At 70.1% G+C, this 55,940-nt stretch carries 50 protein-coding genes (1 of these 50 only partly in view); 27 read left to right on the plus strand and 23 right to left on the minus strand.

Features of this window, described 5'->3' with window-relative positions; genetic code table 11:
- A protein-coding gene (locus tag ABT147_RS15025; protein WP_351405813.1) for a M18 family aminopeptidase crosses the window boundary here: on the minus strand, window positions 1-653 show its 5' portion. It extends 646 nt beyond the left edge of the window; only the first 653 of its 1,299 coding nucleotides appear in the window; its start codon is at window positions 651-653; its stop codon lies beyond the left edge, outside the window.
- A gap of 209 nt (window positions 654-862) precedes the next feature.
- Window positions 863-2,689: an acyl-CoA dehydrogenase gene (locus ABT147_RS15030; protein ID WP_351405815.1), complete on the minus strand. Its 1,827-nt coding sequence runs from the start codon at window positions 2,687-2,689 to the stop codon at window positions 863-865.
- Between the two features lie 151 nt (window positions 2,690-2,840).
- On the opposite strand from ABT147_RS15030, the gene ABT147_RS15035 reads away from it, so the two are divergent.
- The 3 genes from ABT147_RS15035 to ABT147_RS15045 all read left to right on the plus strand — a co-directional run bounded on the left by ABT147_RS15035 (window position 2,841) and on the right by ABT147_RS15045 (window position 6,609).
- A complete protein-coding gene (locus ABT147_RS15035; RefSeq protein ID WP_351405817.1) occupies window positions 2,841-3,335 on the plus strand; it encodes an SseB family protein in 495 nt (164 codons plus the stop codon).
- A 332-nt stretch (window positions 3,336-3,667) separates the two neighbouring features.
- Complete coding sequence (locus ABT147_RS15040) at window positions 3,668-4,639, plus strand: pirin family protein (RefSeq protein WP_351405819.1); 972 nt, start codon at window positions 3,668-3,670, stop codon at window positions 4,637-4,639.
- A 527-nt stretch (window positions 4,640-5,166) separates the two neighbouring features.
- Entirely contained in the window at window positions 5,167-6,609 is a 1,443-nt protein-coding gene (locus ABT147_RS15045; RefSeq protein ID WP_351406017.1) for a protein O-mannosyl-transferase family, read from the plus strand.
- 70 nt (window positions 6,610-6,679) lie between these two features.
- Here ABT147_RS15045 and ABT147_RS15050 read toward each other — a convergent pair whose 3' ends face one another.
- Window positions 6,680-9,307: a SpoIIE family protein phosphatase gene (locus tag ABT147_RS15050; RefSeq protein WP_351405821.1), complete on the minus strand. Its 2,628-nt coding sequence runs from the start codon at window positions 9,305-9,307 to the stop codon at window positions 6,680-6,682.
- Window positions 9,308-9,642: 335 nt separating this feature from the next.
- Between ABT147_RS15050 and aspS the strand changes: the two genes are divergently transcribed.
- From aspS to ABT147_RS15065, 3 genes are all read left to right on the plus strand, one after another.
- Complete coding sequence (gene aspS, locus ABT147_RS15055) at window positions 9,643-11,406, plus strand: aspartate--tRNA ligase (protein WP_351405823.1); 1,764 nt, start codon at window positions 9,643-9,645, stop codon at window positions 11,404-11,406.
- 146 nt (window positions 11,407-11,552) lie between these two features.
- Window positions 11,553-12,479, plus strand: a complete 927-nt coding sequence (locus tag ABT147_RS15060) for an intradiol ring-cleavage dioxygenase (protein ID WP_351405825.1) — start codon at window positions 11,553-11,555, stop codon at window positions 12,477-12,479.
- Window positions 12,480-12,632: 153 nt separating this feature from the next.
- On the plus strand, window positions 12,633-13,634 hold the full coding sequence (locus tag ABT147_RS15065) for an intradiol ring-cleavage dioxygenase (RefSeq protein ID WP_351405827.1): 1,002 nt from the start codon (window positions 12,633-12,635) through the stop codon (window positions 13,632-13,634).
- A 745-nt stretch (window positions 13,635-14,379) separates the two neighbouring features.
- Here the strand turns inward: ABT147_RS15065 and ABT147_RS15070 are convergent.
- Window positions 14,380-14,988, minus strand: a complete 609-nt coding sequence (locus ABT147_RS15070) for an O-methyltransferase (RefSeq protein WP_351405829.1) — start codon at window positions 14,986-14,988, stop codon at window positions 14,380-14,382.
- 237 nt (window positions 14,989-15,225) lie between these two features.
- On the opposite strand from ABT147_RS15070, the gene ABT147_RS15075 reads away from it, so the two are divergent.
- A complete protein-coding gene (locus ABT147_RS15075) occupies window positions 15,226-15,873 on the plus strand; it encodes a GOLPH3/VPS74 family protein (RefSeq protein ID WP_351405831.1) in 648 nt (215 codons plus the stop codon).
- A 20-nt stretch (window positions 15,874-15,893) separates the two neighbouring features.
- Here ABT147_RS15075 and ABT147_RS15080 read toward each other — a convergent pair whose 3' ends face one another.
- The 5 genes from ABT147_RS15080 to ABT147_RS15100 form a co-directional block, all read right to left on the minus strand.
- Window positions 15,894-16,082, minus strand: coding sequence for a hypothetical protein (locus ABT147_RS15080; RefSeq protein WP_351405833.1), 189 nt, complete (start codon window positions 16,080-16,082; stop codon window positions 15,894-15,896).
- Entirely contained in the window at window positions 16,079-16,795 is a 717-nt protein-coding gene (locus tag ABT147_RS15085; protein ID WP_351405835.1) for a hypothetical protein, read from the minus strand. The genes ABT147_RS15080 and ABT147_RS15085 overlap by 4 nt, the downstream gene beginning before the upstream one ends.
- A 131-nt stretch (window positions 16,796-16,926) precedes the next feature.
- Entirely contained in the window at window positions 16,927-17,514 is a 588-nt protein-coding gene (locus ABT147_RS15090) for a pathogenesis-related family 1 protein (protein WP_351405837.1), read from the minus strand.
- Window positions 17,515-18,100: 586 nt separating this feature from the next.
- Window positions 18,101-19,003, minus strand: a complete 903-nt coding sequence (locus ABT147_RS15095; protein ID WP_351405839.1) for an SDR family oxidoreductase — start codon at window positions 19,001-19,003, stop codon at window positions 18,101-18,103.
- A 28-nt stretch (window positions 19,004-19,031) separates the two neighbouring features.
- Window positions 19,032-19,436 (minus strand): Dabb family protein, encoded by a 405-nt coding sequence (locus ABT147_RS15100; protein WP_351405841.1) that lies wholly within the window; start codon window positions 19,434-19,436, stop codon window positions 19,032-19,034.
- Between the two features lie 122 nt (window positions 19,437-19,558).
- Between ABT147_RS15100 and ABT147_RS15105 the strand changes: the two genes are divergently transcribed.
- The gene (locus ABT147_RS15105; protein WP_351405843.1) at window positions 19,559-20,176 is read left to right on the plus strand and encodes a TetR/AcrR family transcriptional regulator; all 618 of its coding nucleotides are present in this window, start codon (window positions 19,559-19,561) and stop codon (window positions 20,174-20,176) included.
- On the opposite strand, the gene ABT147_RS15110 is transcribed toward ABT147_RS15105, so the two are convergent.
- Entirely contained in the window at window positions 20,173-20,361 is a 189-nt protein-coding gene (locus tag ABT147_RS15110; RefSeq protein ID WP_351405845.1) for a hypothetical protein, read from the minus strand. The genes ABT147_RS15105 and ABT147_RS15110 overlap by 4 nt on opposite strands.
- Before the next feature lie 84 nt (window positions 20,362-20,445).
- Here ABT147_RS15110 and ABT147_RS15115 point away from each other — a divergent pair, with 84 nt between their 5' ends.
- The 3 genes from ABT147_RS15115 to ABT147_RS15125 are packed head-to-tail and all read left to right on the plus strand — an operon-like array spanning window position 20,446 to window position 23,821.
- The gene (locus ABT147_RS15115) at window positions 20,446-21,060 is read left to right on the plus strand and encodes a DUF4956 domain-containing protein (RefSeq protein ID WP_351405847.1); all 615 of its coding nucleotides are present in this window, start codon (window positions 20,446-20,448) and stop codon (window positions 21,058-21,060) included.
- Window positions 21,057-21,887 (plus strand): polyphosphate polymerase domain-containing protein, encoded by an 831-nt coding sequence (locus ABT147_RS15120; protein WP_351405849.1) that lies wholly within the window; start codon window positions 21,057-21,059, stop codon window positions 21,885-21,887. The genes ABT147_RS15115 and ABT147_RS15120 overlap by 4 nt, the downstream gene beginning before the upstream one ends.
- On the plus strand, window positions 21,884-23,821 hold the full coding sequence (locus ABT147_RS15125; RefSeq protein WP_351405851.1) for a carbohydrate-binding domain-containing protein: 1,938 nt from the start codon (window positions 21,884-21,886) through the stop codon (window positions 23,819-23,821). Before ABT147_RS15120 ends, ABT147_RS15125 begins: the two co-directional genes overlap by 4 nt.
- A 53-nt stretch (window positions 23,822-23,874) precedes the next feature.
- On the opposite strand, the gene ABT147_RS15130 is transcribed toward ABT147_RS15125, so the two are convergent.
- The gene (locus ABT147_RS15130; RefSeq protein WP_351405853.1) at window positions 23,875-24,807 is read right to left on the minus strand and encodes a hypothetical protein; all 933 of its coding nucleotides are present in this window, start codon (window positions 24,805-24,807) and stop codon (window positions 23,875-23,877) included.
- 80 nt (window positions 24,808-24,887) lie between these two features.
- Window positions 24,888-25,349 (minus strand): ATP-binding protein, encoded by a 462-nt coding sequence (locus ABT147_RS15135; RefSeq protein WP_351405855.1) that lies wholly within the window; start codon window positions 25,347-25,349, stop codon window positions 24,888-24,890.
- Between the two features lie 220 nt (window positions 25,350-25,569).
- On the opposite strand from ABT147_RS15135, the gene ABT147_RS15140 reads away from it, so the two are divergent.
- Together ABT147_RS15140 and ABT147_RS15145 are read left to right on the plus strand one after the other, a co-directional pair.
- A complete protein-coding gene (locus ABT147_RS15140) occupies window positions 25,570-26,418 on the plus strand; it encodes a helix-turn-helix domain-containing protein (RefSeq protein WP_351405857.1) in 849 nt (282 codons plus the stop codon).
- Window positions 26,419-26,421: 3 nt separating this feature from the next.
- On the plus strand, window positions 26,422-26,622 hold the full coding sequence (locus ABT147_RS15145; protein ID WP_351405859.1) for a DUF397 domain-containing protein: 201 nt from the start codon (window positions 26,422-26,424) through the stop codon (window positions 26,620-26,622).
- On the opposite strand, the gene ABT147_RS15150 is transcribed toward ABT147_RS15145, so the two are convergent.
- On the minus strand, window positions 26,589-27,368 hold the full coding sequence (locus ABT147_RS15150) for a CAP domain-containing protein (protein ID WP_351405861.1): 780 nt from the start codon (window positions 27,366-27,368) through the stop codon (window positions 26,589-26,591). The genes ABT147_RS15145 and ABT147_RS15150 overlap by 34 nt on opposite strands.
- Before the next feature lie 596 nt (window positions 27,369-27,964).
- Between ABT147_RS15150 and ABT147_RS15155 the strand changes: the two genes are divergently transcribed.
- The 8 genes from ABT147_RS15155 (at window position 27,965) to ABT147_RS15190 (ending at window position 37,565) form a co-directional block, all read left to right on the plus strand.
- Window positions 27,965-28,318, plus strand: a complete 354-nt coding sequence (locus ABT147_RS15155) for a cupin domain-containing protein (protein WP_351405863.1) — start codon at window positions 27,965-27,967, stop codon at window positions 28,316-28,318.
- Window positions 28,319-28,513: 195 nt separating this feature from the next.
- Window positions 28,514-29,866, plus strand: a complete 1,353-nt coding sequence (locus ABT147_RS15160) for a pectate lyase family protein (protein WP_351405865.1) — start codon at window positions 28,514-28,516, stop codon at window positions 29,864-29,866.
- Window positions 29,867-29,962: 96 nt separating this feature from the next.
- Window positions 29,963-30,634: a Crp/Fnr family transcriptional regulator gene (locus tag ABT147_RS15165; protein ID WP_351405867.1), complete on the plus strand. Its 672-nt coding sequence runs from the start codon at window positions 29,963-29,965 to the stop codon at window positions 30,632-30,634.
- 98 nt (window positions 30,635-30,732) lie between these two features.
- Window positions 30,733-31,839, plus strand: coding sequence for a nucleotidyl cyclase domain-containing protein (locus tag ABT147_RS15170; protein WP_351405869.1), 1,107 nt, complete (start codon window positions 30,733-30,735; stop codon window positions 31,837-31,839).
- On the plus strand, window positions 31,836-34,127 hold the full coding sequence (locus tag ABT147_RS15175; RefSeq protein WP_351405871.1) for a hypothetical protein: 2,292 nt from the start codon (window positions 31,836-31,838) through the stop codon (window positions 34,125-34,127). Before ABT147_RS15170 ends, ABT147_RS15175 begins: the two co-directional genes overlap by 4 nt.
- Window positions 34,128-34,282: 155 nt before the next feature.
- Window positions 34,283-35,533, plus strand: a complete 1,251-nt coding sequence (locus ABT147_RS15180) for a saccharopine dehydrogenase family protein (protein WP_351405873.1) — start codon at window positions 34,283-34,285, stop codon at window positions 35,531-35,533.
- An 82-nt stretch (window positions 35,534-35,615) separates the two neighbouring features.
- On the plus strand, window positions 35,616-37,142 hold the full coding sequence (locus tag ABT147_RS15185) for an APC family permease (protein WP_351405875.1): 1,527 nt from the start codon (window positions 35,616-35,618) through the stop codon (window positions 37,140-37,142).
- Between the two features lie 3 nt (window positions 37,143-37,145).
- Window positions 37,146-37,565 carry a universal stress protein gene (locus ABT147_RS15190; RefSeq protein ID WP_351405877.1) on the plus strand — a complete coding sequence of 140 codons (420 nt, stop codon included), beginning with the start codon at window positions 37,146-37,148 and terminating at the stop codon, window positions 37,563-37,565.
- A gap of 81 nt (window positions 37,566-37,646) precedes the next feature.
- Here ABT147_RS15190 and metG read toward each other — a convergent pair whose 3' ends face one another.
- Both metG and ABT147_RS15200 read right to left on the minus strand, forming a co-directional pair.
- Complete coding sequence (gene metG / locus ABT147_RS15195) at window positions 37,647-39,380, minus strand: methionine--tRNA ligase (RefSeq protein ID WP_351405878.1); 1,734 nt, start codon at window positions 39,378-39,380, stop codon at window positions 37,647-37,649.
- Between the two features lie 193 nt (window positions 39,381-39,573).
- A complete protein-coding gene (locus ABT147_RS15200) occupies window positions 39,574-41,535 on the minus strand; it encodes a VWA domain-containing protein (protein WP_351405880.1) in 1,962 nt (653 codons plus the stop codon).
- A gap of 255 nt (window positions 41,536-41,790) precedes the next feature.
- Between ABT147_RS15200 and ABT147_RS15205 the strand changes: the two genes are divergently transcribed.
- Entirely contained in the window at window positions 41,791-43,887 is a 2,097-nt protein-coding gene (locus ABT147_RS15205) for a PhoX family protein (RefSeq protein ID WP_351405882.1), read from the plus strand.
- A gap of 114 nt (window positions 43,888-44,001) precedes the next feature.
- Here ABT147_RS15205 and ABT147_RS15210 read toward each other — a convergent pair whose 3' ends face one another.
- The 5 genes from ABT147_RS15210 to ABT147_RS15230 all read right to left on the minus strand — a co-directional run bounded on the left by ABT147_RS15210 (window position 44,002) and on the right by ABT147_RS15230 (window position 49,566).
- Window positions 44,002-44,217: a hypothetical protein gene (locus ABT147_RS15210; RefSeq protein ID WP_351405884.1), complete on the minus strand. Its 216-nt coding sequence runs from the start codon at window positions 44,215-44,217 to the stop codon at window positions 44,002-44,004.
- Window positions 44,218-44,403: 186 nt separating this feature from the next.
- Window positions 44,404-46,458, minus strand: coding sequence for an FUSC family protein (locus ABT147_RS15215; RefSeq protein WP_351405886.1), 2,055 nt, complete (start codon window positions 46,456-46,458; stop codon window positions 44,404-44,406).
- Window positions 46,459-46,516: 58 nt separating this feature from the next.
- Window positions 46,517-47,566 (minus strand): endonuclease/exonuclease/phosphatase family protein, encoded by a 1,050-nt coding sequence (locus ABT147_RS15220; protein ID WP_502983088.1) that lies wholly within the window; start codon window positions 47,564-47,566, stop codon window positions 46,517-46,519.
- A gap of 53 nt (window positions 47,567-47,619) precedes the next feature.
- Window positions 47,620-48,375 (minus strand): 5-formyltetrahydrofolate cyclo-ligase, encoded by a 756-nt coding sequence (locus ABT147_RS15225; protein ID WP_351405888.1) that lies wholly within the window; start codon window positions 48,373-48,375, stop codon window positions 47,620-47,622.
- Window positions 48,376-48,396: 21 nt separating this feature from the next.
- Complete coding sequence (locus tag ABT147_RS15230) at window positions 48,397-49,566, minus strand: helix-turn-helix transcriptional regulator (protein ID WP_351405890.1); 1,170 nt, start codon at window positions 49,564-49,566, stop codon at window positions 48,397-48,399.
- Window positions 49,567-49,756: 190 nt separating this feature from the next.
- On the opposite strand from ABT147_RS15230, the gene ABT147_RS15235 reads away from it, so the two are divergent.
- The 4 genes from ABT147_RS15235 (at window position 49,757) to ABT147_RS15250 (ending at window position 53,004) form a co-directional block, all read left to right on the plus strand.
- Entirely contained in the window at window positions 49,757-50,164 is a 408-nt protein-coding gene (locus ABT147_RS15235; protein ID WP_351405892.1) for a hypothetical protein, read from the plus strand.
- A 300-nt stretch (window positions 50,165-50,464) separates the two neighbouring features.
- Window positions 50,465-50,926, plus strand: coding sequence for a DUF4231 domain-containing protein (locus ABT147_RS15240; RefSeq protein ID WP_351405894.1), 462 nt, complete (start codon window positions 50,465-50,467; stop codon window positions 50,924-50,926).
- Between the two features lie 882 nt (window positions 50,927-51,808).
- Window positions 51,809-52,054, plus strand: a complete 246-nt coding sequence (locus tag ABT147_RS15245; RefSeq protein WP_351405896.1) for a hypothetical protein — start codon at window positions 51,809-51,811, stop codon at window positions 52,052-52,054.
- Window positions 52,055-52,584: 530 nt separating this feature from the next.
- A complete protein-coding gene (locus tag ABT147_RS15250) occupies window positions 52,585-53,004 on the plus strand; it encodes a DUF6578 domain-containing protein (protein ID WP_351405898.1) in 420 nt (139 codons plus the stop codon).
- 77 nt (window positions 53,005-53,081) lie between these two features.
- Here the strand turns inward: ABT147_RS15250 and ABT147_RS15255 are convergent, their stop codons facing one another.
- From ABT147_RS15255 to ABT147_RS15265, 3 genes are all read right to left on the minus strand, one after another.
- The gene (locus ABT147_RS15255) at window positions 53,082-53,294 is read right to left on the minus strand and encodes a hypothetical protein (RefSeq protein ID WP_351405900.1); all 213 of its coding nucleotides are present in this window, start codon (window positions 53,292-53,294) and stop codon (window positions 53,082-53,084) included.
- Between the two features lie 257 nt (window positions 53,295-53,551).
- On the minus strand, window positions 53,552-54,016 hold the full coding sequence (locus ABT147_RS15260) for a DUF7144 family membrane protein (RefSeq protein ID WP_351405902.1): 465 nt from the start codon (window positions 54,014-54,016) through the stop codon (window positions 53,552-53,554).
- A 140-nt stretch (window positions 54,017-54,156) separates the two neighbouring features.
- Window positions 54,157-54,945, minus strand: a complete 789-nt coding sequence (locus ABT147_RS15265) for an alpha/beta fold hydrolase (RefSeq protein WP_351405904.1) — start codon at window positions 54,943-54,945, stop codon at window positions 54,157-54,159.
- A 95-nt stretch (window positions 54,946-55,040) separates the two neighbouring features.
- Here ABT147_RS15265 and ABT147_RS15270 point away from each other — a divergent pair.
- On the plus strand, window positions 55,041-55,940 hold a 900-nt coding region (locus tag ABT147_RS15270; protein WP_351405906.1), incomplete at its 3' end, for a GntR family transcriptional regulator.

The following is a 55,940-nucleotide window of genomic DNA, read 5'->3' on the forward strand; positions in this document are numbered from 1 at the left end:
GGCGGTTCGACGGAGTGGGTCATCAGGTCCCAGCCGGTGACCTCGCCCGAGGGGAGGCCCGCCTCCTCCTCCAGGAAGGCGATCAGATCGCCGTCGCGGACGTCGTCGCCGAGGCCCCAGACGGGCTGGAGGTGACGCTGTTTGTCGAGCTTGAGGCCGTCGGAGGTGACCGTACGGTCGAGGTGGATGGCGAGTTGGGGGACGCGCAGGAGGGGTCTGTCGACGTTGACGAGGCGGCTGGTGCCGTCGCGCAGGGAGAGCCGGCCGGCGATGCCGAGGTCGCGGTCGAGCCAGGAGTTGAGCAGCGGGCCGCCGTAGATCTCCACGGCGATCTGGCGCCAGCCGTGCGCACCGCTGTCGGGGCGGGGTTTGACCCGCAGATTGGGCGAGTCGGTGTGGGCGCCGACGATACGGAAGGGGGTGTGAGGGGTGGCGCCCTCCGGCACGTACCAGGCGATGATCGCGCCGCCGCGCAGGACGTACCTGCCGCCCAGCGATCCGTCCCACGCGTCGGTCTCCGAGACCTGGCGGAAGCCTGCCTTCTCCAGCCGTTCCGCGGCGCTCGCCACCGCGTGGTACGGGGTCGGACTGCTCGCCAGGAAGGTCATGAGGTCGTCGGTGTGGCCGCGATCGAAGCGTGGGGGTGTGCGCATGGGGTTCACCTTAACGACGTACGAGGGCCCACTCCCGGGGGTTGGGAGCGGGCCCTCGTGGAGGGTGTGTGTCGGGCCTCGGTGCCGCACGGCCGGGCAGGGGCGGTGCGGCACCGAGGGCCGATTCGGCCTGCACCGGATGCCCTTGACAGGCACCCCGTGTCAGGTCTGGACGGACGCGGCCACGGCAGCCATGGCCGCCACGGCTGTCAGAACGCCGCCTCGTCCAGCTCCATCAGGTCCAGTTCGACGCCCTCGGAGATCTTGCGGGCGAGGGTGACGCCGGGGAGGACGTTGGCCGCGAAGAACTTCGCCGCCGCGATCTTGCCGGTGTAGAAGGGCTTGTCCTTCGCGGAAGCCGTCTCCAGCTTCTCGGCGGCGACCACCGCGCCCTTGAGGAGCAGGTAGCCGACGACCACGTCACCGGAGGCGAGCAGCAGGCGGGTGGTGTTGAGGCCCACCTTGTAGATGTTCTTGACGTCCTGCTCGGTGGCGGCGAGGTCGGTGAGGAGGAGGCCGACCAGGGACTCCAGCTCGACGGCGGCCTTGGCGAGGTGCTCACGGGCACCGGCCAGCTGCTCGCCGCCCTCACCGAGCGCCAGGAACTTCTTGATCTCCTCGGCGAGGGAGTTCAGCGCGGCGCCCTGGTTGCGGACGATCTTCCGGAAGAAGAAGTCCTGGCCCTGGATCGCGGTGGTGCCCTCGTACAGGGTGTCGATCTTGGCGTCGCGGATGTACTGCTCGATCGGGTACTCCTGCAGGAAGCCGGAGCCGCCGAAGGTCTGCAGGGACTGGGCGAGCTGCTCGTAGCCCTTCTCGGAGCCGTAGCCCTTGACGATGGGCAGGAGCAGGTCGTTCAGGGCCTCCAGGGCGGAGGCGTCCTGGCCCGCCGCCTCCTTGACCTGGATCTCGTCCTGGATGGAGGCCGTGTAGAGGACCAGCGCGCGCATGCCCTCCGCGTACGCCTTCTGCGTCATCAGCGAGCGGCGGACGTCGGGGTGGTGCGTGATGGTGACCTTGGGCGCGGTCTTGTCCATGAAGTTCGCCAGGTCGGTGCCCTGGACGCGCTCCTTGGCGTACTCCAGCGCGTTCAGGTAGCCCGTCGACAGCGTGGAGATCGCCTTCGTGCCGACCATCATCCGGGCGAACTCGATGATGCGGAACATCTGGCGGATGCCGTCGTGCTTGTCGCCGATCAGCCAGCCCTTGGCCGGGTGCCGGTCGCCGAAGGTCATCTCGCAGGTGTTGGAGGCCTTGAGGCCCATCTTGTGCTCGACGTTCGTGGCGTAGACGCCGTTGCGGTCGCCCAGCTCGCCGGTCTCGAAGTCGAAGAGGTACTTCGGGACGAGGAAGAGAGACAGGCCCTTGGTGCCGGGGCCGTGGCCCTCGGGGCGGGCGAGGACGTAGTGAAGGATGTTCTCCTCCATGTCGTGCTCACCGGAGGTGATGAACCGCTTCACGCCCTCGATGTGCCAGGAGCCGTCCTCCTGCTGGATCGCCTTGGTGCGCCCGGCGCCGACGTCGGAGCCCGCGTCGGGCTCGGTGAGGACCATCGTGGAGCCCCACTGCTTCTCCACGGCGACCTTGGCGATGTGCTTCTGGACCTCGTTGCCCTCCTCGAAGAGGATGCCGGCGAACGCGGGGCCCGAGGAGTACATCCAGACGGCCGGGTTGGCGCCCAGGATCAGCTCGGCGAAGCCCCAGATCAGGGAGCGGGGCGAGGTGGTGCCGCCGATCTCCTCGGGCAGGCCCAGCCGCCAGTACTCGGAGTCCATGAAGGCCTTGTAGCTCTTCTTGAAGGAGGCCGGTACCGGCGCGGTGTTCGTCTCCGGGTCGAAGACCGGCGGGTTGCGGTCGGCGTCCGTGAAGGACTCCGCCAGCTCGTTCTCCGAGAGCCGGGCCAGCTCCTCCAGGATGGTCTTCGCGGTGTCCGTGTCCATCTCCGTGAACGGACCGGTGCCGTACACCTTGTCGCGCCCGAGCACCTCGAAGAGGTTGAACTCGATGTCGCGGAGATTCGACTTGTAGTGCCCCATGGCGACGGCTCCGTAAGAGAGGGATCGGCGAGGCACTGGATCCTCGCGCTGGTTCACGTACCAACAAGTAGCTTGTATGTCGATGATGCTACCCATCAGTAATAAGAAGCAACCCCGAGCGGTCCATCTGTGACTCGTTACGCTTTGCCGCATGTACGGCTACGACCAGAGCGCCGGCCCTCAGCAGCAGTACGCCCCGCCGCCGCAGCAGCAGATGCCCGGGCAGATGCCCGGCGGCCAGATGGGGGGCGGTTACGGGCAGCAGGCACCGCTGTACCCGGAGCCGTCCCCGCCCTCCCTCGCGGACGCGGTGCGGGCTTTCACCACCGGGCAGATGGCCGCGGAGGACTTCCAGCAGGTCTTCGCGACGTCCAAGGTGTACTGCCCGCGCGGCGACAACCCCGGGTTCCTGGCGCTGCACAACACGCAGCAGCCGGTGATCCCGATGTTCACCTCGCTCAAGGAGCTCCGCCGGTACGCCGGCAAGGAGTCCAAGTACTTCGTGATCACCGGTGCGGAGGTGATCGATCTGCTGCCGACCGGGTACGGCTTCGTCCTCGACATGGAGGGGGAGCATCGGATGGTGTTCGACGCGAAGGCGGTGGAGCAGATGGTGGAGTTCGCCATGCGGCGGATGTACGGGTAGCTCCGCTGGTTGGGCCGGGTTCGGGTCCGGGGCCGGGTGGGTGGGTCGCGGTTCGTTGCGGGGTGCGGGTGGTCTGTGGTTGCTCGCGCAGTTCCCCGCGCCCCTTGGGTGGGCTGAGGCTGGGCCATGTGGGTTTGCTGAACCGTTTCTTCCGGTCCTTCGAGCCCCCTACTGTTCGCCGGTGACCGGGATGGTCGCGTCGCCGCTGGTCCTCTGTGACCGGCGGCGTTCTGCTGTCCGGGCCGTGAGGGAATGAGATGCGGGCTGTGCGCTGTTAGGCCTGGCAGAAAGTTCAACAATCAACTAAACTGAGCGCACAAGGAGGTACCGACATGCCCGCAGTGACCGTCGAGAACCCGCTGACCCTGCCCCGTGTCGCCGCACCGACCGACGCGGTGGCCCGTCCGGTGCTCACCGTGACGACCGCGCCCAGTGGTTTCGAGGGCGAGGGATTCCCGGTCCGCCGTGCGTTCGCAGGGATCAACTACCGCCACCTCGACCCGTTCATCATGATGGACCAGATGGGTGAGGTGGACTACGCGCCGGGAGAGCCGAAGGGCACCCCCTGGCACCCCCACCGCGGCTTCGAGACCGTCACCTACATCATCGACGGGATCTTCGACCACCAGGACAGCCATGGTGGCGGCGGGACCATCACCAACGGCGACACCCAGTGGATGACGGCCGGCTCGGGCCTGCTGCACATCGAGGCGCCGCCGGAGTCGCTCGTCATGTCCGGTGGCCTCTTCCACGGCATCCAGCTGTGGGTGAACCTCCCGGCCCGGGACAAGATGATGGCCCCGAAGTACCAGGACATCCGCGGCGGCCAGGTCCAGCTGCTCACCACCCCCGACGGCGGCGCGCTGCTGCGCGTCATCGCCGGTGAGCTGGACGGTCACGAGGGGCCGGGCGTCACCCACACCCCGATCACCCTGCTCCACGCGACCGTCGCGCCGGGCGCGGAGATCACCCTGCCGTGGCGCGAGGACTTCAACGCCCTCGCGTACGTCCTCGGCGGGCGCGGCACCGTCGGTGTGGACCGGCGTCCGATCCACCTCGGCCAGACGGCCGTCTTCGGCGCGGGTTCCTCGATCACCTTCCGTGCGGACGAGCAGCAGGACTCCAACGCGCCCGACCTGGAGATCGTGCTCCTCGGCGGACAGCCGATCCGTGAGCCCATGGCCCACTACGGCCCGTTCGTCATGAACACCCGCGACGAGCTGCAGCAGGCGTTCGAGGACTTCCAGAAGGGGCGGCTGGGGACGATCCCGGCGGTTCACGGGATGACCGCCGAGGGTTTGTAGACCTGGGTTTGCAGGCCCGCGCGGTCCGTCCGGCCGCGAAAATTTCAGGAAAGCCCCGCCCCTTGTGGGCGGGGCTTTTTTGTCTGGGCTTTTCCCTGTTCGGCGGGAGCCATCAAAGGCGGTAAATGCGGCGTACCTTCTTCAATCGGGCTGCGGGGAGTTCTTCGGGTTCACTGGGTTTCGGGTGATGATGCCCACCCGTGAGACGGCTGGATAAGTTTTGTTCCCGCCGCGTAAATTCGGGCTTGTCCACTCGGTCGGCCGACTTCCGAAACGGGTGGCTCTCAGGGGGAATCGGCACTCGCATCCCGCGCTGGCCTGCGGCCAGGGCGTGGTTCGGCGTGCCCGCGGTAGCGGGAAACGGGGAGACGACTCATGCGCAGGGTGCCTGATACCAGGGTATTTCACCGCCCGTCCGGTAATTCTCCGATCGCTTGAGTACGAATACACCGCTCCTGCCGAGATTTCGTCCGGCCGTGGTGCGGCGGCTTCTTCCGGTCCGGTCGATTCCGGTGGTGTGGATTCCGATTGTGTGGACTCTCGCCCTCGGTCTGTGGGGGCTGTCCCGGCAGAACACCGTGTGGCGGGACGAGGCCGCGACCTGGCAGGTGGCGCGGCGTTCGACCGCCGAGATCTGGCACATGCTGGGGCAGGTCGATGTCGTGCACGGGTTTTATTACCTGCTGATGCACGGTCTTTTCTCCTGCTTCGGAGCCGGTACGACGACCCTGCGGCTGCCCTCGGTGCTGGCCATGGTGGTGGCCGCCGCCTGTGTGACGGTCATCGGGCGTCGGCTGGCCGGGATCTGGGCGGGCCTCGGGGGCGGACTGGTGTTCGGCTTGCTGCCGGCCGTGCAGTTCCAGCTCCAGGAGGGCCGCCCGTACGCGCTGATCGCGGCGGGTGCGGGGGTCTCGACGCTGCTGCTGGTGACCGTGCTTCAGCGAGAGCAGGAGCAGGAGCAGGAGCAGGAACGGGAGCGGGAACGGGGTGGCCGAAGGGCGCACAGGGGCGCGTACTGGGTCGCGTACGGGGGCGCGATCCTGGTGTGCGGGCTGCTGAACTGGCTGTCCCTGCTGATCCTGCCCGCGCATGCGGTGACCCTGCTGTGGACGCGGGCGTCGCGGGTGACGTGGGCGCGCTGGGCGGGGGCCTCGGTGGTCGCGACGGCGGGTGTGCTGCCGTTGATCCTGTTCAGCCGGCGGCAGTCCGGCCAGGTGTCCTGGATACCGCCGCTGACCTGGCACATGCTGATCGGCCCGGCGATTCTGCTGGCGATCGGCGTTCTCGGAGCCCTGCTGAACCGGCCGCGGGTGGGGCGACTGTCGGTGGCGGCGGTCGGACTGCCGCTGCTGGCGGTGCCGCAGCTCGGCCTGCTCGGCCTGTCCCTGATCCAGCCGATGTTCCTGGAACGCTATGTCCTGTTCAGCATGCTGGGGCTGGCGCTGCTGATCGGGGCGGTACTGGGTGCGGCGGTCCAGGCCGTCCGGCCGAGGTTCCCGAGGGCCTCGTCGTGGATCGTGCCGGGGGTGGTCGCCGTCGTGGTGGTGGCGCTGTTGCCGCATTCGCTGGCCAAACGGTCCCCCGCCAGCCGGATCGACGACGTCCTGGCGACCGCCGTCGACGTGCGACGTCTGAAACAGCCCGGCGACGCGGTGCTCTTCGCGCCGTCGGCCCGGCGCGACACCGCGCTCGTCTCCCCCGACGCCTTCGCGGGGTTACGGGACATCGCGCTCGCGCACAGCCCCGCGCGGTCCGGGACGCTGAAGGGGGTCGAGGCCGATCCCGCCCGGATACGGGCCGCGATGCTGGCGGAGCGGCGGATCCTCCTGGTCACCGACGCGCCCGGCGCGGCCCGGCCGCCGACGGGGGCTCGGGACAAGGTGAAGGCCGAGGTGCTGAAGCGGTACTTCACCGTGGTGGCGGACGAGCGGACCCATGGGCGCCGCCTGATCGTGTACGAGCGGCTCTGAGGATGCGGCCGGCCTCGACCCGCGGCAGCGGAGCCGTTCGCCGCGCCCCTCGCGGGGCGCGGTCGGATCCCTAACCCGCCGGCCTTCCGTTCGAGCCGTCCGACGACGCCGTCTCGTACAGCTCGAACCAGATGCTCTTGCCGTCGCCGCGGGGGTCCACGCCCCAGGCGTCCGCGAGCATGTCCATGAGGACGAGGCCGCGGCCGGAGGAGGCGAGTTCACCGGGGTGGCGCTTGTGGGGGAGGGCGTCGCCGGCGTCGGTGACCTCGATACGCATCCGGCGTTCGCCGCTGTCGCCGGTCATCTCGGCGACGAGGAGCGCGTCGGCGTCCGTGTGGACCAGGACGTTGGTGAGCATCTCGGAGACGAGGAGGACGGCGGAGTCGACCTGGTCGCCGCAGTTCCAGTCGTGGAGCAGCTCGCGCACCTGCTGCCGGGCCCCGGCGATGCGTTCCGGCTCCGCCTGGGCGACGGTCAGGGCGGTGCGGCGTACTGGCGGTCGTACGGCGGTGGTGTCGCCGCGGCCGTATCCCTCGCTCTCCCGGCACAGCAGCAGCATCGCTATGTCGTCCTCCCGCCGGTCGGCGAGCGGGCCGGGGGTGTGGTGGGAGGAGGGGCCGTGCACCCCTTGGACGAGCGCGTCGGCCAGCGCCTCCAGCCGGCCAGGCGCGAGGCCACCGGGTTCCGGAGGGTTCGGCGCCAGGCCACCGGGTTCCGGGGGGTACGGCGCCAGGCCACCGGGTTCCGGTCGGCTGGGAGCAAGGTCGCCGGGTGTCGGGTGGCTCGGGGCGAGGTCGCCGGGTGCCGCGTGGCTCGGCGCGAGGTCGCCGGGCTCCGGGCCTTCCGCCGCGAGCGCACCCGTTTCCGAGCGACCGCTGACCAGGCGACCCGTTCCCAGGCGACTCGTTTCAACGCGGCCCAGCTCGGAGCCGCCCGCTTCCTGCCTGCTCGTCTCCTGCCCGTCCGCTTCCTGCCCACCCGGCCTCAGCCCACCGTCAACCGGCCCGCCCGTAACCAGCGCGTCCGTAACCAGCGCATCAGCAATCAGCGCGCCAGCGACCAACCCACCCCCACGCAGCCTCTCCCCGTGGTTCACCTCTCCGGTGCTCAGCCGCTCCTCCCCCGGTCCCCCGGAGGGTCTCGCGTCGAAGGACTCCAGGATCGTGCGGATGCGGCGCCAGCCCGTGTCGAGGTCGTGGCCTCCCGTTTCGATGAGGCCGTCGGTGCACAGGAGCATCGTCTCGCCGGGTTCCAGGACGAGGCGGGTGGTGGGGTAGTCGGCGTCGGGGTCGATGCCGAGGGGGAGGCCGCCCGGGGTCGGGCGGACCAGGACCGTGCCGTCGGCCATGCGGATCACCGGGTCGGGGTGCCCGGCACGGGCGATGTCGAGGACGCCGGACACCGGGTCGACCTCGACGTAGAGGCAGGTCGCGAAGCGCAGGTCGGAGTACGCGTCGGCGGAGGAGTTCGTGATGCCGTGCAGGAAACGGGAGGCACGGGAGAGGACGGCGTCCGGGGGGTGCCCCTCGGAGGCGTAGGCGCGCAGGGCGATGCGGAGCTGGCCCATGAGGCCGGCGGCGCGCACGTCGTGGCCCTGGACGTCGCCGATGACCAGGGCGAACCGGCCGCTCGGCAGGGTGATCATGTCGTACCAGTCGCCGCCGACCTGGAGTCCGCCCCCGGTGGGGACGTAGCGGGCGGCGACGCTCATGCCGGGTATCTCCGGGCCCAGCGTGGGGAGCATCGTGCGCTGGAGGCCGTCGGTCAGTTCGCGTTCGGTCTCGGCGGCGCCGGCGCGGGAGAGGGCCTGGGCGAGCATGCGGGCGACGGTGGTCAGCACCGAGCGCTCGTCGGGGGTGAACGTGACGGGGTGGGTGAAGCCCGCCATCCACGCCCCCATCGTGCGGCCGGCGACGGTCAGCGGCAGGAAGGCCCAGGACTGGCGGTTGAACTGTTCCGCGAGCGGCCAGGCCGTGGGGTAGCGGGCCTTGTAGTCCTCGGGGGAGGAGAGGTAGACGGCACGGCCGGTGCGGACCACCTCGGCGGCCGGGTAGTCCGTCTCCAGCGGCATATGGGTGAAGGGGCCTTCGTCGCCCTGGCTGTGCCCGTGGTGTCCGATGACGGTGAGCCGGTCGGCCTCCACACCGAAGACCGCGAGCCCGTCCGGTGAGAAGCCGGGCATCGCCAGGCCCGCCGCGACCCGCAGCACCTCCGCCGTGGACCGCGCCTCGGCCAGCGCACGGCCCGCGTCCAGCAGGAACGCCTCGCGCGAGCGCCGCCAGTCGCCGGTGACGGCCGGGGCGCGGGCGGCGGTCTCCGGCGAGGGCTCGGTGACCTCCTGGATGGTGCCGATCAGCTCGAAGGACTTCGTCAGGGGGTCGAAGGTCGGCTTGGAGCGGCTGCGGACCGTGCGGAGCACCCGGCCCCGGTCGTCCATGACCCGGATCCGGACCTCGGCGAGGGTGTCCTCGACGACGGCGAGCTGCACGACCGAGACGATCTCGTTCCAGTCGACGGGGTGCAGACGTGCCCGCGCCCCGGCCTGGGTGAGCGTCGTCGGCTCCGCGGGCAGCCCCATGAGCCGGGCGGCTTCGGCATCCAGCGTGACGGTTCCGGCAGCGCTGTCCCAGGTCCACAGTCCCGTCGCGAGGGCGGACAGGACGTCCCCCACAGTGGGCGGGGGCTCACCAGTGCGCATTGACCCACTCTAAGAACAGCTGATCGGACCGTGCCACCGAAGCTGTACCGGGCACCGAGCGGGACCGGAAGCATGACAAGTAACCACGACCGGCGGCGACGGAGGTGACGGCAATCGACGCTAGCGACAGTAACCGCTTACGGTCCTGCCCATGGCTATGACCGTGCGTATCCGGTCAGCGTCGTGACGGTCGCGTCGTGGGGGCCTGCCGCCCGGCGGCAAATGGTGGGGAGGTGATCTCGGGGTGCCCGGTACGCTTGGGGTTGTTTCACGTGAAACACCGGCCGTGAGACACGCACTCAGATTCCCGATCAGCGAAGGCTGGATGAACGACGATGCATCGGTACAGGTCCCACACCTGCGGCGAGCTCCGCGCCTCTGACGTCGGCACCGACGTCCGGCTGAGCGGCTGGCTGCACAATCGGCGCGACCTGGGCGGCATCCTCTTCATCGATCTCCGCGATCACTACGGCATCACGCAGCTGGTGGCCCGTCCGGGAACCCCGGCGTACGAGGCGCTGGACAAGATCTCCAAGGAGTCGACCGTCCGCGTCGACGGCAAGGTCGTCTCGCGCGGCGCCGAGAACATCAACCCGGACCTGCCCTCCGGCGAGATCGAGGTCGAGGTCGGCGAGGTCGAGCTGCTCGGCGCGGCCGCCCCGCTCCCCTTCACCATCAACGCCGAGGACGGGGTCAACGAGGAGCGGCGCCTTGAGTACCGCTTCCTGGACCTGCGCCGCGAGCGTATGCACCGCAACATCATGCTGCGTACGGCCGTGATCAGCGCCATCCGTCACAAGATGACGGCGCTGGGCTTCAACGAGATGGCGACCCCGATCCTGTCGGCGACCTCCCCCGAGGGCGCCCGCGACTTCGTCGTCCCCTCGCGCCTCAACCCGGGCAAGTTCTACGCCCTCCCCCAGGCGCCGCAGCAGTTCAAGCAGCTGCTGATGATCTCGGGCTTCGACCGGTACTTCCAGATCGCGCCCTGCTTCCGTGACGAGGACGCGCGCGCGGACCGTTCGCCGGGCGAGTTCTACCAGCTCGACGTGGAGATGTCCTTCGTCGAGCAGGAGGACGTGTTCCAGCCCATCGAGAAGCTCATGACCGAGCTGTTCGAGGAGTTCGGCAACGGCCGGCACGTCACCTCGCCCTTCCCGCGCATCCCGTTCCGCGAGGCGATGCTCAAGTACGGCTCCGACAAGCCGGACCTGCGGGCCCAGCTGGAGCTGGTGGACATCACCGACGTCTTCGAGGGCTCGGAGTTCAAGGCGTTCGCCGGCAAGCATGTGCGCGCGCTCGCTGTGCCGGATGTCTCGGCCCAGCCCCGCAAGTTCTTCGACCAGCTCGGCGAGTACGCGATCGAGCAGGGCGCGAAGGGCCTGGCCTGGGTGCGCGTCGCCGAGGACGGTTCGCTGTCCGGCCCGATCGCCAAGTTCCTCACCGAGGAGAACGTCGCCGAGCTGACCAAGCGGCTCTCCCTGGCCGCCGGTCACGCCGTCTTCTTCGGCGCGGGCGAGTTCGAGGAAGTCTCGAAGATCATGGGCGCGGTGCGGGTCGAGGCCGCCAAGCGTGCCGGGCACTTCGAGGAGGGCGTCTTCCGGTTCTGCTGGATCGTCGACTTCCCGATGTACGAGAAGGACGAGGACACCGGCAAGATCGACTTCTCGCACAACCCCTTCTCCATGCCGCAGGGCGGTCTTGAGGCCCTGGAGACCCAGGACCCGCTGGACATCCTCGGCTGGCAGTACGACATCGTCTGCAACGGCGTCGAGCTGTCCTCCGGCGCGATCCGGAACCACGAGCCCGAGATCATGCTCAAGGCCTTCGAGATCGCGGGCTACGAGCGGGACACCGTCGAGGAGCAGTTCGCGGGCATGCTGCGCGCGTTCCGCTTCGGCGCCCCGCCGCACGGCGGCATCGCCCCCGGTGTCGACCGCATCGTCATGCTCCTCGCCGACGAGCCCAACATCCGCGAGACCATCGCCTTCCCGCTCAACGGCAACGCCCAGGACCTGATGATGGGCGCGCCGACGGAGCTGGAGGAGGCGCGGCTGCGCGAGCTGCACCTGTCGGTGCGGAAGCCGCAGCCGAAGTAGGCAAGTAAGTAAGGCAAGCCTTTCTTGGCTTGTCGGTGAAAAGGGTCCGGAAGTCGTCCGTCGATTTCCGGACCCTTTTCCGTTCCTGGGGAAAAGGCGCCGTTTTCTCAGCTCGCTGACAGCCTTCTTATCTAACTTCCCGGCGCATGACAGCGAATGAACAGGATCAGCGGGATGTGACGCGCCGCACGGTGGTCGTGGTCGGTGCGGGTGCGGCCGCGGCGGTGGGGCTGGGCGGCGCCATGGCGGCGAACGCCTTCGCGGGTGAGCGGGGCGGAGAGCGCGGTGGCCCCGCTCCCGTCCCGGAGGAGTGCTACCTGCTGACCTCGGAGACCACCGAGGGCCCGTACTACATCGACGCGGACAAGCTCCGCCGGGACGTCACCGAGGACCGCGAGGGCATCCCGCTGCTCCTCCGCCTCAAGGTGATCGACAACGAGACGTGCCGGCCGATCCGTGACGCGGCCGTCGACATCTGGCACTGCGACGCGGTCGGTGTCTACTCCGGCTACGAGGACATGGGCAACGGCGGGGGCGGCCCGGCCCCCACCGGCGAACCTCCGACCGGTGAGCCCCCGAGCGGCGACCCCTCCGGCCCGCCACCGGGCGGCGGCCACCAGGAGCCGACGGACGACACCCGCTATCTGCGCGGCACCTGGCGTACGGACCGGCAGGGCTTCGTCACCTTCAGGACCGTCTTCCCGGGCTGGTACCGGGGCCGCTGCGTCCACATCCACACCAAGGTGCACGTCAACGGCGAGTGGACGGACGCCGGTTACGAGGGCGGCAACACCTGCCACACCGGCCAGTTCTTCTTCGACGAGGAGTCCGTGCTCGCCTCCGCGGTCGTGGAGCCGTACGTCTCCAACACCGACGAGCGCACCACGCTCGACGAGGACACGATCTACGACGGCAGCGGCGTCCAGGGCGGACTGCTGAAGCTCCGCTACGACAAGCGGGACATCGCGAAGGGTGTGCGGGCCTCGCTCACGGTGGGCGTGGACCCGGAGGCGACCAACGACGGGACGGGGACCCCGCCGCGGCCGAGCGCCTCGGCGTCGAGCACGAGTTAGGTCAGCTTATCCAGAGTTTTTGCCGAAAGGGGTCCGAAATAGACGGCGATTTCGGACCCCTTTTCCCTTCTCGTGGGAATCCGCACGGGAATGCGGGGAAAACCACAGTGCTTTCCCACGGCTTTGACAGCCTGACTCCCTAATTTCCTGCCCATGACGGGAAACCAGACCGGAAACGAGAACGAGAAGGCCCAGGGGCCGAGGCACAAGCGGGATCTGACGCGCCGCAAGGTCGTCGTGGCGGGCGCGGGCGCCGTGGCCGCCGTGGGGGTGGGCGGAGCGGTCGTGGCGACCGCGAGCGCGGGCACGAACAAGCAGGGCACCGCCAAGCCTCTCGCCTCCACCAGTGCCGGAGAGGAGTGCTACAAGCTGACCTCGGAGACCACCGAGGGCCCGTACTACATCGACGCGGACAAGCTTCGCCAGGACATCACCGAGGACAAGGAGGGCATCCCTCTCACCCTCCGCCTGAAGGTGATCGACAACGAGACCTGCGAGCCGGTCCGTGACGCGGCCGTCGACATCTGGCACTGCGACGCGCTCGGCCTCTACTCGGGCTACGAGAGCTTCTCCGGAGGCGGTGGCACTCCCCCCACCGACGCCCCCTCGGGCACCCCCACCGACGTGCCGTCCGGCACCCCGACCGGCGAACCCCCGGCCGGCGGTGGCGGTGGCGGCGGGCACGAGGAGCCGACCAGCGACACCCGCTATCTGCGCGGCACCTGGAAGACCGACAAGCAGGGCTTCGTCACCTTCAAGACGATCTTCCCGGGCTGGTACCAGGGCCGCTGCGTCCACATCCATGTGAAGGTGCACGTCAACGGCGAGTGGACGGAGGCCGGTTACGAGGGCGGCAACACCTGCCACACCGGCCAGTTCTTCTTCGACGAGGAGTCCGTGCTGGCCTCCGCCGAGGTCGAGCCGTACTCGACCTCCACGACCGAGCGCACGACCCTCGACGACGACACGATCTACGACGACAGCGGTGTCCAGGGCGGTCTGCTCAAGCTGAAGTACAAGAAGAACGACATCGCCAAGGGCGTCACCGGCTCCATCACGGTCGGTGTCGACCCGGATGCCACGAACACCGGCACGGGCGACTCCGTCCAGCCGGGCGCGTCGGAGACGGCGTCGGAGTCGGCCTCGGCGAGCTGACGTCGACCGGCGTACGCCGTCGCTGAGCGGCCGGCGGTCGCACGGCCCGGCGCGCGCACGGCCCGGAACCCCTCCCCCTGGGTTCCGGGCCTTCGGCGTGCGCTCGTCCCCCGATCGGGTACTCGCTGGGGAAGTCATCAGGGGACGCACAGGTTTCTCGTCGGACGATCACAGCGGGAGGCGGTGTGATGGGACGTACAGGGTGAGGAGCCCGTACGAGCCCGTACGAGCCCGTACGAGCCCGTACGAGCCCGTACGAGCCCGTACGAGCCCGTACGAGCCCGTACGAGCCCGTACAGGGACGGAACGTCGGAATGCTGGAGGAGGCCATGAAGCTGGCCGTGCTGGTCGCAGTGTTGCTGATCGTCGGGGCGGTGGTCGCGGTCGTCGCGCGGCGGCGGTCCGTGGACGAGCCCGGTCCGTCGTCCGACCTGGACGCGGAGGCCGACGCCAACCGCTGGGTCGTACGGCTGGGCGGCAGCCTGGCCGGTATCGACGTAAGGGCGCAGGCCGGGGCGGGCGGCAGCGCGGCCGAGTCCCTGACCGACGCCACCGAACGCCTCCGCACCGCCCGCGCCCAGCTGACCAGGGCCCGCACCCCCGAGGAGTACGCGCGGGTCACCCGGACGGCGGTCGAGGGGCTGCACCATGTGCAGGCGGCGCGGACGGCGCTCGGCATGGAGACGGGGCCGGGCGCGGGGCCGGCCCGGGGCGCCGGTGCGGACGCGGGTCCGGGTGCGGGTGGTCAGGCCGAGGGGCCGGGGGCGGTGCCGCCGGTCCGTACGGCGATCAGCAGGCCGCTCGACCAGGTCAGCCGGGTCGCCCGGAAGTCCGAGCGCCCCTCCAGAACCGCGAGCAGGTCGGTCACCGCCGCCTCGTGACCCTCCGGCCAGCCGGGGACGGGCGTCAGGTCGTCGACGACGTACGCGCCGCCGGGTGCCACCAGGTCCAGGGCGGCGTCGAGATGGGTGAACTTGCCGGGCCAGGTGTCCGCGAAGACCAGGTCGAAGGGGGCGCCGTCGTACGCGTCGAGCCAGTGTCCGCCGTCCTCGGTGACGAAGGTGACGCGTTCGTCGTCGCCGAACTGCTTGCGGGCGACGGCCTGTACGGCGTCGTCCAGCTCGACGGTCACCAGCGTCGCTGTCTCGTCCATGCCGCTGAGGAGCCAGGCGGTGCCTTCGCCGACACCGGTTCCGAGTTCGAGGATCCGGCCGCCGGGGCGGGTGGCGGCGAGGGTGGCGAGCAGGCTGCCGGTACGGGGCTCACACGACATGGTGAACCCGGCGGCACGGGCCGCCTCCTGCAACTCGGTGAGGGAGGCGGGGAGTTGGCTGAGCCTGGGGAAGTCGTCCATACGGGGATTCTGGGCGGAAGCGGGCGGCGGCCTCAACCGGATTGTCGGGAACCGGCGACGTCGAGGGCGGTGATGAGTCGACCGGGAGCGTGAGCCGACCGGGCACATGAGACGGCCAGGCGCGTGAGCCTGCCGGGCATGTGAGCCTGCCGGGCGCGTGAGTCGACCAGGCGTGTGCGCCTGCCAGGCGCGGCCCGTGCTCGGAACTGCCGGGCGTCCGCCCACGTCGTACTGATCATGACCACGTCGACCACGCCCCCTTCCGGTTCCGCCCAGGCCTCCGTCCCCCCGCCCACGACCCTCGGTGAGGAGATCCTCCTTCTCTCCCTCGACGACACCACGGGCGAGGCCCGGCTTCCGCTGCGGACGCCCTACGCGATCGCGGCGGCGGCCCTGCTGGAGCGGTGCCTGTCGGGCGCAACGGCCGATGTGGTGCTCCCGGAGGACGCCGGGAAGTGGCTCCACGAGCACCGGACGCGGGAGTACGAGACCGCACTGCGGGGTGTGCTGGACAAGGGCCTGATCCGGGAGGAGAAGCGCCGTGTCCTGCTGGTCTTCCGCACCACCCGCTACCCGGAGGCCGACGGCACGGCGGAGTCGGCCCTGCGCGGGCGCCTGGCGAAGGTGGTCCTGGAGGGTGCCGAACCGGACCCCCGCACCGCCGCCCTGATCAGCCTCCTCCACCACGGCGACCTGCACACCCTCGTCTTCCCGGACGCCGGCTCCGAGGAGTCCCCGGCCAGGCGGCGGATGGCCGAGATCGCCGAACACCACTGGGCGGACCCGGCGCTGCGCCGGATGGCCGAGACCGCGGCGGCCACCGCGGCGGCCCTCACGGCGGCGACGATGGTGATGACGGTGGTGGTGATCACGACGGTGACGTGACGCCGTTCGAGGCCTGGCCGCTAGCGCTTCAGCGCCCGGTACCGCTTCATCAGGGCGCTCATCCTCTGGGGGTCCTTCGCGCCGTTCAGCTCGGTGAGGAGGTCGTCCGGGCAGAGTTCGTACAGGTCGCCCCACCAGCCCCGGCGGCGGTGGTCGTATATGCGGTAGCCGCCGGGGACGCCCCGGGCGACGTACCGTCTCCTGCTCACTCGGGGTCCTCCTCCGGTGGGGACGTCAACGCCTCCTCTTCCAGGAGGCGTTCGGCGATGTCGTCGGCCCAGGTCTGGGCCCAGCGGCGGAGTCCAAGGATGGCGTCGGCGTCCAGGCCGTGGCGAGCGAATTCCCGGTCGTCGAGCCACTCGGTGCCCTCCAGCCGGGACTGGAGGTCGGTGAGGTTGAAGGTGGTGGACGTGGCGGAGGTGTGGCGGCGGGCCAGTTCCTCCAGCTCGGCGACGGTCCAGTGGGCGCCGGCCGCGTGCACGGCGATCAGGTCGCGGGCCGTGCCCCGGTCGGCCACGGCCCGGACCTTGGCGCCCACCACGTCCTCCAGGGCGAGCGCGGGACCGAGGGAGGTCTCCACCGGCGGGTGCCAGAGGGTCTCCTTCAGGAGGTCGAGGGTGCGTTCCTCCGCCGTCGTGGGGTCGGTGACGAGGAGACGGGCGGAGAGCGGGGCCGTCTCCACGGTGTGCACCAGCCAGCCGCGTTCCGCCAGGCCGACCCGGACCGCAGCGGCGATCCGCTCCATCGGGGCCGCGTGCTCCGTCGCCAGCTCCAGGTCCCGGCCGGGCGGCCTCGCCTCGACCAGTCCGTGCGCCGCCACCGCGTGATCGCCGGTGAGGGCGAGGGCGTACGGGGCGCCGACGCTCAGCACATCGGCGAGGAGGTGGCCGAGTTGGTCGGGGAGGTCGGGGAGGCCGTTCACGCGGAGGCCTCGGGGGCGGCGGGCGGTGCCAGGGGTGCGGGTGGGGGAGGCGGGGGAGGCGGGGGAAGTGAGGGAGGCGGGGGAGGTGGGGCCATGGAGGGATTATCCCGGCCCCCGCGGAATTCCCCCGGTCAGTACGGCCGTCGGCCCAGCCAGTTCCCGGGCGGATCGAAGTTGGCCACCACATACGTCCAGCCGTTCCCGCACCTGGCCTTCGCCGCGCCGACCCGTGTCGAGGTGCGCCAGACGAGCTGGGTGTAGTGGAGGCACTCCCGGCCGTTCACACAGGAGTTGGAGGGACGGTCGTAGTCGGACTTCTCGTCGAGCCAGAGCCGGGCCGCGTCCGCCAGGGAGTAGCGGGGGTTCGACCCCTTGGCCAGGTTCTCGCCGTACCGGCTGTTCGAGTGGACGAGTTCGCAGTCGTCGACCCGCACCCTCGCCCAGGAGCGGGCGTGCCCGGCGACGGACTCGTCCCAGACCAGCGGGGGGACACCGACGTCCGCTCGCGCCTCGTTGACGATCGTCAGAAAGCCGCCGATCTCCGCCTTCCTTACCGACGGTGTCACCGATCCGGCGCCGGTCACCCCGGCCGCCGTCGCCGTGACCGTCTCCACGACCGTGGGCCGGGGGCCGACCGCCTGGGCCGCCCCCGGAGTGAGCGCCAACGCCGCCGCCGCGCTCGCCGCAGCCATCGTCCGCGCCCTGTCCCGTCGCACCACTCGTGCCTCCTCCTGCTCCAACTTCCTTACCAGCGCTGCTACTTGTAGGGCAGGGCGGAGGCCGGACGGGGGCGACGGGATCACCTGCCATCCCATCGGGGGAATCGGAGCGGGTCCGGGTTTCGGGACGACGCGAACCGCCCGCGCACTCGGGGGAGTGCGCGGGCGGTCCGCTCGACAACGGTTCGCGACAACGGCTACCGGCGCCCTGTGCCATCGGCTCGATGTCAGCGACGCCCCGAGCCTGGACGCGTCAACCGATCGACGACCCGACCGGCGCCGGCGCGCTGCGTGGCTGCCTGATGGCGCCAACAGCGCCTACGAACTCGGCAACGCCGATCCGGAAGTCCTCATGTACGCCCACCGCACCTACGAGACATCCACCGCGCTGATCGCTGATCGCTGATCGCTGATTGCGTCGCGCTGCTACGGCACGATCACTCGCGGCTCAACTCCTGCCTGACCACTCCGGCGACTGAGGCATGCGATCCGGATGATGCAGGCGCGTAGTGCCGTGACCACGAACGTTCATGGTGTCGGCGGACCTGCCGTCGACGTGCCGGTGTGACGGTGTGGCGGTGGGAGTTCAGCTGACCTCGTCGCGGACGGCGGTGTCGAGGTCGGTGGCGGTCAGGCCGAAGGTCTCGGCGGTCTCCGTCGCGTCCATGTGGAACGGCGCGTACCACTGGTAGTCCATCTCGGCCATCTCGCGGGCGATCGGCACGATCAGCCCGGCCGTACGCGTCACGGAGCGCGGTATCTGGATCAGTTTGACCGGTGGCCGGCCTGCCGCGACGGCGTAGCGCCGCGCCAGCTCGCGAATGGTGACGGCCGGCGCGGACGGCACGTGCCAGGGGCGGCCCCACGCGCGTTCTTCCGAGGCCAGCGTGACGAGGGCCTGTGCCATGTCGCCGTTGAAGGTGAAGGTGTGCGGCATGTCCAGGTGGCCGGTGATCCAGGCCGCTTTTCCCTTCTGCAGGGCCGACTTGATGAGCAGGGAGTAGATGCCGTTGGCGTCCTTGCCGATGTAGTCGGAGCCGCGGACCTCGACGGTGCGGATCCCCCCGGCGAGGGCCTGTTCCCACATGCGTCCGCGCAGGCGGCCCTTGTGCCCGGTGGCGGCCATGGGGGTGTGCTCGTTCATCCGGCCACCGGGCTGCGGACCGTAGGCGTAAAGGCTGCCGGTCAGCGCGAGGACGGCGTCGTTCGCCTTGGCGGCGGTGATGGCCGCCGTCTGCAGGGGCGGCAACAGGCGCTCCCACACCGTGTATGAGGGTGGATTGGCGCAGTGGTAGATCACTTCCGCGCCGCGGGACAGCTCGGTCAGGCGGGACGGGTCGGACGCGTCCGCGGCGACCCGGTCGACCAGCGGGTGCTCGGGGCCGGAGCCGCTGCGGGTGACGATCCGGACGCTCTCGCCGCGCTCGGCGAGCAGACGAGCGACGTTGGTACCGATGGAACCGGCACCGATGATGACGTGCTTGGCCATGACGCTTTCACCTTCTCCGGGGTATCGGTCAGTGGTCCACGCCGGAGCCGGTATAGGCGGGCACGTCCGCGAGCATGCCGGCGATCTGCGGGTTGAGCTCGTTGCGGCGCCGGTGCAGTTCCTGGATCTTGGCGTTCAGGTCGGGGTCGTCGTCGTCACTGACGTCGAAGATCTCCAGCCGTTCGACCAGGTGCAGCCCGAGGTGGTCGGTCTGGTACGTGGTCGGGTGCGTCAGGTAGGCGAAGAGCCCGTCGAGATGTTCGACGACGAACACCGCGCCGTACGTGTAGTCGCCGCCGTGGTCGCGGCCGACGACGAAGGACTTGATGGCGGGGTTCGACCGGCCCTGATCGCGCCAGCTCTCCAGCACCCCTTCGATCTGCTCAGGCGTCGCAGTGGCCTTCATCGTGACTCTGTTGATGTGGTAAATCATGACTTACTACCCGTTCCTAACGTCGTTATAATTCCTAACGGCGTTAACTATGACGCGCGTCGTCGGCGCGGTCAAGGCGGTGACTAGGGTTCGAGGACACCATCGAAGCGAAGTGACGGACCATGTCGACCAGCACGAGACGGGCCCGCGAACGGGCGAACACCCGGGAGCGGATCATCGAGGCCGCGCTGCACGTTCTCGAGACCGAGGGTGTCGCGGCCCTGACGATCCGGCGCATCGCCACCGACGTGGAATACTCCGCGCCCGTCGTCTACCAGCACTTCGCCAACAAGGACGCGCTCGTACTGGAGCTGGTCGCGCACGGTCACCGCCTGATGCTGAGCGAGTTCCGCCGAGCCGCGCAGGAGCCCGATACGGACCGGCGCATGACGCGCATCGCGTCGCAGTACGTCCGGTTCGCCGGCGAGCACCCCCACCTCTTCCAGGTCATGAACGACCCGATGGTCGACGCGGACGAACGCCGACGGGTCGCGGAACCGGTCATCGACGTCCTCAAGGAGCTGCTCACCTCCTGGTCGGCTGCACACGACGTGGTCCTGGCCGATTTCGACCAGGCCTGCGAGATCCTCTGGGGCACGCTGTACGGCATCGCGTCGCTCGGTCACCTCGGCAGCGTCGGCAACGACCGCGCCCGCCACCTCGCCGAACAAGCGCTTCGCACGATCCTCCTCGGCTGGCGAACCGAGACGCAGGCGAACGGTCGACCGGCGAGCAGCTAGGGCGGTGTCCATCGCCGACGGATGTAGGTGTCGTCGCCGTAGCCGCCGCCGCTCCCCGTGGAGTCGGAGTCGGAGTCGGAGTCGGGGTCGGCGTGGGCGGCGAAGGCGGGAGCGATGGCCGATGTAAAGGTCAGGGCTCCGGCGAGCAGCGGTGCTAGCAGGGTGACCGCCGCCCTCGGGTTCACCTGCCGTTGGCTGTCAGAACTTCTCAAGTTCAGTTAAGGGAAGGCAAAGCAAGCTCAAAGGTTGACCCTCGATCGTCTTTTGACATGGACCAGACCCTTCTCGTGGTCGCCGATCTGGCCGCCATCTCCGTGCTGACCTTCGCGGTCTACTTCCCGCGCCACCACCGCCGGGACCTCATCGCCGCCTTCCTCGGCGTCAACGTCGGTGTTCTCGCGGTGGCGATGACGCTCAGCTCCTCGTCGGTCGGGATCGGCCTCGGGATGGGGCTGTTCGGCGTGCTGTCGATCATCCGGCTGCGGTCCAACGAGATCGCCCAGCACGAGATCGCGTACTACTTCTCCGCGCTCGCCCTCGGCCTGCTCGCCGGACTGCCGGAGGAGGTCAACGTCCTGTCGGCCCTTCTCATGGCGCTGATCGTCGCCACGATGTACGTCGGCGACCACCCGAGGCTCTTCGGCCGCTACCGCCAGCGCAGCCTGCGCCTCGACGCCGCCTACACCGACGAGGACGCCCTGCGCGCGCACCTCGAAGTGCTGCTGGGCGGCCGGGTGGTGAACCTGTCCGTGCAGAGCGTCGACCTGGTCAACGACATGACCCTGGTCGACGTCCGGTACGTCGTCACCCCCGGCGAGGGCACGCGCGCGCCGAGGGAGGCCGCCGGCCACCGGGTCGAGCACGAGCGGGGGGTCCGGGCATGACGGCCCTGGACTCCGTCGCCCCCGTGGTCGGGGCGCTGCGCCCCATCGGCCTCGACGAACTCGTCGACCGGGCCGAGCTGTTGACCCGTGTGGACCGCAAGTACATGCTGCCGCTCACCGATCTTCCCCTCGTGCTCGGCGGGCTCGACGGCGCGGGCACCTCCCGGCCGGGCGGGGCCGAGAGCGGGGGCGTGCGGGTCCTGGAGGTCGACGGCGAGCGGCGGTTCGCGTACCGGTCCGTGTACTTCGACACCCCGGACATGGACGGCTACCTGGGCGCGGCCCGCCGCCGCCGTCGCCGCTTCAAGCTGCGGATACGGACGTATCTGGCCTCCGGGCAGCACTTCCTGGAGGTCAAGACACGCGGCCCGCGCGGTACGACGGTCAAGCAGCGTGTGCCGTACGACGGGGAGCCGGACCGGCTGGGCCCCGAGGCGCGCGCGTACGCCGACGAGGTCCTGCGCGAGGCGGGCATCGATTCCCACTCCTTCCGCCTGGTGCCCGCCCTCACCACCCGCTACCTCCGCACCACCCTCTTCCTGCCCGGCGGCGGCAGCCGGGTCACCGTCGACACCGGCCTGACCTGGGCCCTGCCCGACGGCACCGAACTGCGCACCCCCGAACGGACCATCGTCGAGACCAAGGCCGGGCGCGCGGGTTCCGGCGCGGACCGGCTGCTGTGGTCGCTCAAGCACCGGCCCTGCCCGGTCTCCAAGTACGGCACCGGGCTCGCCGCGCTGCGGCCCGACCTGCCCGCCAACCGCTGGCTGCCCGTTCTGCGGCGCCACTTCCCCACCGCACCGGCACTGAACGGGAGCCTCGCATGACCACCCGCATGACCACCCGCAGGGCCACTCGCACGGCCATCCGTAGGAACTCGGTGAACTCGATGAGCCCGATGAGCTCGGTGAACTCGTGGAGGAGGAGGGCGCGGGGCTTCCGTACGAAGGCGGTGGCCGCCCTCGCCTCCGTCGTCCTCGCGACCGCCGCGCTGGCCGGGTGCTCCTCCGGGAGCGGCTCGGACGCGGCGTCGTCCGACTCCTCGTCGAGCGCGAGCGCGAGCGCGGCGGCGGCCGTGGACGGGACGCGGGACGCGGCGGCCGTCCTCGCCGACAACGAGGAGACGCACGCCGAGGACGGTGACACGGAGTACGAGGAGTCGGAGGCCGTGGCCATCGAGCTGAAGGGGGACTCGGCCTCCGCCGACGGCAAGGGTGTGGACGTCGACGGGTCCACCGTCACGATCACCTCCAGCGGGACGTACCTGCTCAGCGGGTCCCTCGACGACGGGCAGATCGTGATCACCGCCCCCGAGGCGACCGTGCGGCTGGTCCTCGACGGGGTCGACATCTCCAGTTCCGCCGGGTCGGCGATCGCCGCGACCGAGGCGGAGCGGCTCGTGGTCGTCCTCGCGGACGGCAGCGAGAACAGGCTGAGCGACACCGACTCCTACGCCGACGACGCCGAGGCGAACGCCGCCCTGTACAGCGCGGGCGACCTGACGATCGGCGGCAGCGGCTCGCTCACCGTGAAGGGGAACGGCAACGACGCGATCGCCGGCAAGGACGGCCTGGTCGTCGAGGGCGGGAACATCACCGTCGAGGCCGCCGACGACGGTGTCCGGGGCAAGGACTACCTGGTGGTGAACGGTGGCACGGTCACCGTGACGGCGAAGGGCGACGGGCTGAAGTCCGACAACGCGGACGAGGAGGACGCGGGGTACATCGCCGTCACGGGCGGCACCGTCTCCGTGACGGCCGCCGGTGACGCCGTGGACGCCGCGACCGACCTCGTCGTCACCGGCGGCAAGGTGACCGCACGGGCCGAGGCCTCCGACGACACCTCCGCGCACGGCCTGAAGTCGGGCGTGATCACCGTCCTCGAGGGCGGCACGGTCGACGTCAATGCCTCCGCCGACGCCCTGCACGGCGACGCGGCCGTCCACCTCAACGGCGCCGACGTCACCCTCGCGGCCGGCGACGACGGCATCCACGCCGAGGGCGACCTCGTCATCAGCGCGGGCACGCTGGACATCACCGGCTCGAACGAGGGCCTGGAGGGCAAGGACATCCTGGTCAGGGGCGGGACGTCGAACGTCACGTCCGACGACGACGGGGTCAACGCGTCCGGCAGCGAGGCGACTTCGGAGGAGGACGACGCGCAGGGCGGACGGGGCGGCGGCCCGGGTGGCGGGGGCGGTGGCATGGAGGTCGGTGACTACTCCGCCAAGGTCACCGGCGGCACCCTCGTCCTCAACTCCCAGGGCGACGGCTTCGACTCCAACGGCACGGCCGAGATCACCGGCGGCACGATCGTCGTCAACGGCCCCGAGATGGGCGGCAACGGAGCGCTCGACGTCAACGGCAGCTTCACCGTCAGCGGAGGCACCCTCCTCGCCGCCGGCAGCGCGGGCATGGTCGTCACCCCGGACGAGGAGTCCGAACAGGGCTGGCTGTCAGCGACCCTGGACGCGTCGGTCGAGGCGGGCACGACCCTGCACATCGTCGACGCGGACGGGAAGGTCGTGGCGTCGTACGTCACCTCGAAGACCATCCAGAACATCGTGTACTCGGGCGACTCGATCAAGACCGGCGAGGAGTACACGGTCCACTCCGGCGGCACCGCCTCCGCCACCACCGGCGGCCTCGCCACCTCCGGCAAGCTCGCCTCGGCGAAGAAGATCGCCACGGCCACGGCGGGCGAGGCCCCGGAGGGCGGCGGCTTCGGGGGCGGCCCGGGCGGGGGTGGGGACCGGGGCTGAGGGCTGAGCGGAGGAGGGAGAGGCGGAGGCCCGCTGTCGGGGCAGCCCGGGACCTATACGAGGCCCTCGCTGGAGAGGGCCTCGGCGGCCCCCGAATTCTCCGGGTCCTCCGGGTCGTCCGCGAAGAGTTCCTCCGCGTGCGTGACCGTACCTGCTCGGTCGAGCCAGGTGCCGACTCGGACGGGGTCGGAGCATGTGGTGATGCGCTCGCGGACGTCGTCGGTGACGGGGATGCCACGTACTTCCAGGACGGCCAGGACGCCCCTGGCTTCTCCCTTGGCCTCACCGTCGAGGTAGGCCTTCTCCAGGATCGTGCCCCGGCCGGGGAAGTAGCTGACGAACGTCATGATGTGCCTCCATTTGTCTCCGGCGGGGCTCTCCCCCAGGGCGTTTTCCAGGAACTGGCTGAAGTAACTGGCGGCGCTCCAGTCCAGCTGCGCGAAGCCACGGTGCAATGCGTTCAGTATGGCGTCGCGCTCGGGGTTGTCGGCATGGGCCAGCGCGGAGAAGACGGCCATCGCGGGCTTCTCCGCCACGGTCCTGGCATCGGTGATCACTGGGAGATTGTCCGGTCCGGCGACGAGAGGGTACGTACGCTGGACGACCCAGCCGCGGGCTCCGCAGTCGAACGGGCCGGTCGCCCACTTGGTCGTGGCCCGGTCGCGGCAGACCACGAGCAGGAGGACCGGCAGGCGGTACTTCGACTGGAGATAGGCGATGTAGTAGGGCCAGCTGCGCTCCTTCCTCTTGTCCCGCCGCTCCTGCGCCTCGACGGCGAGCAGGAAGTCCTCCCCGTCGGACGGGTCGACGCGCAGCACCGTGTCGATGTGCCGCGACATCGGCTTGGTCTCCGTGGCGTCGGTGGCGACCGCGTACACGCTTGCCTTGTCCGGTAACGCGATGCCCAGCGCCTCGAAGACAGGGGTCAGGATCTCGGGCCGCTCCTGGAAGATGCGGTGCATGCCCTCGTGGGCTGAAGTGACCATGTGAAGGACCCTACGGGCCCTCTCGCCCCGATATAGGGCTACTTGGGGGGTGATCACTCTTTCGAGCGAGGAAGAAACGTTCACACCGCCGTGGTCAGTTCGCACCAGACGAACTTGCCGTCCGTGCGGTCGGGTTCGGCGGTGTGGATCGAGTTGAACCAGCCCCAGCTCTCGGCGCAGGCCTCGACGAGGGCGAGGCCGCGGCCGGTGTCGGAGGCGGGGCCGGGAGCTCGCGGCGCGAGGGCGCGGGCGAAGCGCCGGGGGGCCGTGTCCCACGCGGTGATCCGCAGCACCGGGTCGGCCCAGCGGAGCTTTATGGCCGCCGGGCCCTTGGTGTGCCGTACGGCGTTGGTGATCAGCTCGGTGGCGAGGAGTTCGGCGGCGTCGGTGAGGTGGGGGAGGCCGTGCAGGGTCAGGATCAGGCGGAGGGTACGGCGGCAGACGGTGACGGCGCGGGGGTCGTTGGGGATGGTGAGGGTGTAGGTCCAGGGTTCGTCGGGGCGGGGCGTCGTGTCGTCGGCGGGCTCTCCGGTGTCGAACATGCGTGACTCCTTCGGCTGGCGGGGGAGTTGAGGGCGCCCGGTGGCCTGCCGCACCCGCCGTGGCAGGGCGGGGCGGTGCGCTTCCGGGGGGCCGGTGATTCCGCAGGGTGTGCGGTGCGTCACCGACGGTATGGCATTAATTTATGCCACCGCAAGCCAGTTGCGTAGTCTGACCCTCATAAGTGGGATGCCGGTACGGCTTGTTGAGGAAGAGGTCCGCATGCCGCCGAGGAGCCAGCCGACCGAGCGTCAGGTGCGACTGGGCACGGAGCTGCGCAGGCTGAGGGAGGCCGCCGGTCTGACCGCCCGGGATGTGGCGCGGTTCCTCGGGTCGACATCGGCGCAGATGAGCCACATGGAAGCGGGCATCGCGGGCGTCAGCGAACAGCGTGTACGACAGTTGGCGGCTCACTACACCTGCACCGACCAGGAGTTGGTCGGAGCACTCGTGGCCATGGCGACAGATCGGACGCGAGGCTGGTGGGAGAAGTTCGCGGGTGTGCTGCCTCCGATCTTCGCGGATCTGGCGGAGATGGAGCACCACGCCACGTTCCTCCGGGACATCGCCACCGCCCATGTCCCGGGGCTGCTCCAGACCGAGGACTATGCACGGGCCGTGTACACGTACTGGCGCCCCGAGCTTCGGCGGAGCGAAGTGGAGCTACGCGTGGAGCACCGGATGAGCCGCAAGGTCGTTCTCGGGCGCGAGGAAACGCCGTACACGGCGGTGCTGCATGAGCCCGTGCTGCGCACCCGGGTCGCCGACCGGAGTGTGGCGCGGACCCAACTCGACTCGCTCCTCGCGCTGTCCGACAGCCCTGGTGTCACCCTGCGGGTCATTCCGTTCGACGTCGACGGATTCGCGGGGGCGAGCGCGGAGTTGATCTATGCGGGAGGCCGGGTTCCGACGCTGGACACAGCGCAGCGGGACACGCCGTACGGGCCCGCCTTCATGGATGCTCCCGCACAGCTGAAGGCAATGCGCGCACTGTTTCATAGAGTGGCCGGGGTGTCGCTCGACCCCGCACCGTCCCGGGACTACATCCACCGTCTTGCGAAGGAGCTGTAGGACGTGACCCAGTGGCAGAAGTCCAGCTTTTCCAGCGGATCCGACGGCACGAACTGCGTCGAACTCGCACTCTCCCCTGCCCGCATACTCCTCCGCGAGAGCGACGACCCCGCCCGCATACTCCCCGTCACCCGCGACGGTGCCGCCGCCCTCATACGGCACCTCGGTGGCTACGCCTCTGAGCCGAAGTTCTGGGTCCAGTAGTTGCCAGGACCCGCCAGGCCGATGCCGATCTCCTTGAAGGCGCAGTTGAGGATGTTGGCCTTGTGGCCGGGGCTGTTCATCCAGCCCTCCATGACGCTGTCGGCCGTGCCGTACCCGGCGGCGACGTTCTCGCCGGCCGTGCTGAAGCGGTAGCCGACGCGGGCGAGGCGGTCGCTCATGGACGAGCCGTCGGAGCCGGTGTGGGACATGTTCTGGTGGTCGGCCATGTCCTGGCTGTGGTCCTGCGCGGCCTTGGTGAGCTTGGAGTCCACGGTCACCGGCGAGCAACCCGCCTTCGAGCGTTCGGCGTTGACCAGGCTCAGTACACGGGCCGTGGGGCCGGAGTCCGTGTCGCCGGTGGAGGTGGTGGGCGTGGTGGTGTCGGACCTCGTGGCCTTCGTCGCCTTGGGGGCGGTCGGCGGTGAGGTCGTCTTCTCCGGGGTGTCGGCGGCGTCGGGGGTGGACTTGGCGGCCGGGCTGCCGGACTTCGAGGGAGACGCGCTCGGGCTCGGGGAGCGCGACGGGCGCTTCTTGCGCGACGGCGTGGCGGACGCGCTCGCGGAGGCCTCGGTCGCGGACGCGGTGGGGGTGCGCGAGGGCTCCGGGGAAGCCGTGTCCGACTTGTTCCCGCCCCACCAGGAGGACGCCACGCTGCTCCAGTCGCCCAGCCCGTGACCACTGGCCAGCGCCGCCGTGGGGATGCCCACGGCACCCACCACCAGCACGACGGCGGTGGCGACGGCCATGTTCCGGCGCTTCGTTCGCGGACGCCCGGTCCCCGAGCGTTTCGTCTTGCGGCGATGACTGTTCATACGTGACATGCGTGGCCTCACTGAGTGGTCCGACTACGTCCGGCTTTGGTTCTGAATGACCCCCTGATCGGCCGCCGCCCTGGCGAGCCCGGTCATTATGGGGACCGCCGAGCGCACCGGGCAACGAACGTCCGTGCGACTGTCAGGGCGGCGCCGATGACGTTTCCCGGGGTGGGGGGACGTGCGGCCGCGGCCGTCGGCACATCCGCCCGGACCCCTCGTACGCGGCCGGGACCAGGGAGAAAGCCGTCCTGTCGGGACGGCGGACGAAGGCGTCGCGGATCCGGATGATCAGTCGAATTTGCCACCCGTAGCGGCAAGTGCCCCTATTGGGGACGAGGGGAAGGTATTTGTCGCAGGGGGAAAGCAGGTCGATCGATTTCATCGTGCGCATTTCGGTCGTGACAGATGTCACGCCGATTCGAGGTGTGCGAGCGACGGGCGCAGACTGGAAAGCGCGGGGTTCCGAGAGAGCGGACCCCGGCAGGGTGATTCCCGAGGCCCCGCGCCGGATCGCGCGTGGAGGAATCATGACGGCAGTCACGCGAACGGAAGCCCCCGTCGAGATCGAGGGCGACGGCCTGGAGGTGCGCATCCAGGAGGTGGGCGGCGGTATGACCGTCGCCTTCCTCAAGCTCCCCCAGGGCATCGACATGGCCCCGGCCCTCAAGGGACTCCCCGACGACCTGTGCCAGTGCCCCCACTGGGGACTCGTCCTCAGCGGCCGGCTGAGGATGCGCACCAAGGAGGGCGAGGACCACTACGAGGCGGGACAGGCCTACTACTGGGCCCCCGGCCACGCACCGGAGGCCCTGGAGGACGTCGAAATCGTGGAGTTCTCCCCGACGAAGGAGTTCCAGGAGGTGCTGGACCACATCAAGTGACGTATCGAGCGAGTATCGAGTGATGTCCCGACGGCACATCAAGTGACAACCGAAGAAGTTAAGTTCGGCGGCAACCTATCCCGGACCCGCGACCACACATGAGTCGGAACTCCCTTCACGGGGGCTCCACACGAACCACGTGTTCTCCCGAACCACGCGTTCTCCGAACCACGTACCTTACGTAAGGACTCATCCGTGGCCTCTGCCTCCCCGCGCCCGTCCCACCGCCGGTCCCTCCGAGGACGTCGGACCCTCGTGGTCTCCGCCGCCGCCGTGGCCGCCGCTGTGGGCGCCGGCGTCCTCGTGATGAACGCCAGCGCCAATCCGGTGGACCTGTACCACCAGGTGCTGCCCGCCAAGGACGGCTGGGCGGCGTCCGGTTCCGGTACGACCGGCGGTACCAAGGCCGACGCGGCGCACACCTTCACGGTGTCGACCCGGGCGCAGCTCGTGAAGGCGCTGGGCTCCGCGACCGACACCGCGCCCCGGATCATCAAGATCAAGGGCACGATCGACGCCAACACCAGCGACTCCGGCAAGAAGCTGACCTGCGCGGACTACGCCGCCGGCACCGGCTACACGCTCTCCGCCTACCTCAAGGCGTTCGACCCGTCGACGTACGGCAAGAAGGCGCCGAAGGGCACCCAGGAGACCGCCCGCGGTGCCGCCGCGAACAAGCAGAAGAAGAACATCGTCTTCCGCGTGCCCGCCAACACCACCATCGTGGGCGTCCCCGGCACCAAGGCCGGCATCCTCGGCGGCAGTCTCCAGGTCCAGAACGTCAAGAACGTCATCATCCGCAACCTCACCTTCGCGGACACCAAGGACTGCTTCCCGCAGTGGGACCCGACCGACGGCTCGTCGGGCGAGTGGAACTCCAACTACGACTCGGTCACGCTGCGCGGCGCGACCAACGTCTGGGCGGACCACAACACGTTCACCGACGCGCCGACCTTCGACAAGACCGAGGCGACGCACTTCGGCCGCAAGTACCAGGTCCACGACGGCGCGTTGGACATCACCAACGGCTCCGACCTGGTGACCGTCGAGCGCAACCAGTTCCTCAACCACGACAAGACGATGCTCATCGGCAGCAGCGACACCGACTCCACCGGCAAGCTGCGCGTGACGATCCACCACAACCTGTGGAAGGGCATCGTGCAGCGGGCACCCCTGGCCCGCATCGGCCAGATCCACCTCTACAACAACGTCTACGACACCACCACGGTCAACGGCTACGCCCCCAAGTACAGCCTCGACTCCCGCGCCAAGGCCCAGGTCGTCGCCGAGCGCAACGTCTGGAAGATCCCCGCCGACGCGAAGGTCGCCAAGCTGCTCAGCGGCGACGGCACGGGCTCCGTCGCCGGCACCGGCAACCTCGTCAACGGCAAGGCCACCGACGTCGTCGCCGCGTACAACGCCGCGAACTCCAAGAAGCTGAAGACGACCGCCAACTGGACCCCGTCCCTCACCGCCGGCCTCCAGACCACGGTCACCAGCCTCCTGACCGACCTGACCGGCACGACAGGCGCGGGCACCCTCTCCTAGCCCCCACACGTGACGCCGCCCGACCACTCTTCTCCGGTGGCCGGACGGCGTCACCGTCGCTAGGGTCCGGAGCCACCAACGGCTACGGAGGTGGGCGTGACGGATCGCAGTCCCTTCACCGAGGACGAGCTGAATCTCATCCGGGGCGCGGGCGGTCGGCGCGACTGGAAACGCGGGGAACGGTTGATGCGGGAGGGCTCCAGAGCCGAGGACGTCCTACTCGTCGAGACCGGTCTGGTGAAGGTCACCGCGGACACCGCCAACGGCTACTCCAGCGTGCTCGCGGTGCGGGGCCCGGGTGAACTACTGGGCGAGCTGGCCTGTGTCGACGGTGGTGCCCGCTCGGGGACCGTCACCGCGATCCGCGCCGGCGGGGGCGTGACGGTAGGGGCCGAACGCTTCCGGCGACTCCTGACGGAACACGGGCCGTTGGCCCTCGCGGTCCTGCGCGGCGTCAGCGGGCGGCTGCGGCAGTCGGACCGGCTGCGGGCCGAACACGGCGCCTACCCGGCCGCGACCCGGATCGCCCGTGTCCTCGCCGACCTCGCGCTGTGCCACGGCGAGCCCGTGCCCGATCCGCTGTCGGACGGCGTGGCCGTGCTCATCAACCAACAGGAGCTGGCGGGCGCCGCCGGCACCTCCCGCGAGTCCGTGGCGCGCACGATGCGTCAGCTGCAAGCGGCCGGACTCGTCATCACCGGCCGGGGGGCCACCGTCGTACCGGACCCGGGGGCACTGCGGCGCTGGACCGGGGGTGAAGGCCCGTGAAGGTGGTGCGGCACAGTCGCGCACAGCCGCCGCAGAAGTATCACGAGAGTGTCAACTGACACTGTACATAGGCCAGTTGTGCGATATCTCTGTGCGCCATGGTGAGTTCCACAGCGCCGCGACCCCGCGCGCAGCACGACCCCGCGCAGTACGACCCGGCCCAGTACGACCCGGCCCAGTACTTCCTGATCGTCATCCTGGACATCGAGGGCTTCGGCCGACGCACCGACCCGGACCAGGCATGGCTCCGTGACCGGTTGCGGACCGTGGTGGCCCGAGCGATCGACGCCGCCGGTGTCCCGGAGCCCTCGTCGGAGGACCGGGGCGACGCGCTCGTCCTGCTCGTCCCCGGCACCGTGCCCAAGACCGACCTCCTCGGCGGTTTCGTCCGAGCCCTCGTCCGCGAGTTGCGCGAGCACTCCCGGAACCACACCGGTGACCGCGAGATGCGGCTGCGCGTCGCCGTCCACGCCGGTGAGGTCGCCCGCCACGGCGCGGGCTGGGTCGGCGCGGACCTCAACACCGCCTTCCGCATGGCCGACATGGAGCCGCTGCGGCAGGCCCTGGCCGGGGCGCCCGGCGCGGTCCTCTCCCTCGCCGTGTCCCAGGTCCTGCACCAAGGCGTCGTACGGCACGGTCACCCGGGCCTGGAGGCCGCCGAGTTCGCCCCGGCGGTGCTGTCCGCCAAGGAGATCCGCGACGAGACGGTGTGGATCCGCGTCCCCGGCCATCCGTGGCCCCCCGGCCTGCGCACCCCCGGGCCGCGCACCCCCGGCCCGTCCGCCACCGTACGCCCGGAGCCGCCCGCACCCCCCGCCGCCGCCAACTACGGCATCAGTGCCGCCGACGTGTCCGTCACCGGCGTGGGCGTCAACCATGGCACCGTCACCCAGTCCTGGACCGGCCCGATCGCCACGGGCCCCGCCGCGGCCACCACCGCCGACATTCCCGCCGAACTGACCCGGCTGCGGGCCGAGTTGAGCGAAGCCCGGCAGCGGGAGGCGATCGACGACTTCACCTTCCAGGCCACCGGCGAGGAGCTGGAGACGGCCGAGCAGCACGCCCGGGCCCAGGACGAAGAGGGCCGCGGTCGCCTTCTGCACGCGCTGATGAAGATCGAGCGGCTCATTCCGAACGCCGCCGCCCTCGCCGGCCTCATCGCGACCGTCACGCAGCTCATCCAGTACGTGAAAGGCCAGGCATGACACCCGGCAACCAGGGAATCCAGGCCCTCGACGTCAGCGTCCACGGCGTCGGCGTCAACCACGGACAGGTCAACCAGTACGTCGTCAGCGAGGGAGACTCCCCCGAGGAACGCCTCCAGCAGGGCATCCGTACCCTCCGGGCGGGCATGCGCGACCGTGCCGAACAGATGATCGGCGACGTGGTCGGGCTCAGCGACACCCCCGCACCGCAGGCGCTGTACTACCTGGCCCTGTCCATCGTCAGTCGTCGCTCCCCGGAGAACCTCACCGACGAGGACTGGCACAAGCTGCGCCACACCCTCGACCGGCTCGCGGACCTGCCCGGCGAGTCGGCGGCGGAGTACGGGCCGGCGGGGCGGGTCCTGCGCGACCTGATGTCCGCCTCCCTCCGGCCCGCCGCCCGCTCCGGCGCCTCGTCCGGCACACAGGACGGCACCGTCGACACCGCCCTGCTCCTCGACGGCCTCCTCGACGACGAGGTCCGCGCCGAACTCATGGACCATCTCCGGTACGTCCTCCGCGGCATCGAGCGGGACGCCCTGGACGCCGAGGAGGAGAGCGAACTCGGCGAACGGCTCGCCAAGAAGCGGGCGGAGAGGGCACCGCTCTTCTTCACCCCGGATCCCGAGCTGCACCTTCCGAGACCGCCCGCGGAGCCGAAGGTCGATCCGGCGGTCGTCGTCATCGGCGCCGTGTGCCTCGCCGTCCTGGGCGTCACGCTGCTCGTCGACCAGATACCGGACACCCTCCCCGACAGCGACCGGAACAACGCCTGGACCCTGCTCGTGGTGGCGGCCGTGGCGCTGGCGTTCGGTATGCCCGGTCGGGTGAGGTCGGTCGCCCGGCACAGCCTGCACGCCGAGTGGCGGGCCGATCCCGACGGCAGGAACCTGACCGACCAGGAGCGGAACCCGTTCCATCGGTCGACGTCGCGGCTGGCCGTCCTGCTGACCAGCCCGAAGCAGTGGCGCGAGGACCGCGAACGCCGGGCCAGGGAGCAGCAGAAGACCAAGAAGGCGGCATTCCGCCGGACCGTCGAGGCCCTGGTGCAGGACCGCTTCCTGGACTACGAACCGAAGGGCTCCGACGCGGCCAAGGAGTGGCGGAGGCACACCGAACGCCGCCGTCGCGAGCTGATCGACGACCTCACCCACCGCCACTGGCGCACCACCGCCCCCGGTGCCCTCGACTGGCTGATCCAACTGCGCGCCAAGGAGATCGGGGGACAGCGCGTCGACCTTCCGCAGATGCGGCTCGAACGGGCCCTGCGCGGCCTGGGTCTCCTCAGCACGCTCCTCGGCGTCGCCCTGCTCGCCGCCGCCGTCATGCAGGTCATCCCCAACGATGAGGACGCCGGACAGGGCATCATCGCCTGCTTCTGTCTGGCGTTCGCCGGGGTCTGGATGTGGCTCGCCGCCGTGGACTTCGCCAAGCGCACCGCGCACCAGCGTGCCCGGGCGCAGTACGAGAACGACCTGCGGGCGCAGCGGCAGTGGCTGGAAGACCTCGGGGGAAGCCGCCCGGACGACGATGAGATGGCCCGCTGGTACGACCTCGACCAGCGGTATCTGCGCCGCGAGGTCCTGGCGGAGCACCGTATGGAGCACCGCGACATCCTCTTCAGCTTCTCCCTCGTGGAGGGCGTCCCAGGCTGTGTCCGCGCCAAGGTCAAGAACGGCCCCCCGCGCTACTCGGAGTACCGGCAGACCCTGTACGTCCTGACCTCCAGCGGCGTATGGGTCAGCTCCTGGAACGTGGACTTCGCCACCGGTGAGCACGACGGTCGCCAGGACACCGTCTTCCGCTACGACGCCATCAGCTCCGTCACCGTGGAATCGGTCGGCGTCCGCTTCGGTGACTCGCTGCGGGAGATCGTCTCCGTCTCCGAGGACGGCTCCCTGCGTGATGGCGCCGACGAGGACGACCTGGTCGTGCACGAGGCGATGCGCCTGGTCCTGCACAACGGCCAACGGCTCACCGCGCTGCTGGAGAACTACGAGCATCTGTACGACTCCGCCCACGAGGACCGGGCCCAGCTCCGCCGCCTGGCGCTGGAGTCGTCCGGCATCACGGTCGGCTTCCGCATCCTGACCGCCATGGCCACCGAGGGCCGCCGATGGTTCGAACAGCGCCGCCAGCGGTCGTACCAGGCGTTCACGGCGCCGGACCAGCCGGACCAGCCGGACCAGCCGGGTCGGCCGGACCAGCCGGACGGTGCGGTCCCGGGCGGCGACGGCCGCCCGCCGGCCAGGCCTCCCCTGCCCCCCGCCCTGGTGCTGTCCGAGTAGTCGGAAAGCCTCCCGGGAACCGGAGGGAGGGTCGGCCTGCCCGGGGGACAGGCCGACCCTCCCTCCTCTCGGAAGTGACCGGCGCCGAATCACCCTCCTCTTGTGACAATTCGGATGTTAACGTCCTGGCTCACCGGACTGAGGAGTGCTGCGCTGTGCGAGTTCTCATGGTGGGTGCGGGTGGAGTGGGCGGCGCCGTCGCGCGGATCGCGGCCCGGCGGGCGTTCTTCGAGCACATGGTGGTCGCCGACTACGACGTGACGCGCGCGGAGTCGGCGGTCGCCGCCCTCGGCGCGGACGGGCACAGGTTCACGGCGGTGCGGCTCGACGCCTCGGACGGCGGCGCCGTACGGGCCGCCCTGGCCGCGCATCGCTGCGACGTGCTGCTGAACGCCACCGATCCACGCTTCGTGCCGCCGCTGTTCGACGCGGCGCTCGCCCACGGCGCCCACTACCTGGACATGGCGATGTCCCTGTCCCGGCCGCACCCGAGCCGTCCCTACGAGGAGTGCGGCGTCAAGCTGGGCGACGCGCAGTTCGAGCGGGCCGGTGAGTGGGAGGCGGCGGGCCGGCTCGCGCTGGTCGGGATGGGGGTGGAGCCGGGGCTGTCGGACGTGTTCGCCCGTTACGCCGCCGACGAACTGTTCGACGAGGACGGCATCGAGGAGATCGGCATCCGGGACGGGGCCGATCTGGTCGTGGACGGCTACGACTTCGCGCCCTCCTTCAGTATCTGGACGACCATCGAGGAGTGCCTCAACCCGCCGGTCGTCTACGAGGAGGGGCGGGGCTGGTTCACCACACCGCCCTTCAGCGAGCCGGAGGTCTTCGACTTCCCCGAGGGCATCGGGCCGGTGGAGTGCGTCAACGTCGAGCACGAGGAAGTGCTGCTGGTCCCCCGGTGGTTGAAGGCGAAGCGGGTCACCTTCAAGTACGGCCTGGGGGACGAGTTCATCGGTGTGCTCAAGACCCTGCACAAGCTGGGGCTCGACCGTACGGACCCGGTCACCGTGAACGGCGGGGCGGGCACCGGCAAGGTCGCGGTCTCGCCACGGGACGTCGTCGCCGCGTGCCTGCCCGACCCGGCCGGCCTCGGCGACCGTATGCGGGGAAAGACGTGCGCGGGCACCTGGGTCAAGGGGGCCAAGGACGGCCGGCCGCGCGCGGTGTACCTCTACCACGTGGTCGACAACCAGTGGTCGATGCGGGAGTACGGCTCCCAGGCCGTCGTCTGGCAGACCGCGATCAACCCCGTGGTCGCCCTCGAACTCATCGCCTCCGGAACCTGGCACGGCACCGGCGTCCTCGGCCCCGAGGCCCTGCCTCCGCGCCCCTTCCTCGATCTGCTGACGGAGTACGGCTCGCCGTGGGGCATGCGCGAGGACGTGGCGGAAGAGCCCGCATAGCGTAGAAAGTCCCTTAGCCCCCTGTTGTCTGGAATCCATTGTCCGGAATCCACCCACGAGCAGCCGGAGCGAGGGACCGAAGATGACCGACGACACCGCCGACGCCCGCCCGCCCGAACGACCGGACGATCCCGGCACGGAGGGGCTGAAGCCGAACGCGATCGGGTTCGTCGACGCGCTCGTCATCGGGCTCAACTCCACCTCCCCGGCCTACTCGTTGGCGGCGGTCATCGGCCCGGTCGTGGCACTCGTCGGCATCTACGCCCCCGGCGTGATGGTCGCCTCGTTCGTACCGATGCTGCTGATCGCGTCCGCGTTCTACTACCTCAACAAGGTCGACCAGGACTGCGGCACCACCTTCTCGTGGGTCACCCGGGCCATGGGCCCCTGGGCCGGCTGGCTCGGCGGCTGGGCCATCGCGATGACCGGCGTGCTGGTCGTCGGCTCGCTGGCGGACGTCGCCGTCAGCTTCGCCCTGCTCGCCTTCGGCCTCGACAGCTGGGTCGACAACGACTTCGTACGCCAGTCGCTCACCGTGCTGCTCATCCTCGTGATGACGGCCGTCTGCGTCATCGGCACCGAGGTCTCCGCCAAGGTGCAGAACGTCCTCATCCTCGCCCAGGTCGTCTGCCTGCTCGCCTTCGCGGTCGTCGCGCTCTACCGCGTCTACGCCGACACCGGCACCCTCGACTCCATCGACCCGTCGATCAGCTGGCTGGACCCCTTCGGGCCCGGCGGCGCCTCCCTCACCAGCGCACTGCTGCTGGGCGTGTTCATCTACTGGGGCTGGGAGTCGGCGGTCAACCTCACCGAGGAGGTCGAGGACTCCGCCACCGCCCCCGGCAAGGCGGGTGTCTGGTCCACGGTCATCCTGCTGGTGACGTACGTATCGGTCGGCTACGCCGTAGTCGCCTACGCCGGCACCGACTACCTCACCGAGAACGCCGACGACGAGGAGTACATCTTCGCGCTGCTCGCCAGCGAGGTGATGGGCGGCTGGGACTGGGTCGTCCTGCTCGCGGTCTCGACATCCGCGCTGGCCTCGACCCAGACGACGATCATCCCGGCGTCCCGCACCGCGCTGTCCATGGCCCGCCGGCACGCGCTGCCCCGGCACTTCGCGCACATCAGCCACCGCTTCCGCACACCCGACGTGAGCACCTGGTGGGTCGCGGGCATCGCCAGCGCCTGGTACGTCGTCGTCAACCTCATCAGCGAGAACGCGCTCTTCGACTCACTCACCGCGCTGTCCCTGCTGATCGCCTTCTACTACGCGCTCACCGGCCTCGCCTGCGCCGTCTACTACCGCCGCCACCTCACCGAGAGCGTCCACCACTTCCTGCTCATCGGCCTCGGTCCGCTGGTCGGCGCCGGACTGCTGGCCTGGCTGCTGGTCGAATCGGTCACCGACATGTCCGACCCCGCCAACTCCTACAGCGGCGTCTCCTGGTTCGGGCTCGGCCCACCACTCGTCATCGGCATCGGCATCGCGCTCACGGGGGTGGTGCTCATGGTCGTGCTGCGGTTCGTGACCCCCGCCTTCTGGTCGGAACGCCCGGGCGTGGCCGACCCCGACCTCGTCCACGACACGCACGGCAAGGAGTCCTGAGAGATGCCGATCGTTCTCGGATACGACGAGTCGCCCGGCGCGGTCCGCGCGCTGCGGGTCGCGATCGAGGTGTCCGCCACCTACGACGAGCCCCTCGTCCTCGTCTACGGCGCGGCGGCCCCCGGCGGCAAGGGCGAGGAGTACCGCACCCACCGCGACGCCCTCCACCAGGCCGGCCGCCTCGCCCTCGAACACGCGGTCGCGGCGGCCGACCAGGCCGGCGTCACCACCACCGTCGAGATCATCGACGAAAAACCGGCCCAGGCCCTCCTCGACGCCGCGTCCCGCCACGAGGCCCGCCTCATCGTGGTCGGCACCTGGGGCGAAAGCCCGATGCGCGGCGCTCTCCTGGGCTCGACCCCACACAAACTGCTGCACCTGTCACGCTTTCCCGTCCTCTGCGTGCCCTCCGAGGAGGAGTGAGGCACGCGGAGGACGGGGGCGGGCGCGGGGTCGAGGTCGGTGGTTGTCTCTCTACTGCTCTGTCTCTACCGCTCTGTCTCTCTACTGCTCGGCTGCGCCGCCGAAGCGCTCCTTGTACGTCTCCAGGTCGTCCTCCGTCAGCTTGGCGAAGAGGACCGGGGGGACGGTGAAGGGGGTACCGGCGGGGACGGAGTCCAGGGACTTGGCCTCTTCCGCCGTGACCCAGGTGGCCGTGTCGTCCTTCAGGGCGAAGGCGGCGCGCATGGCGGCCGAGGATGCCGGGATGAAGGGTTCGGAGACCACCGAGTAGAGGTGGATGAGGTTCATCGCGGTGCGGAGGGTGAGGGCCGCGCCGTCCTGGTCGGTCTTGATCTCCAGCCAGGGGGCCTTCTCCTCCAGGTAGGAGTTGCCCGCCGACCACAAGGCGCGCAGCGCGGCCGCCGCCTTGCGGAACTGGAGGGCCTCCATCTGCGCCTCGTACTCGGCGAGAAGGCGGGCGATCTCCTCGCCGAGCTTCGCCTCCGGCTCGCCGGCCGCCGCACCCGCGGGCACTTCGTCGCCGAAGCGCTTGCGGGAGAAGGACAGGACGCGGTTGACGAAGTTGCCGAGGGTGTCGGCGAGGTCCTTGTTGACCGTGGCGGTGAAGTGCTCCCAGGTGAAGGACGAGTCGTCCGACTCGGGGGCGTTGGCGATGAGGAAGTAGCGCCAGTAGTCGGCGGGCAGGATCTCCAGCGCCTGGTCGGTGAAGACCCCTCGCTTCTGGCTCGTGGAGAACTTCCCGCCGTAGTACGTCAGCCAGTTGAAGGACTTGACGTAGTCGACCTTCTTCCACGGCTCACGGATGCCCAGCTCGGTGGCCGGGAACATGACGGTGTGGAAGGGGACGTTGTCCTTCGCCATGAACTGCGTGTAGCGGACGGGGTGGTCGCCGGAGTCGGCCTCGTACCACCAGGACTTCCAGTCGCGCGTCTCGCCGTCCGGGGCGGCGTCCGACCACTCCTTCGTCGCGCCGATGTACTCGATCGGGGCGTCGAACCAGACGTAGAAGACCTTGCCCTCGGCCGCCAGCTCCGGCCAGGTGTCGGCCGGGACCGGGACGCCCCAGTCCAGGTCACGGGTGATGGCACGGTCGTGCAGGCCCTCGTTCAGCCACTTGCGGGCGATGGAGGACGACAGGTGCGGCCACTCCTCCTCGTGGGCCGCGACCCAGGCTTCGACCTCGTGCTGCAGCTTGGACTGCAGGAGGAAGAGGTGCTTGGTCTCGCGGACCTCCAGGTCGGTGGAGCCGGAGATGGCGCTGCGCGGGTCGATCAGATCGGTCGGGTCCAGGACGCGGGTGCAGTTCTCGCACTGGTCGCCGCGGGCCTTGTCGTAGCCGCAGTGCGGGCAGGTGCCCTCGACGTAGCGGTCCGGGAGGAAGCGGCCGTCGGCCGGTGAGTACACCTGGCGGATGGCCCGCTCCTCGATGAACCCGTTCTCCTTCAGCCGGCGGGCGAAGTGCTGGGTGATCTCGACGTTCTGCGGGGAGGAACTCCGGCCGAAGTAGTCGAAGGCGAGCGCGAAGCCGTCGTAGACCGCCTTCTGCGCGTCGTGCGCCTGGGCGCAGAACTCGGCGACCGGGAGGCCCCGCTCCTTCGCGGCCAGCTCGGCCGGGGTGCCGTGCTCGTCCGTCGCGCAGATGTACAGCACGTCGTGGCCGCGCTGGCGGAGGTACCGGGAGTACACGTCCGCCGGGAGCATGGACCCCACCATGTTGCCCAGGTGCTTGATCCCGTTGATGTACGGAAGGGCGCTGGTGATGAGGTGTCGAGCCATCGCGGGCTGCTCCCATGTCGATGCGTGGGGTGACGATCGTGTGTGCCGGCCAGGCGGCCAGGCCGGCCGGGTCGGCTACGGAACGTCGTCTACGGAACCTTGAAATCGTAGCCGACATGGGTGTGCCGCCCGCTTCCCCTTTTCACGGGTGGGATGCGGGCGGCACGGGGGTGGTACGTGGTGGTACGGCGGGTTACGGGCGCCAGGTGGCGAGGATGCCCTCGTAGACCTCGGCGTCCGTGAGCTCGCGGGGGGTCTCGCCGGCCAGGAAGTGGGACGTGTTGGCCGTCTTCAGCTTGCGGAGGTAGTCGAAGGCCTTGTTCTCCGGGTCGCCGAACGCGACGAACGCGAAGTGGACGGCCGGGTGGTTCTTCGCCGCGTCCGCGAGGGCCTGGTTCGCCGGGGTCTTGGCGTCCGGGGCGCCGTCGGTCTGGAAGACGACGAGGGCGGGGGTGCCGGGGGCGGTCTTCTGGTGCTGGGTGAGCACCTCTTCCACTGCCACGTGGTAGCTGGTACGGCCCATGCGGCCGAGGCCGGCGTGCAGGTCGTCGACCTTGTTCTCGAACTCGTCGAGGGTCAGCTCGCCGGTGCCATCCAGTTCCGTGGAGAAGAAGACGACGGGGACGGTGGGGGTCTCTTCGGGGTCGAGGTGGGCGGCGAGGGCGAGGGTCTGCTCGCCGAGGGCCTGGGCGGAGCCGTCCTTGTAGTAGGCGCGCATCGAGGCGGACCTGTCGAGGACGAGGTACACCTTGGCGTGGGCGTCGGTGAGGTCGCGCTTGGTGAGTACGGTTCGGGCGGCGTCGTAGGCGGTGCGGAGGCCGGCCGGCACGACCTCGGCTCCGCCTTCGGTCACGTCCGTTTTCCCACCCGCACCACCCGTGCTGCTTTCGTCGTCGGCTGCGGGTGACACCTGTGGGGCGTCTTCAGCGTCGGCGACCGCGGGTTCGGGGGTGGGATCAGGGGCGGGGGTGGGTTCGTCAGCTGCGGCAACGGGTTCCGCTGCGGCCACGGGCTCGGGAACGACGACCGGGGCGGGGGTGGCTTCGGGCTCGGTGGTGGCCACCGGCTCGGGTGCGGATTCCGGGGTGGCCTCGGCTTCCGGCTCCTCCGCGGCCTTCGGCTCGGCCGGCGCCTCGTCCTTGACCTCGGGGGCGGGGGTGGGCTCCGCCTCGGCCACGGGCTCCGGCGTCTCCACGCCGACGGCGGGCTCGGCCTCGACGACCGTCTCCGGCTCGTCCTCCGCAACGGCCTCAGGCTCGGCAGCGACCTCAGGCTCGGCCTCGGCCACCGGCTCCGCGACCGGCGTCACGGTCTCAGCGGTCGGCTTCGGCTCGGCCTCGGCGGCCGGCGCGGCAGCCTCCGCCTCAGCGGGCGCCTCGGGCTCGGCTTCGGCGGATGCCTCGGGCTCGGAGTCGACGACGGGCGCGGACTCGGCGACCGGGGCAGGCTCGACCACGGGCTTCGCCTCGGCCTCGGCGGCCGGTGCGGCGGTCTCCACCTCGGCGGCAGCCTCGGCCTCGGGTTCGGGCTCGGAGGTGGCCTCGGGCTCGGGCTCAGCGACCGGGGTCTCCGCCACGGCCTCGGCGGCAGCCTCAGCCTTCACCTCTGCGGCAGCCTTTGCCTCCGGCTCGGCGACCGGCGCCTCCGCCTTGGCCTCCGGCTCCGGCTCGGCGACCGACTTCTCCGCCTCGACCACGGGCTCCGCATCCGCGACCGGCGTCACAGTCTCGACGTCCGCCTTCGGCTCCACCTCAGGCTGGGCCTCAGCCGCCGGCTCAGCCTCCGCCTTCTCCTCGGCCGCCGCCGAACGTACAGCCTCCCCATCCCGGGGCTTCGGCACCGTCACGTTGTCGAAGGCCGCCGAGACGAGTTCGTCGGCGACGGAGGTGGGGGGCGCGGCCGTGGTCGTCGGCTCGGGCTCGGTCGCCGGGGAGGGAACCCTCGGCTCGGCGGCCACCTGCGAAGAGGCCTGCTCGGCGGTCTCCCGCGTAGAGGCCCGCTCGGCGGTCTCCCGCGTGGAGGCCCGGTCGGCCTCCCCCTGGGAAGCGGAGGCGTCCTCCGTCGAGGAAACCCGCTCCGCCTCCTGCGAAGGAACCGTGTCGCGCCCCTTGCGTGAGCGGCTGAACGCATTCCGCAGGAGAGAGAGAATGCCCATGTGCGCAACCCTTCGGGTGAGTTGTAGCCCGTCAATCCCTGGCCAGGACGGACACGTAAGGTTAGCGGCCGGTCGTGGCGATCTTGGGGTGGGGCGGGGGGCCTTTCTCTATCTCCGACACCCCGCGCTGTCAATACCGCCTCAACTGCCGCAGGTTCACCCCCTGTTCACCTTCCGTCCCCGCTCTCGAACACACGCCCCCCTAGCGTCGCGCTCACACCAAAAATGCACAAAGAGAGCATCGAGGAGCGCGCTGTGCGCAAGCTGCTGCCCATGATCGGCTCGCATTCCGGCGGCCGTTCCGCCATGACCTGTCGGTTCCGCTGTGGTGACGCCTGCTTCCACGAGGTACCGAACACCAGCACCAACGAATACGTGGGCGATGTCATCGCGAGCGCGCTGAGCCGCCGCTCGGTGATGAGAGCCGCCGCCGTCGTCTCCGTGGCGGGCGCCGCCGGTACGGCCCTGTCGCTCGGCACCGCCGTGCCCGCCGCCGCGGCCACCCCGGCGGAGGCCGCCGCGAAGGCCGCCGCGGACGCCGCCACCGCGGCCATGACGAAGAGCCGGCCCAAGGGTGCCCGCGGTCTGCGGTTCACCTCCGTCGAGCCCAACACCGCCGACCAGGTGACCGTCCCCGAGGGGTACAAGCAGAACGTCGTCATCCGCTGGGGTGAGCCGATCCTGCGCGGCGCCCCCGCCTTCGACCCGGAGAACCAGACGGCCAAGGCCCAGGCCGGCCAGTTCGGGTACAACTGCGACTTCCTCGCCCTGCTCCCGCTCCCCGGTGAGCGCGGCCGCCAGCTGCTCGTCGCGAACCACGAGTACACCGACGAGATCCTGATGTTCCGCGGCTACGACGCCGCCAACCCGACCCGCAACCAGGTCGAGGTCGCCTGGGCCGCGCACGGCCTGGCCGCCGTGGTCGTGGAGGAGGACAAGCGCACCGGCAAGCTCACCGCCGTGCCCCGCCACCACCTCAACCGGCGCGTCACCGCCACCACCGAGTTCCGGCTGACCGGCCCCGCCGCCGGCTCCGACCTCCTCAAGACCTCCGCCGACCCGACCGGCCGCAAGGTCTTCGGCACGCTCAACAACTGCTCCGGCGGCACCACCCCCTGGGGCACCACGCTGCACGGCGAGGAGAACTTCAACCAGTACTTCGCCAACAGCAGCCGTGCCACCGACAAGCGGTACGGCATCGGCACCGGCGCCACCGACCGCAAGTGGGAGCGTTTCGACAAGCGGTTCGACGTCGCCCAGGAGCCGAACGAGGTGCACCGCTTCGGGTACGTCGTCGAGCTCGACCCGTACGACCCGACCTCCACGCCCCGCAAGCACACCGCGCTCGGCCGGTTCAAGCACGAGGCCGCGACCATCCGGCTCACCTCGGACGGGCGTCCGGTCGTCTACTCCGGTGACGACGAGCGCTTCGACTACTTCTACAAGTTCGTCAGCAGCAAGCGGATGAAGAAGGGGTCGGGCCGCGCCGTCCGCGAGCACAACCTCTCGCTGCTCGACGAGGGCACGCTCTACGTCGCCAAGCTCACCGGCGACTCCCCGGCGATCGAGATCGACGGCACGGGCAAGCTGCCGAGCGACGGTGAGTTCGACGGTGCCGGCGAGTGGATCCCGCTGGCCACCGCGACCGCCAAGGGCGCCGTCTCGCACGTCGACGGCATGACGGCCGACGAGGTCTTCGTCTTCACGCGGCTCGCCGGTGACAAGGTCGGCGCGACCAAGATGGACCGGCCCGAGGACATCGAGCCCAACCCGGTCACCGGCAAGGTCTACGTCGCCCTCACCAACAACAGCAACCGCGGTGTCGGCTCCAACGCCAAGGCGGACGAGGCCAACCCGCGCAACGCCAACAAGCACGGCCAGGTCCTCGAACTCACCGAGCACCGCAACCGGCCCGAGAGCACCAAGTTCGGCTGGCTGCTGTTCCTGGTCGCGGGCGACCCGGAGGACCCGGCGACCTACTTCGCCGGCTTCCCGAAGGACGACGTCAGCCCGATCTCCTGCCCGGACAACGTCGCCTTCGACCCGTACGGCAACCTGTGGATCTCCACCGACGGCGCGCAGCTCGGCTCGCACGACGGTCTGTTCGGTGTCGCGACCCGTGGTGAGCGGCGCGGTGAGCTGAAGCAGTTCCTGACGGTTCCGAGCGGCGCCGAGACCTGCGGCCCGATCATCCAGGACCGCCGGGTCCTGGTCGCCGTCCAGCACCCGGGCGAGCTCGACGGCGCCACCGTCGAGAACCCGAAGAGCGCCTGGCCCGACGGACCGGGCAAGTACGTCCGCCCGGCGGTCGTCGCGGTGTGGCGCGCGGACGGCTGCGACATCGGCGTCTGAGCCCCTTCCCGGTAACGGGCTCTGATTCCGTACGTTTCCGTACGCACATGCGAATGCGGGCCGTCCTCCTGTCGGGGAGGGCGGCCCGCATGTCTCGCGGCGGCTGCCGGAGGGTCAGGGAGCCAGGCAGCTGACGCCCGGGAGGCCCGCCGGGTCCACGAGAGCGGCCGGGTCGAGGAGCGCGGCCGGGTCGACGAGTTCCGTCACGCCGGCCGGGGTCTCGGCGACACAGGTGACGGTCGCGACCGGGTCCGGGATCGCGTGGGCGGCGGGGGCCATGGTGCCGGCGAGGGCGAGGGTGCCGAGCAGGACGGTCGCGGTGCGACGCATGAGAAATCCCCTTATAGGTAGGGCGGTTGAACAGGATTGATCATTGCGCCTTTCCGCCTGCGAACTCGCCCCCGGTCACCCGTGCGGGGATGACGTAACGATTCAGCGCCCTGCGCCGGGTTGACCCGGACGGACCGACCACGGTGGGGGAGGCCCTGGACCACGGTGGCGGAGAGCCTGGCCCGCTCAGCGGGGCGACGCGATCGTCCGGGCCGCCGCCACCTCCTGGCGCAGCGGTTCCAGCACGCTCCCCGGCGGCCCGCTCAGGTCGGTGCGGACCTCGTAGAGGGTGTTCGTCCTCCGTAGTCCCTCCGCCAACTCCCGCAGTTGCAGGGTGACTTGATCGACCTCGGCGGTGGACGGCGGCGGCGCGCCCTGTTTGATCCGGACCCGTGCGGCCGTCGTCGCGTCGACGATCCGCTCGACCGCCACGACCAGCGGCCACCAGGCGGCGGCCCGCCGGCCGACGGGCGGCGGTTCGGTCAGGGCCCGCTGGAACTCCGTACGGATGGCGGACAGGTCCCGGTAGAGGCGGCGGCGCATCCGGGTCCGCTCGGAGATGTCGGCCGGGGCCGGGGTCGAGGCCGGGGGCTGTCCGAAGGCGCGTTCCACGTACGCGGCCGTGTCGGCGACGGCGTCCGCGAGCCGGTCGCCGACCCGGGCGTGCCAGCTCTCCGGCCAGAGCAGATAGCCCGCGACCAGGGCGATCGCACAGCCCATGAGGGAGTCGACGAGACGCGGCACCAGCAGGCCGGTGCCCTGGTGGTTGAGGTTGTCGGAGAGAAGCAGGATCACCGGGGTGATGGCGGCCGTCTGATAGCCGTAGCCCCGGGGTGTGAGCACCGGGATGAGCGGTGCGAGGAGCAGCATCACCGGTACGTCCCACCAGCCGCGCGGCACCTCCGAGAGGATCGCGGCGGCGACCACGAGCCCCACGACCGTGCCGAGCGCCCGCAGCAGCGCCCGGGAGAACACCGACCCGAAGTCCGGTTTCAGGACGAACGTGATGGTCAGCGCCACCCAGTACGAGCGCGGCACGGCCACGAGCGACACCAGGGCCTGTGCGATGCCGATGCAGAGCGCGAGGCGCAGGCCGTAGCGCCAGGAGGCGCCGGACAGGGCGACGTTCCGCGCGACGCGGGCGGCGCGCACGCCCAGCGGGGCGGGCCGCCCGGCCCGGTCGCCGGCCTTCTTCAGCGCGTCCGGCGACTTCTCGGCGGCCACGTCGGCGGCGTGCCGCAGCGCCTGGTCGACCGCCTTGCCGATCTCGCTCGCGGGCTCGGGCAGCCGCAGCCCCAGCGGCCCCGAGTACCCGGTCTCGACGGCCTCCGCGAGATGGCGTACGGCGACGGGGATCTCGGCGGGCAGCGGCCGGCCGGACTGCCGTACCGCCGGGGCGGCCTCCACCAGTGGGGTGATCGCGTTCAACTGGGCCAGCAGCCGCACCAGTTCGGGACTGCGGCCGTGGTGCCGGGCGCGGCGGGCCAGGACGAGGTCGTAGGACTGGTCGAGGGACTGGGTGACGAGGTGCCGGGCGGCTTCGTAGGTGTCGGTGCGTGGGGCGTCGGCCTTCTCCGTCTGCGGGGCGTCGGCGGTCTCCGTACGCGGGGTGTGGGCCGTCTCCGCATCCAGGGTGTCGGCCGGCGTCGACGTCATGGTTTCGAGCAGGTCCGCGAGCCTGCGGTAGGTGTCCGCGACGGCCGCGCGTTCCGGTACGCCCGCTCTGAGGGGCCAGGCGAGCAGGGCCTGGACGAGGACGAGGAGGCCGCCGCCGGACATCAGCAGCGGGGCCAGCCACCACTCCCCCGGCATCGGCAGGCCCGCGCCGATCACCGAGTTGAGCAGCAGGAGCAGCCCCGACACGGAGGCCACGGCACCGATCGACGAGATCATCCCGGAGACGAGCGCGACCCCGGTGAGCGCGGCGACGGTGGCCCAGCCCTGGCCGTAGACCAGTGTGCCGAGCGTGATGCCCACGGCGGCGAACAGCTGCGGGACCGCGATCTTGAGCAGCCGCATCCGGTACGCGTCCGCCGTGTCGCTGATGACCCCCGAGAGGGCGCCCATGGAGGCGAGCGCGCCGTACTCGGGCCGTCCGGCGGCGAGGCCGAGCGCCAGCGGCAGTGTCAGTGCGACCGCCGCGCGGGCGACGGCGGGCCGGTTGACCGGTGCCGGCTGTGGCTGGAGGTTCCGCACCAGCCAGTCGGGCGGGGCGAGGCCGATGGGGAACGGGCGGGACATGCGCCCATTATGGCGGCGGGTGGCCGGGGCCCATGGGGAGCCTTTGTGACCCTTTGCTTCACTCGCGCCGGTGGAGGGCGAGGTCGACGACGACGGCGTTGTGATCGGTGCCGGACAGTTCCAGGAAGCGGACCTCGCGTGCGGAGAAGTCCTGGTCGGAGACGAGGACGTGGTCGATCTGGGTGCCGATCCTCGGGACCGTACGGGAGGGCCAGGTCGGCCTGCGGTCCTGTCCGGCGAGGCGGGCGGCGTCGCTCAGGCCGGTGTCGAGGATGGCGCGGAAGGCCGCGTGGTCCTGGGAGGCGTTGAAGTCCCCGGCCAGGATGGTCGGCGTCCGGGCGTCCTTCGCCGCGTACGTCCGCAGCGCGCCCAGCTCCCGCCGCCAGGTGTCCAGCTGCCCGGGCAGCGGCGGCATGGGGTGCGCCAGTTGCAGCCGTACGGGGCGGCCCTCGACGTCGGCGACCGCGCCGGGCATGCCCATCGTGCCGGGGATCGGGTCGGCGGGCTTCAGGGGGTAGCGGCTGAGGATGACGGAGCCGGTGGAGCCGTAGCCCTCGACGGCCTGGCGGTGGGGGTAGGCCGGGGTCTTCCCGCCCTCAGTGCTCAGGTCGCCGAGGGTGTCGCGGAGGGTGGCCGAGCAGGTGAGTTCGCACTCCTCGACGAAGACGATGTCGGGGCGGTCGCGCAGCACAGCCCTGACGAGGGCCTCGGTACCCCGCCCGAACTGCACGTTCGACGTCATCACCCGCACCTCGGCGACCACCGGCCCGCCCGGCTCGCTCACCTTGCCGTACGGCTCGATGTACCAGGCGAGCCCGCCGAGCACCACCACGCCCCAGGTCAGCCCGATCCACCGGCGGGCGAGGAGGGAGAGGAGAAGGGCGAATCCGGTGGGCACGAGCAGCCACGGCAGGAACGCGAGCAGCTGGGGGACCGGCGTGAAGGCGTCGATACCGACCGCGCGGGAGGCGACGACGAGGGTGACGCCGAGGAGGAGCAGGGTGGCGAGGAACGCCTTCCCACGATGCCGCTTCCGCGGCGCGGTCCGCCCGTCATCCGACGCCGGTTCCGGCATCGGCTCCGACCGCTCGATGGTGGCGCTCTCCACGGCCGGGGCCTTTCGCTCGTCGCGTTCGTCGCTGGGGGTGTCAGTGTCCTCCCTTATGGACGGGGTCGGTGCGGCGAAGGTTGCGACGCGGCTGCCGCCCGCGCGGCGAGCACCGGAATGGACGCGATCTTCTCCGGGGTCAGGTCCTCCCAGACGAGCCCGGCCGGGCGGTGGGGCGCCGGGCAGGAGATGACCTCGTCAGGGGTGACGATCAGGTCCACTCCGAAGTCGTGATCGGTTGCCGGGAGGTCCTCGTCCACCACCTGGAGGGAGTGGACGGTGGACACGACCACCGTCCGGCCACTGATCAGACCGGCCTCCATGAGGAACGCGAACTCAAGATCCGAGTACCCGGCGCCCTTCCTGACGCGCACCCCCGCCCGGTTCACGGCGACACTGCCGACGACCACCAGATCGACGGGCCGAAGCTCGCTGACATCGACGCGCGGCGCCACGGCCGCCGCGACCTTGCTGCGGGCCGCCTCCTGTGGAGGGACGGGAAGCACGGCCGGATCGAGGAGGTAGAAGGGACGCGGGTCGGCGAGCTTCGGCACCGCCATGAACACCGTCTTGCCCTCAGCGAGGGCCCGCGCCCGAACCGGCAACTGCGCCTTGTCCGGCACGGCCTTGACCACGCCCGCATTCCACCACGCCCGCATCCCGGCAAGCCGCTCGGCGGCGGCCGCGGAGCCCTTGAAGTCGGGTATGCGACCATGCGCCGTGGCGTCCAGAACCACGCCCTCCGCGTCGAGCAGATCCCAGACTCGCTCGCGTACTCGTTGCTTGTGCTCGTCCAAGGTCGTGCGCACGTCGGGCTCCTTCATGCGTGGTCACGTCGCTTCCATCAACGCCAGCAGCCGGTCCTGCGCGTCCTGCACCGCGGGTTCCCTGCGCCAGGGACGCATCTCCCGGGCGGCGCGGAAGACGATGTTCATCCCACCACCTCCGCGCGTGCTGTGCAGTTCGCCCACAGCGTCGCCGAATGCAGCGAGTGCGGCGTCTAGATTGCCGTCCCGAAGCCGAGCAAGCGTGAGGTTGCCGAGAACAATCGCCCGGGACTTCCGTCTGTCGTGCAGCTCGGAGGCGGTCTGGGCCAGGAGTTGCTCGGCCCTTCGGTAGTCGCCGAGCGAGAGGTAGCACGAGCCGGCCATGCGGCCGAAATGTGTGGGCGAGAGCAGGTCGTGGGAGGCGTCCGCCCCATGTGCTCGGCTCAGGTCCTTCTCAGCACCCTGCAAGGCACGCTCGCAGTCGTCCGCTTCACCAAGGTAGGCATGGGCCTCCGCAGCGTGCAGCATGGCGAGGCCCGCGAGAACATGGCTGGTGTATCGGGCTGTACGGGCGGCCCGGAGGGCGAGGTCCAGGCCCTCCCGGTAGTTGCCGGCTCCGTAGAGAGCCACGTGGCAGGTTCGTAAGAGAGCGTGCCCTTCTGCGCTTGCGTCGCCCAGACGGCGAGCCACTTCAACACTCTCTGCATAGTACGAGCGGGCAGTCTCATGGTCCCGCCGCTGGGACGCGTCCCACGCGAGCTGCCCCATGAACGTGGCCGCGTCCGCTTGGAGGATGCGCATTTCACGCTGAATCCGCCCGGCCGGGGCTTCCCTCGCCAGGAAGGCGACTTTGCTCGCATGTTCAGCGGCGCGCGCCAGCAGGGACGCGGAGGGTACGCGGTCGTAGCGCTCGCGCAAGACGTCCATGCGATCACGGAGTTCGGCAGTTGCCGCGAGATCCACGCGTGACGGGTAGCGCATGGCGTACTCCGCGTGTCCCCCTGTGCTGAACTGTTCGCCATGGGAGGAGAACGCGAGGAGTTCACTCAACTCCTCGGCGCTGACCTGTAGAAGTTCCGCCATTCTGGGCCGAACCCACGGTTGGGGTTCCACTTTTCCCGACTCCCAGCGCGCCACTGTGGACCTTTCCACATGCAGCGCCTCGGCGAGCCCCTCCTGTGTGAGGCCCACCGCCCGGCGGCGACGCACCAAGCCATGTCGCTTCAGAGCCATCGAGTGAATCTCCCCGTGTAGTCCTGTGCGATTCCGAAAGGGAAACGCCCCAGGTCGGCCGTGGCCTATTCGTGGACTCGTCCCATCCGATCTGCCACGTCCAGGGCCGTGACCTGCTGCGTTGCCCAGGTGCCAAGGGGCCTCCGGAGCCGTGTCCGGGACTGTCAGTGCTCCGGCGTACCTTGTCGCCATGGCGAAGAGACCTCCGGAGGACTGGCGTGCCTGGATGGCGGAAGTAGCTGGCGAGGTGGCAGCCGGGAGGTTGGAACCGGAGTGCGCCGGTGCGGCTGAGATGTACCCCGAGTCCTTGCTGAGGGCGACGGACGCGGCGCTGGCGGCGTTCGAGGCAGAGGTGCGTGCACTCGTGGAGCCCTCCGACGAAGAGGTCTTCGGGACGGTCGAGCGGGTTGTTCTCGCGCTCAACGCCGTCGACGAGGACGACAACCATGGAGGCGCCGGCTACTGCACGGAAGAGCGGGAGCAGTTGTGCGGGTACATCGACCTCACCTTGAGCGAGCACGGTGTGGACGTGGCAGCTCTGGCGGCAAGGAGAGGCATCAACCGAGCGGAGATCACCGACGCCTGGCGCGACTGGTGACGCCATCGGGCTGCGGGAGCAGGTGAATCATCTGATCCCTGACATCCAACCCTGACACAACGAGCCTTGACAGCGGCACTCAGCAGCACCCCCGCAGAACCGCCGGACCAGCCGACGACGAGCCCAGGGGCGGGCGTAGAGCTTGATGCTGTCGGCGCACCGGTGTCATAGAGGGGTTACACCACGGGAGGGAACACACCGCGTGTTGCGGAGGTACGTGGGCTTCGCTCTGGTGTGATGTCGCGCCAAGCCGCGGGTTGAACGCCTCGGTTCGTGGGGGCGTGCGGAAGGTAGAACTCGTTGGGATCACGAACCTGGTGGGAGGACCTGCCCAAGGTCGAGTGGCCCGACGTTCCGCCGAGCGTTATCACGCGCGGGACGTGGTACCGGCAGAACATGCACAATGCCCGCTGGAAGGCCAAGCTCCTGGATCTGACGATCCTGGTTCTAGCTGCGGGGGTGCCCTTCGTCGTCGCGATCAAGGCTGACAACTGGATTGTTGCGCTTCTAGGCTCCCTTACCTCGCTCCTGACAGGGATGCGCCATGTCTTCGATCCGCAAGGAGACTGGATCTCGTTCAGCCGGGCGAACGTGCAGATCGAAACCGAGGTAGTCCGCTACAAGCAAGCCTTGGATGAGTACAGGGACCCGGCTGCCGCTCCAGGGATTCTTGCCGCCCGCGTTGAAGAGATCTGCGCCGAGGAGACGGGCGCCTGGGCTCAGCGCCTCCCTTGTCCCCCCATCCCAGGAACGAACCAATAGCGGGCTGCATAGCAGCACGAGTGAGACGGGTGACCCGTCTCAGTTTCCGTCTCATTCAGCGCCGTTCACGGCCGTTCAGACAAGACCAAGGGCGGTGGCTACCCCTTCGACCGGACGTCCATGAACGCAGGTGAACGGCCCCGTCCGAGGCCGCTGAGCCCACCACCACAGTTGGAAAGCGTGCACCCAGCAGAGCGCTCCCGACGTACTGACCCGCGTACGCCCGCATCGCCTGACGCCGCCGACAGTGCGCCCTGCCCTGTGCCGACTACGTGCCACACGCTGGATGCCCGGACGCGAAGCGAACCAGCGGGAGGGGGAGAAACCGTGGGTGAGTGGAAACAGGGGAAATGCGGTTGGCCGACGGCCGCCGGTGGCCGCTGTCAGAACAAGACGCTGAAGGGCACGGCACGTTGCTACCTCCATCAGGGTGACTGGACGAAGCGTGGCCAAGCCGAACTGAAGAAGCGTGCGAGCAGGCGCCGCAAGAAATGATCCGCGCGCCGTCCGGGACCTCTCGGCAGCGGTCTTGGGGAGGGGGGTGGTGTCGAAGCTTCACGAGCTCCCGGACCGAGGTGGCTCGGGGATCTCTTCTGAGCCACCCCCCTTGGCCGCGCGCTCTCCTTGCCGAGACAGCAGACCGACCCAACGCTCCGCAGCGTACGGGCAGCCACTGACATCAACGCCCTTGCACCACAGGCGCACCAGATAGGGCGGGGAACAGCGGGGAATCACGGTGAAAGCGGCGCAGCCCAACGAGTCGGCGGACCAAGGGTTTGGCCAGGTCAGCGCCCCAACCGCCGCCAAAATACCTCAGCTTCCCAAGCTGATGGCTTGCTGCCCGGCCTTGACCCGACCGGTCTGTGCTGATCGGCTGAGCCCATGGCTACGGACCCCAGCGAGTACGACAAGGCAATGCCGATCGTGGCCGCCCATCTCGCCAAGATCGAGCGAGCGGTTGAACGGACCCGTACCTCATATGCGGGGCAGCCGTTCACGGCGGTCCATCAGGCACTTGCCGAAGCGCTGGAAGACGAGGGCGCTCAACGAGTCGTGCCCCAGGTCGTCGAGGAGTTGGCGCGCCAGATCTCTGGTGCAGTGACCGAGCCAAGAGGAGCGGCGGGGTGAGTGTCTAACTGCGTGACAATGCCGACGAACAACGGCGGACGCCCGCAAACGTCAGCGGACCATCAGTGCAGCTCAGGGCTACACCAGACCAAGGCAGAGCCCCCGACCAAGTTGCTTCGGGACGAAGGGGCCGTTCAGTTAGGTTGCGCCGCATGATCAACGATGCCCCTACCTGTCCTGCATGCAGCCAGCCCATGAAGTCTGGTGGCCTGCTGCTCACCGAACGGGAGGACGACGGCCGGCGGACCTGCCGGTCGCTGTGGCGGTGTGCCGATCGGCATATCTGGTGGAACTGGGCAGACCGGCCGGATGGACCATTGGAGGTCTGCCCGGTCCCAGGGCTGTTCCGCTGACATCCAACGTTGACATCAACGAGCACGGACAGCGGCGACAACCAGCGGCCATGTACGGCGCCAGTGCGCGAGGCGAGGCCCCACCACGCCGGGCCCGGATCGAACTCCCAAAGCGGATGTCGTACATCAAGCGCGAAGCCCCTGATGAGCTCCGGTCGCTCGGCGGACAATGGCGGCATGACGTTGACGATTTGGGTCGATGACTGGCAGGTCCAGTGCTGTGGACAGAGCTTCGCGCCGGGGGATGTTGTCTCCTGGACGCTGCTGGAGGTCGATCCGGAGGATTACGCCGACGTCGTTGGCAGCGAACGCGCGGATGAGATCGACTTCCGCGAGGAGCATCACGGCCACGGGGAGGGGCACGCACCCACCTCGGTGGAGGTGGTGTCGATCGCCGAGGTGCACTGTCGTTACGAGGTACCGCCGGGCGCTACGGACAGAGTGAACCACCCCGTTGCGGGCACGACCGTGCTGGTTCCGGTCGAGGAGGCGGACGGGTGGGCGAAGGGCAGGCCGGACGTTGGCTTTGCGGGCTATCTGGTGACGGCCCGGCGTGCCACGGACGAGCCGGGAGGTGCGGCTGCTCGCAGTCGATGAAGGAGCCGGCGGGACAGGCTTTCTGCCCGGTCGCTTTACAGCAACTCCGCTACAGCCAGGCGGCTCACACACGATGGCTACGCCTCCTGGGCACCCCGCGTCAGAAGTTCGTCATCGACAGCGCGAAGCCGCTGCCTCCACTCGCGCCCAGCCTTGCGGTTGCGGCCCATGCCACGCGCCACGGCACGCTCAGCCCGCTGTGCGGCGAAGGCCCGGCGCTCCCGCAGTTGCTCGACAGAGAGGCCGGCCAGATCGGCGTACCAGTTGTCGTAAAGCTTCCAACGACTCATCGTTCCAGGGTGCCGATGACCACGACCCGGCCGCACACCAATTTCGGGCACCCGCGATGGCCTGTTGCCCGACCGCATCACAAGCGCACCGGATCGAGCGGGGAACAGAGGGGAATCACCGGAAAGCGGCTCAGCTCGACGATGTCGCGACTTGATCGGTCACCCAGGTCGGCTACCCACGTCAGCGCCGGGCGTGTGACGGGGTGGGTGCTCGCATTCTCGGCGAGTACCCACCCGCGTCTTCCGGGGCGGCTGTGTCACATGTGGCGGCGGTCGGCGTGTGGGTCAGGGGACGTCGCCAGGGACCACATCACGAAGATCGCGATGCCGATGCAGATGAGGGACCAGACGGGGGCGTAGGGGAGGAACATGAAGTACTCGATGGCGAAGAGGGACGCCAGGGCGATGCCTGCCGCGCGGGCCCAGTCGTGGCCCTGGATGACGCCCCAGCCGGTGGCCAGGACGGCGAGTCCGATCACCAGGTGGATCCAGCCCCAGGTGGTGAGGCTGAACTCGAAGACGTAGTTGCCGATGTTCGTGTAGACGTCGTCCGTGGCGATCCCGGCGATGCCGTTGAGGATGCCCATGACGCCGATGACCATCATCAGGACACCGGCGAAGACCATGCCTCCGAGGGCCCACTCCGAGCGGGTCTCCCCGTGTGGCGTCCGTGTCTCCTGCGACGAGGCATTCGGGCGCGGTGTCGTGCTGTGCTGGGACATGAGGGCCTCCTCCGACGGATGGACAGCTCACCCGCATGGTCACGCGGGAGAGGGAGGGCCGCATTCGGTGTAGGCCAAACGGGTGAATGGGGAGGGGTGCGCGGGAGGGGGCCCCTGGTCTGTCCCTGCCTTGTCTCGGCTCAGTCCAGGCGGGACAGGAAGGCCGCCAGCGCCTTGTTGAACTCGTCCGGGCGTTCCAGGTTCGGCAGGTGGGCGGCGCCGTCGATGACGTGGAGGGTGGAGTCGGGGAGGGCGGTGTGCATGGCCTCGGCGTCGGAGACGGGGGTGTACTCGTCGTCGGCGCCCACGACGACCAGGGCCGGGACGGTGACGCGGGTGAGCAGGTCGCGGTAGTCGGGGCGCTCGGCACGGCCGCGCAGGGCCGCCGCGGCGCCCTCGGGGTCGGTGGCCGTCATCATGCGGCGCACATGGGCCGCGACCTCGGCGTCCGCGTACGGCGCGACCATCTTGTACAGCACCTCGTCGGCGTACCCCGTCATGCCCTCGCGCAGCAGCCGGTCGGCCGTCGTGTTCCGGGTGCGCTTGCCCTCGGCCGTCTCGGCGGCGGGGAAGGTGTCCGCGAGGAGGAGGCCGAGGATGCGGTGCGGGTACTGGCGGTAGCACTCCATCGCGATCTGGCCGCCCATGGAGAGGCCCCCGAGGACGAACTCGGCGACCCCGAGGCCGTCGAGGAGCGTGGCGATGTCCTCGGCGAAGGTCGCGAGCGGGGTGACGCCCGGGACGACGGGGGATTCGCCGTAGCCGCGCAGATCTGGGGCGATGACGCGGCGGGAGGCGGCGAACTCGGTGATCTGGGGGTGCCACATCGTGCGGTCGAAGGGGTGGCCGTGGATGAGGACGAGGGGGAGGGGGAGGGGGAAGGATGTGCCTGCTTTCCCTTTGTCCTCGTATGCGAGCAAGGTGGTCATGGATTCGACCCTAGGGTTCCCCAACTCCTCGGTGCAATAAGATCTTTGCCCTCGGTGCAATGTGGTGAGGGCTAGGGGAGAGTGGGGCAACCGTCGTGGCCGACTACCGGCGTATCGCCGATCGCATCGCGGACGACATCGCCGTCGGGCGGCTGAAGCCCGGGGACCGGCTGCCGCCGCAGCGGGTGTTCGCGCGGCGGCGGGGGATCGCCGGGTCGACCGCCGGGCGGGTGTACGCGGAGCTGGTGCGGCGCGGGCTGGTGGTGGGGGAGGTCGGGCGCGGGACGTTCGTACGGGCGGCGCCGGCGGTGTCGGCCGGGTGGGCGCTGGCCGAGCCGGCCGGTTCGGCGCCCGTGAACCTGGAGCTCAACTACCCCTCCGCGCCCGGTCAGTCGGAGCTGCTGGCCGCCGGGATCGCGCCGCTGCTGCGACCGGACGTACTGACGGACGCGCTCCGCACGGCGCCGGCGACCGGTACGGCCGCCGCGCGCGAGGCCGCGGCCGGGCTGCTCGCCACGGAGGGCTGGCGCCCGGCCCCGGACCGGTTCCTCTTCACCGGGAACGCCCGCCAGGCCATCGCCGCGGCCCTCGCCCACCTCGTACGGCCCGGGGGGCGGGTCGGCGTCGAGGCCCTCACGTATCCGCTGGTCAAGGAGATCGCCGGGCGGTTGGGTGTGACCCTGGTGCCGCTCGCCACGGATGGGGACGGGGTACGGCCGGAGGCGGTGGTGGCCGCGCATCGGGCGGCGCCGTTGTCGGCGGTGTATGTGCAGCCGACGCTGCACAATCCGACGTCCGTGACGATGGGGGCGGGGCGGCGGGCCGAACTGGCGGGTGTGGTGCGGGAGTTGGACCTGCCGGTGATCGAGGACCGGATTTGGTCGTTCCTGGCGGGCGAGGGCGAGGGCGAGGGCGAGGGCGAGGGCGAGGGCGAGGGCGAGGGCGAGGGCGAGGGCGAGGGCGAGGGCGAGGGCGAGGGCGAGGGCGAGGGCGAG

Source organism: Streptomyces sp. NPDC001868, from assembly GCF_040297125.1.
In the GTDB taxonomy this organism is placed as follows: domain Bacteria; phylum Actinomycetota; class Actinomycetes; order Streptomycetales; family Streptomycetaceae; genus Streptomyces.

Excerpts from the sequence above, each read along its gene's own strand:
- ABT147_RS15030 (WP_351405815.1), bottom strand. The coding sequence starts at position 2,689 with ATGGGGCACTACAAGTCGAATCTCCGCGACATCGAGTTCAACCTCTTC.
- ABT147_RS15035 (WP_351405817.1), top strand. The coding sequence starts at position 2,841 with ATGTACGGCTACGACCAGAGCGCCGGCCCTCAGCAGCAGTACGCCCCG.
- ABT147_RS15040 (WP_351405819.1), top strand. The coding sequence starts at position 3,668 with ATGCCCGCAGTGACCGTCGAGAACCCGCTGACCCTGCCCCGTGTCGCC.
- ABT147_RS15050 (WP_351405821.1), bottom strand. The coding sequence starts at position 9,307 with ATGCGCACTGGTGAGCCCCCGCCCACTGTGGGGGACGTCCTGTCCGCC.
- aspS (WP_351405823.1), top strand. The coding sequence starts at position 9,643 with ATGCATCGGTACAGGTCCCACACCTGCGGCGAGCTCCGCGCCTCTGAC.
- ABT147_RS15060 (WP_351405825.1), top strand. The coding sequence starts at position 11,553 with ATGACAGCGAATGAACAGGATCAGCGGGATGTGACGCGCCGCACGGTG.
- ABT147_RS15065 (WP_351405827.1), top strand. The coding sequence starts at position 12,633 with ATGACGGGAAACCAGACCGGAAACGAGAACGAGAAGGCCCAGGGGCCG.
- ABT147_RS15070 (WP_351405829.1), bottom strand. The coding sequence starts at position 14,988 with ATGGACGACTTCCCCAGGCTCAGCCAACTCCCCGCCTCCCTCACCGAG.
- ABT147_RS15075 (WP_351405831.1), top strand. The coding sequence starts at position 15,226 with ATGACCACGTCGACCACGCCCCCTTCCGGTTCCGCCCAGGCCTCCGTC.
- ABT147_RS15095 (WP_351405839.1), bottom strand. The coding sequence starts at position 19,003 with ATGGCCAAGCACGTCATCATCGGTGCCGGTTCCATCGGTACCAACGTC.
- ABT147_RS15100 (WP_351405841.1), bottom strand. The coding sequence starts at position 19,436 with ATGATTTACCACATCAACAGAGTCACGATGAAGGCCACTGCGACGCCT.
- ABT147_RS15105 (WP_351405843.1), top strand. The coding sequence starts at position 19,559 with ATGTCGACCAGCACGAGACGGGCCCGCGAACGGGCGAACACCCGGGAG.
- ABT147_RS15115 (WP_351405847.1), top strand. The coding sequence starts at position 20,446 with ATGGACCAGACCCTTCTCGTGGTCGCCGATCTGGCCGCCATCTCCGTG.
- ABT147_RS15120 (WP_351405849.1), top strand. The coding sequence starts at position 21,057 with ATGACGGCCCTGGACTCCGTCGCCCCCGTGGTCGGGGCGCTGCGCCCC.
- ABT147_RS15125 (WP_351405851.1), top strand. The coding sequence starts at position 21,884 with ATGACCACCCGCATGACCACCCGCAGGGCCACTCGCACGGCCATCCGT.
- ABT147_RS15130 (WP_351405853.1), bottom strand. The coding sequence starts at position 24,807 with ATGGTCACTTCAGCCCACGAGGGCATGCACCGCATCTTCCAGGAGCGG.
- ABT147_RS15135 (WP_351405855.1), bottom strand. The coding sequence starts at position 25,349 with ATGTTCGACACCGGAGAGCCCGCCGACGACACGACGCCCCGCCCCGAC.
- ABT147_RS15140 (WP_351405857.1), top strand. The coding sequence starts at position 25,570 with ATGCCGCCGAGGAGCCAGCCGACCGAGCGTCAGGTGCGACTGGGCACG.
- ABT147_RS15150 (WP_351405861.1), bottom strand. The coding sequence starts at position 27,368 with ATGGCCGTCGCCACCGCCGTCGTGCTGGTGGTGGGTGCCGTGGGCATC.
- ABT147_RS15155 (WP_351405863.1), top strand. The coding sequence starts at position 27,965 with ATGACGGCAGTCACGCGAACGGAAGCCCCCGTCGAGATCGAGGGCGAC.
- ABT147_RS15170 (WP_351405869.1), top strand. The coding sequence starts at position 30,733 with ATGGTGAGTTCCACAGCGCCGCGACCCCGCGCGCAGCACGACCCCGCG.
- ABT147_RS15175 (WP_351405871.1), top strand. The coding sequence starts at position 31,836 with ATGACACCCGGCAACCAGGGAATCCAGGCCCTCGACGTCAGCGTCCAC.
- ABT147_RS15185 (WP_351405875.1), top strand. The coding sequence starts at position 35,616 with ATGACCGACGACACCGCCGACGCCCGCCCGCCCGAACGACCGGACGAT.
- ABT147_RS15190 (WP_351405877.1), top strand. The coding sequence starts at position 37,146 with ATGCCGATCGTTCTCGGATACGACGAGTCGCCCGGCGCGGTCCGCGCG.
- metG (WP_351405878.1), bottom strand. The coding sequence starts at position 39,380 with ATGGCTCGACACCTCATCACCAGCGCCCTTCCGTACATCAACGGGATC.
- ABT147_RS15200 (WP_351405880.1), bottom strand. The coding sequence starts at position 41,535 with ATGGGCATTCTCTCTCTCCTGCGGAATGCGTTCAGCCGCTCACGCAAG.
- ABT147_RS15210 (WP_351405884.1), bottom strand. The coding sequence starts at position 44,217 with ATGCGTCGCACCGCGACCGTCCTGCTCGGCACCCTCGCCCTCGCCGGC.
- ABT147_RS15215 (WP_351405886.1), bottom strand. The coding sequence starts at position 46,458 with ATGTCCCGCCCGTTCCCCATCGGCCTCGCCCCGCCCGACTGGCTGGTG.
- ABT147_RS15230 (WP_351405890.1), bottom strand. The coding sequence starts at position 49,566 with ATGGCTCTGAAGCGACATGGCTTGGTGCGTCGCCGCCGGGCGGTGGGC.
- ABT147_RS15235 (WP_351405892.1), top strand. The coding sequence starts at position 49,757 with ATGGCGAAGAGACCTCCGGAGGACTGGCGTGCCTGGATGGCGGAAGTA.
- ABT147_RS15245 (WP_351405896.1), top strand. The coding sequence starts at position 51,809 with ATGGCTACGGACCCCAGCGAGTACGACAAGGCAATGCCGATCGTGGCC.
- ABT147_RS15250 (WP_351405898.1), top strand. The coding sequence starts at position 52,585 with ATGACGTTGACGATTTGGGTCGATGACTGGCAGGTCCAGTGCTGTGGA.
- ABT147_RS15255 (WP_351405900.1), bottom strand. The coding sequence starts at position 53,294 with ATGAGTCGTTGGAAGCTTTACGACAACTGGTACGCCGATCTGGCCGGC.
- ABT147_RS15260 (WP_351405902.1), bottom strand. The coding sequence starts at position 54,016 with ATGTCCCAGCACAGCACGACACCGCGCCCGAATGCCTCGTCGCAGGAG.
- ABT147_RS15265 (WP_351405904.1), bottom strand. The coding sequence starts at position 54,945 with ATGACCACCTTGCTCGCATACGAGGACAAAGGGAAAGCAGGCACATCC.